Here is a 57,671-nt window from a genome sequence, read left to right as displayed (position 1 = left end):
GATACATCTGAGCGCCTCGACATCATCCCCGCCCAGTTCGGTGTGTTCGTCATGCGTCGCCCAAAGTATGCCTGCCGGTCCTGCACCAATGGGGTTGTTCAGGCACCCGCACCCGCCCGGCTTATCCCCGGCGGCATGCCGACAGAGGCAACGGTGGCGCATGTTCTTGTCAGCAAATACGCGGATCACTTGCCGTTGTATCGCCAAGCACAGATCTACAGCCGCCAAGGCATCGATCTGGATCGCTCCACCCTCGCAGGATGGGTCGGCAAGGCAGCCTATGAACTCCGTCCTGTCTTCGATGCGTTAATGGCTGATCTGAAACGCTCAACCAAACTGTTCATGGATGAAACAGGAGCACCAGTGCTCGACCCGGGCAAACGCAAAACCAAAACTGGTTACTTCTGGGCCCTTGCGCGTGATGATCGGCCATGGTGTGGAGCAGCCCCGCCGGGCGTCGCCTTTGCATATGCGCCGGGGCGTTCCGGCCAATATGCCGATGACATTTTGAAAGGCTTCTCCGGCATCCTCCAAGTGGACGGGTATGCGGGATACAATCGCCTACTCAAACGTGTCGATGATAGGGTTGCGCTGTCATACTGTCGTGCAACCGCGCCCACCGCAAACTGCACGAAGTTGCACAATCTGGCACTGCCCCCATCGCCGAAGACGGGCTGAAACAGATCGCTGCGCTCTACCGGATCGAAAAGGATATCCGAGGCCTGGCACCCGAGGTGCGATTGGCAGCACGGCAAGACCGATCAGCACCGTTGATCGCCGCGTTTGAGGAGTGGCTCACGACCAACCGCGCGCGGCTGTCTGCCAAAGCCCCTTTGGGTGAAGCGCTCAGATACATCGCAAAATACTGGGATGGACTGTGCCTGTTTCTGACTGACGGACGCATCGAAATGGACAGCAACGCAGTGGAACGCACGATCGGGCCCATCGCTTTGAATCGCAAAAACGCGCTGTTCGCTGGCCACGACGCCGGAGCCGCAAACTGGGGGGTAATCGCTTCCTTGATCGAGACCTGCAAATCAAACGATGTCGATCCGCACGCCTATCTGACCAATACGCTCACAGCCATCCTCGCTGGCCACAAACAAAGCAAGATCAACGAGCTGCTACCGTGGAATTACGTCAAATAGGTGGGATCGGTGCACCGGTTACTTTTTACATGCTTTGTTTGAAGCATTTTCTCCGAACCAGGTGAGCTCGTTGCAAAATGGTATGTTAAAATTTGCATGCCATCTCATGCTTAGCCGCAACAATTGCCCGGCAAAGGAGGAGCGCTGACGCCGCTGTGATTACAACAGCCACCTTTCCACCAATCAGCTCCTGCGCCCTGACAATACTTATCATCCGCGCCGGTCATCTTCATAAACATCGGATGGTCGTTTCGGCAGATTTCTAATTCCGTCTTTACCCAGTGGAGCGGGTCTCGCGCGTAGTGGTCCCAGTAATCGCCTGCCATATTAAGGCCCGGAACGGCAGGATTCCAACTTTCATCGAGCCACATATCAGGATCGCCGTATTTGGCGCAGAGCTTCCGAATTTTTGGATCATCCAGCGCCAGCAATCGACCATTTTCAATGATAGGTTCGTTGTCGCCTTCCCGCTCGGTCATATAGGTTGGGAAATAAAGATGAAGATGCCAGTGGCCGACGAGGTGGCCGGCACGGGCGGCCTCCCGCTCGGCCATGGAGCTGATAATAGTGCCGAACCCCATATGAATGACACCAGAGCGCACGCGCTCGTAAAGGCAATTGACAAAACCTGAGGGGAAATCTTTGCGTGGACGGTGTATGTGGGGATTTGTACCGATCGACGCTTCCCACCAATGCATAATTCCTTTGCCAGGAAAAGTAGGGTATTGGATGTCTTTGGTTTTCTCCATCACGTCGCGCAGGCGGTCCCCAAAGTCACCGCCTTCTTCAATTTTGGTGATGCGCGAGTTTTCGACCTCAAGCCGGGTCCAGTCTACGGGCGCAATGTGGTTTGTGGTGCCTGCGATGACGCCACACCCGTCTTCCTTGAAAGGGTGGAACATCCAAGGCCGACCCGTAATGTGGCCAGGCAAGAACTGCTTCCCGAATTTTTCGTTGCCGGTCCACGTCGCGGCGGTCAGGTCTTCAGCGTAAAACTCACGGTTCGCGTCCCAATACTCATCGTGGTTGGTAAAGGAAATGTCTGTCCCCTCTGGATCGGTGATCCGCGCGCGTTTTGCGGTCCTTACGCGATCCCAGGTCCAACGATCGATGGCGTTCAAAACTTCAATAGGCATAGCGTGCGCAGGCGAGGCCAGGATTTCGGGCGTGATGAATGGCATGCGCTGAATCTTGATATAGCGCTCCGCCAAAACCGGACCGCCGTAGCCCATCAATATCTTGTCGTACTGCTGCTTTTTCTCTTCCTCTTCCCACATGTCCATCCATTCGGCCAACTCTTTGGTCCTAAACAGATAGTAGTCCACTTCATCAGCCCCGACCCATTGGGGGATGGGGCCGCGGTCAATCTTTTGTATCTCGTACTTCACACCGTATTTCTCAAGGATACGTTGGCATGCCTCGATGGTCATATCACTATGCCAGTTGTCGACCCGCAACAGCACCCGCTCGCCCGGTTGAAGATCCCAGCATGCATTGAGCCCATGGTTGTAGGGCCGCTGTGCCACGTGTTCGAGGTAGGGCATCAACTGGTCGGAGCTTGTAATCTCGACGTAGGGTGGGCACCGTGGGGGGCGCAGCGCCGTAAGGGGCGGTGCATCAAACCGAGGCAGTGTTTCGGGTGGGTGCAAAAGGCCGCGTGGGCTTTGGGGTGACGTGGACATCAGATGCTCCTCATTGATGGGTTATTGCAAAACACTTGGCAGCCAAAGTGACACGGCTGGTACGCAGACGATCAGTCCAAGCACAAAGACTTCGGCTATGAGAAACACCCCGATGCCTTTAAAGATCGTTTCCAATTTGATCTGGGTGCCGACGATCGACTTGATCACAAAAACGTTCAGGCCAATGGGCGGCGTGACCAATCCAATTTCAAGCAGTTTGACCACTACAACGCCAAACCAGATGAGCGACAGATCGAACCCTTGGATGATCGGAATGGTGAGCGGCAAAGTAAGGAGGATGATCCCGATTGAATCAAGAAACATGCCCAGAACAAGGTAGAGAATAACAATAAGCAACAAAACAAGCGCCAGTGAGGCGTCCGATGTAGCAATCCAATCGCCAATCGCACCCGAAAGTCCAGTCAGTGCAATGAAGCTCACGTAGATTTTCCCCGCCAATGCGATAGCGAAAATCATCGACGACTGATAGACGCTCTCCTTGAGAGCGGCAGCAATCTTTGAGAAATTCAACCGCCCTAGGAGGAGCCCCAATGCGAGAGCGGCGTAGGCTCCGACACCGGCGGCCTGGCTGGGCGTAAAATATCCTGCGTAAATACCGCCAATGACAACCACAAACAGCACAACGATTGACCAGCACTTTCCCAGACTGCGCCAACGATCAGCGTTGGTAATCGTTTCAGTGGGGCGTGGTGCAGCTTCGGGCCGCAGACTGACCCAAATAAAAATTACCAGCATATAAGCCAGCAACGAAAGCAGACCGGGGATGATTGCGGCCATGAAAAGCTTGGCTATGGATTGCTCAGCAAAAATACCGAAAAGGATGAAGAGGATAGACGGGGGGATCAATGATCCAAGAGTACCGCCGATCGCCACTGATCCAGACGCCAGTGATTTCGAGTATCCAAACTTTAACATCTCTGGGATGGCGATGCGTCCCATAGCAGCCGCACAGGCGACCGACGAACCGGTGATAGCGGAAAACCCGCCGCACCCCAAGACGGAGGCCATAGCAACGCCGCCGGGCAATCGCGCCAGCCAAAGCCGCGCGGCGCGATAAATGTCAGTGGTAAAACCTGCCTCATAGGCTAGGTGCCCCATCAAGATAAAAAGCGGCACCGTCGCTAGGCTGTAACTCTTCAAAAAATCATATGGACCATTCGCGATCAACGACAGCGTAGGTCGCCAAGCATAAGCAGCGACAAATTCCCCTCCTGGTCGCCAAGCAAAGATAATGAAGACACCGATTGAGGCTGATATCCCAAGCGCCGCGGCTATCGGGACCCTGATTGCAAGGAGAAACACAGTGACTGCGAGTGCGAGCAGCCCGACAATGAGCGGATCCATCAATGCGCACCTTCACTTAGCGAAGGGTCTTCATCGCGGCCTGTGATGGCAGTTGTGACGCCCGCAGCAATGCTGCTGAGCAGTCGCAATACCAGAAGCAAAATACCGAAACCGAAAATTGCCTTCATCGGCCATGTCGGGATCTGCAGAGCACCATCATAGTAGGCGCCCTTCGCGATCTCACCTGGCATCCTGAGGCTGACCATAAAACCGATGCCCCCGAAAAATATAGCCATGGCAAATGCGCCAAAAGCCCTCAGGGCCCCAAGCGCACGGGGGGGGAGCCAATCCGTCGTGACACTGACGGCAATATGCCCTCTCGTCCGTTCGACGTAGGCAAGTGGAAGCACAATCACCGCCACATTCAGCAACCCGACCATAAGCAGGTCGTCTGGCACTGGCCGAAGGAAAAGCTCTTTTCCCAAAACCGATGCGGTCATGATGCCGCCCATCCCAAGCAAGACAATGCCCGCAATCACGAGGCTCATCTGCTCCAGCCCCCTGAGGACACTTTGGTAGGCCGAAACAAGTACGCTCATCTGCTGCCCTCTTCGTGGTGCATAAAATCAAACTATTCCGGTCTGCCTTTGCAGGCAGACCGGAAGCACTGGGGGATTATTTCCAAGGGTAACCTTCAGAATCCACCTTCGCCTGATAATCCGCGACGCGCTTATCAAAATCACCGCGCACGGCGTCTGCATCAAGTCCCTTACCGTTGGCCTTTTCGGCCCAATTGACTGCGTCCTTCTCGGCAAGATCAATCATTGCTTTGCGCATATCATCGGGCGCATCGATCATTTCCACCTTCTTGCCATCAATACCTGCGGCAAGTTTGGCTTTTGTCTCGGTGCGTGACGTATGCATAATTTCCGCCATGCGCACCGTAAAGTCATGGCCTAGCTCGTTCATCATGTCCTGCTGTTCAGGCGTCAGACTGTCATAAGCCCCCTTATTGAATACGATACCAAACGCGAGCGTCTGACCCATGTTCAACTCTGTCATATACTTGGCAACTTCGTACTGTTTGTAGCCATCCACCACATAATAGTACGTCGTGGATCCGTCGACTGATCCGTTTGACAGCGCTTCGTAGACATTGGGCTGCGACACGGAAACTGTAGCGCCTCCAAAGCCTTCGATCGCCGGAACAAAGGCACCCGTGGCGCGAATTGTCATACCTTCCAGATCAGCTAGCGATTTCACAGGCTTGTCGCGGGTCAACAACTGTGTCGGACCGGTAGTGTAATTCCCGAAATAGACAACGTTGAAATCTTCGGCTTCCTTCAGAGCGGTCGGATTTTGCGTCATCAGATCGTAAGTAGCCATCATGCCGACGTATTCATCCGGAAACTGTGGTGTATCCACCACTTCATAGGTCACGAGCTGACCTGGGGCATATACGGGCACGATTGATCCCATATCAGCCACGCCATCGGATATCGCCTGCGCCGCACCGGCAGCACCGACCAGCGCACCACCCCAGATGATATCAAGACCGAGCTCTCCGTTCGAGCGCTTGCGCATCTCCTCGTCGAGCCATTCAAGTCCTCCTGCGCGTGCGCCTGCGTTGGGTCCGAACTCTGCAAACCGTAGTTCGCGCGGCGCTGCATCTGCTTGGCTGGCTACCAACGTCAGAGCACTAAGGGCAAAGGCGGCGACTGTCCCTGCAAAAAGGTGTTTCATAATATTCCTCCCGTTTGGCTCCAACAGATGTGAAGCATGATCAACATCGACGAGTTCCAAATTAAAAGTCAATAAGCAAATACGATTTCATCTGTTGAAATCCGAGGGGCTGAGCTAGTATCCCCCAACCGACCTGCGTTAGCGGGGGAAAATCATGTTACGGCGAAAGGCGCTCCACTATGATGCAAAACGAAAAACCACGAGGTATGACGCCTCCGAATGAAGAAAAATCTGAAAGATCCGGTCAGACTTTATCGCGGGTTCGGTCAGTATCACGCGCCATTGCAATCATTCGTTGCTTTAACCCAGAACGCCCACACCTCCCCTTAGGTGAAATTGCGAAGCAGGCGGAATTGGATGCCGGTACCACGCGCCGATTGCTTGTTACATTGCGCGATGAGGGTGTCGTCGGACAAAGCCAGAAAACCGGAAACTACTTTCTTGCGATGCAAGTGATGCGTTGGGCAGCCGCGGTACCGGACGGAAAGTCGCTGCGAGATATTGCAGAGACATCATTAAACGAGCTTTCCAACCACATAAGAACTACGGTATTTCTTTCAGTTTTACATGAGGATAGCGCGGTTTGCTTGTCTCGATTTCATGGTGACGCCCCGGTACAAGTACGGTGGTGGTCCGTCGGTGGGACACTACCCTTGAACTGTGGGGCAGCGCCTCGACTTTTGCTGGCGTATCTCCCAGAAGACGAGCGGGAGCGAATCATAAATGCCCCCCTGATTGCCTTAACCTCTCAGAGCATGACCAATCGCGATGAACTCCGCGCAGAGCTGGAGCGCATCCGCGCCACAGGGTGGAGCCATGCTCGCGATGACGTGGCCGAAGGTCTGTCGGCCTTGGCAGCTCCGATAAGGGACGAAACAGGCGCAGTTGTCGCAGCTGTCAGTCTCGGCGGATTAAGTCCCACCGTCGCAAGCCCCGAAGGCATCGACCCACCGCCCCGCGCCTATACGGAATTGCTGCGGTGCTGTAAGAAAATAACGCAGGAGCTGGCCCTCGATGATTTCACTAGTTGAAATCAAGTTTATCAGTTGACTTTTAAACCATCTAAATCCTAGCATCCCTAATGACACACCCGCGGCATTGACCGCGGGGCGGCGGCAAAAAGGGATGGATTATGGGGCTGACGATCGCAGAAAAAATCTTGGCGCGTGCGGCGGGGAGAGAACGGGTTAAGGCAGGCGACGACATCCGTGCCCGCCCCGACTTTATTATTGCCTATGATTTCCCCGGATATACCGACGTGATCTTCCGGCAAATGAAAGAAGATTTCGGCATCGACAAGGTGGTGGCGCCTGAACGATTTGCAATGTTCATCGACCACATGGTTCCTGCGATCAATCCGAAAGAAGAAGAATTGCATCAGATCACCCGTGATTGGGGCACTGAACAGGGCGTTCCTGTGTATGAAAGGTTGGGTATCGGCCATCAGGTCGCAGCCGAGTTAGGCTACGCCACGCCGGGGTCATTTGCCGTCCATTTTGATGGTCATATCTCGCAACTCGGCACCTTCGGAACTCTTGCAATCGGGCTGCGCCGGCATCTGCTGGAAGCTTTTGTGAACGAGCACATTCTGATTAAAGTACCGCAAACTACCCGTGTTGAGTTAACCGGAAAGCCGCGGCCCGGCGTTATGGCTCGAGATATATTCCATCACATCGTCCGCGAAATTGGTTCCTCTGCGTGCCGATTTCAGGTTTTGGAGATCGCCGGCGAGGCCTTAGATCACATCTCCTTGGAAGGACGGCAGTCCATCACCTGTCTTGCGATGTTCACGGGTGCCATTACAGCTATCATTAATCCAGATAGCCGAAGCCTTGAATATGCCCTGCCGCGCGCACGGCTGAAACTTGATCCCCTTAGCTCGGACTCCGATGCCAATTATGCGGCAGTGCATACAATAGACCTCACTGATCTTGAGCCGGTTGTTGTGATACCCCCTAGCCCCGCCAACACCCGAAATTTGTCCGAGTTCACCGGGACCGAAGTTCAGGTCGGGTATCTTGGGTCCTGTGCATCCGGCCGCTTGGAAGACCTGCGCATCGCTGCTCAGGTGCTTAAAGGGCGCCAAATAAAGCCAGGGTTTCAGTTGAATATCGTGCCCACGAGCCAAGAGATCATGCGCCAAGCTGCCGAGGAGGGTATAATCACCGACCTCGTCGCAGCAGGCGCTTTTGTAACCTCATCATCTTGCGATTATTGCTTTGGTCGCATCGGTGCGATGGCCGCAGGCCAGCGGGCAGTGTCAACGGGTACTCTGAATGTTCGTGGACGAATGGGCAGCCGGGATTCGGAGATCTTCATCGTCAATGCAGCTGCTGTGGCCGCCGCCGCGCTTGATGGCTGCATTACCGATCCGCGCAAATATCTTTAAAGGAATAGCGCAATGCCATTAAACAATCTTCGCGGACGCGTAGCGTTCATTTTCGACGAAGTAGACTTTGACGTTGATCAGATCGTCGGCGTCGAGAACATCAAACTTAAAGATCCTGCCGAGCTCGCGGCCGTAGCTATGTCGGCCTACGACCCGGAGTTTGCCAAGGCTGTTCGGACCGGTGACATTCTGATTGGGGCTGATAATTTTGGCTACGGACACCCCCATTATCCCCCGATGATCGCGATGCGGCATCTGGGAATTGCAGGCGTCGTCGCCGAAAGCTTTTCACCCGGATATTGGCGAGGCGAAATCGCTATGGGTTTCCCGCAAGCCGCCTGCCCCGGAGTCCGGCAGCATGTGAGCCGATGGGATGAGGTTGAGGTCGACTGGACCGCGCTCGAGTTCCGCAACCTGACCACCGGCATCGTATTACCAATCGAAACACTTGCCGAGGGGGACCGTCTTATGTTGGCAGAAGGCGGCCTGATCGGATATTTACACGCTCGCGAGAAGGAGATCTCCGCATGACTGTTTTGACAAAATCCGAGTTCGCTCAAAGACTCCGTAAGGGAGAAACCGTCTGGGCAGCAGGCGCCTACGATGCACTTTCAGCAAAGCTGTCTGAAAACGCAGGGTTCGATGCGGTGATGAGCACGGGATTTGGAGTCTCGGCCTCACACTTGGGCGTCCCCGATGTCGAGCTTTACACAATGACAGAAAATCTGGGCGTCGTTGATAAGATGGTGGATGCAATCGGTGTACCGCTGGTTGCGGATACGGATACAGGCTACGGCAACGCCATTAACGTCATGCGGACTGTGCGTGCCTTTGAAAAGGCAGGTGTTGCTGCAATGATATTTGAAGACCAAGAGGCCCCAAAGCGATGCCCAGCCGTGGCTAACAAAGTTGATATATTGCCCATCACGGAAAATGCAGGGAAAATTAGAGCCGCTGTCGAGGCACGTCGCGACGCCGACACACTCATTATCGGACGGACCGACTCGATGGTAGAAGATGAGGCAATCGAGCGAGCTTGCGCCTATGTTGCAGCAGGTGCCGACCTCATCCAGCCAATTTCGAAATGCTTTTCAGACATTGCTGGTTTGCGTCGTCTGCGGGAAGCCTGTGGTGTGCCGCTTTCCCTCCAAGTGCTCGGCTGGCTTGAAACGGATTTGTCACCCGAAGAAATTGAAGAGGTGGCTGGGCTTGCAGTTTTTCCGCTCGTTGGGCTGATGAGCGCGACCCACGCCTTGCAGCAAAACCTAGCGGCTCTGGCGCGGTCCCACCAAACAAAAGACCTCCCGATGCCGGTCACGTCAATGGGTGTATTCAAAGAAATGATCGGGTTTTCTCAGATTGAGCGCCAACAGGATCGATATCTTCTCAACCCAAACACACAGGCGATGAGTGACAGATCTGCCGAAGTACTCGACGCGTTTTTTACTAAGGTCTGACCCACTTTGGACATCGGGGCTCAGAAAATGCAACTCTAGCTTGTTCTAGGGCTTCTTCAGCATCTTCAAGCGGGGATGAAAAGCGTGCATCAGCTTTGCGGCGAACGGCACCTACACCGTATCTCTGCGGTGTTCGATTTTCGCTCTAACATACGCACTGCAAACGGCATGAATGATGTGAATAGGGCTCTCGCTTTGGACTTCGCGTTTATCGGGCAGCCTAGCAAACTCGCCCAACTTCAACGCCTCCGCACACATCAACGCAGATTGAAATGCGACCAGCGCGCGGGTACGGACCAATACTGCTACACAGAATAAGCTTAGTGTTGGAACGCGACGTGTATCACTGCCCGCCTAGTCTCGCGCATAGACATCTTCCAAAGCCTGGATAGGGTGCCGAAGCTCCGCGTTCGCAAAGCGCTTTGCTTGAGACCGACACGAAAAGCCCGTCGCCAACAGCCGCCCCCGCCCTTCGGCGACCCGATCGGCCCAGTTCAGCTGAAAAATATCACGCGACATCTCGCGGTGCTCCACTTCGTGCCCGAATAGCCCCGCCATGCCGCAACAGCCGGCCCGTTCGGTCTGCAAGATCAAACCTGCCGCAGTGAATATCGCTTGCCAACGGGTCAGGTTGCCGGGGTCTGCCGAGGTTTCAGTGCAATGACCGATCATCCGGAACTCCTGCCCCTGGGCCGCAGGCAGATTCTGTGCGCGAGCCGCAATGAATCTGTCCAGCGGCAAGGGTAGCAGGCCATTCGGCAGCGTAGTGCAATCTTGCCGGAACAGCATCGTAACCGCCGGCTCCACGCTGACCAACGGCAGACCGGTCGATGCCAGCTTTTCCAGATCGGACAGCATGCGGGCTTGTATCCTCTCAAAATCTCCCAAATAGCCACGCACCTGTGCCGCCTTGCCGTTACGAAGGATTGGTGTGTGAAAGACCCTGTAGCCCATGCGCTTCATCACCCGCGCCGTGGCTTCCAGTACCTTCGCGTCGAAGGGGCCAAGAAAACTGTCGCAGAGCAGAATTACGGCGCGGTCTTTTGCTACGTTGGCAGGCAGGGTCTGGCCAGGAACTAGACGGGTGGATTCGGCTGTGCTCAGGCGGCGGTCAAAGCCCACACGATCAAACTCCGGCAAGTCGACCAGTTTCAACAGGCGCGCAGCCCCGTCCCGACCAAGGGAGAGAATTGCATTAGCCAGAGCTGGAATCCGAGCGCCCAAGATTGTGAGGGGCTCCATACGCCGGATCAGTCGATCCCGAAGACTGCGTCGCGCACCGGACGTTTCAGCGAGAAACCGCGCCTTCATCGTCGGGATATCGACCTGAACCGGGCATTGCGAGGTGCAGGCCTTGCAGGACAGGCAGGTGGCCAGCGATTGGTGCAGCGCGTGTTCTATCGTCTGTACATCTCCGTCTGTTTCGCGCGCATGCAGCCAGTCGCGCAATAACGCGGCCCGCCCTTTAGGCGATTGCACACGGTCGCGTGTCACTTTGTAAGACGGACACATTTCTTGCGACGTGTCCCAATGGAAACAGCTGCCATTGCCGTTGCAATCGGTCGCCTTCTCATAGTCGACATGCGCCGCGATGATCTCATCCCGCGCGCCACGAAACCCGACGCTGTCGATCCGGTCGACCGGGAATGAGGTGCCTTCGGCCGTGACCAATTTGCCAGGGTTGAACAGATTGGAGGGATCAAACGCCGCCTTGATCCGTCGTAGGAGGTTGAACAAGACCGGCCCGAAGTACTGCGCCACATACTCACCACGCACGCCTTTGCCATGCTCGCCCCAGATTAGCCCCCCTTGCTCTTGGGCCAATCGGGCCACCGCATCCGATATCGGGCGAATCTTTTCGCGGTGAGTGGGCAGGCGCATATCCATCAGCGGGCGCACATGCACGCAACCGACATCGGCGTGGCCGTACATGCCGTAGTCCAACCCATGACTGTCCAAAATGTCACGAAAACCCGCAACGAACGTGACCAGATTTTGCGGCGGCACAGCGGCATCTTCGACGAAAGCCGTCCCCTTGAAGCGGCCCCTCCCCTTACCCATCAACCCAACCGCATCTTTGCGAAGCCCGTTTAGTGCAGCCACGACCTCGGGGTCGCGTGTGCCTACGACTCCCAGCGCTCTGCTGTGCCCAGCTGCGCGTTTCAACGCGGCAAGCTGACGGTCGATTTCCTCATAGTTCTGGCCAGTGACCTCGGCGAACAGAAAGCCGCCACAGCGGGCCATCGCGGCCCCCAGAACCGGCTCCAATAGCGGCCAATAGGGTGTGGTTTTGCCCAGATCGACGGTCACGTCGTCCAGAAACTCGATCGCCTGCGGGTCGGCAGGCAACAGCTCGGAGACGGCGCCAAGCGCAGTGAGGCTGTCGGCATAGCCGATGATCGCCATGCCGAAGCATTTCGGCAGCGGTATGACCTTCAGCGTCATTTCCGCCGTTACGGCCAATGTGCCTTCGGATCCGGCCAGCAACTTGGTTAGCCGTAGCGTACCGTCCGGCTTGCGCAGCTCGTTTAGATTATAGCCGGTCAAACCACGGTTCATCATCGGAGAGATCCGGGCGATCTCTTCAGCCTGCTGCGGCAGTTCGTCCCGCAGCAGTGTTGCCACCTCTTTGATAATTCCAGCGGGTAAAACATCGCTTGCAAGTACATCGCAAATTTCGGCTGTTGTGCCATCGGCCAAAACCAATTCGGCTGACATGAGATAATCCGACGTCCGCCCAAAGTGGCGCGATCCCTTGCCCGAGGCGTCGGTGGCAACCATGCCCCCAAGCGTGGCGCGGGAGCTGGTCGAAACAGTGGGCGGGAAGAAGAAACCAAGCGGCTTTAGATAGTCATTCAGCTGGTCCAGCACGACCCCCGGCTGCACCCGCACAACGCCTGCCTTCGCGTCAAAGCTCAGGATGCGGTTCATGAACCGGGAAGTATCAAGCACCACGCCCTGGGCAAGCGATTGGCCATTCGTGCCGGTCCCCCCGCCGCGTGGGGTAAGCGACAAGCCTACCGCTGCGGCTCCGCGCACTGCGGCGCGGATGTCATCTGTGCTCTTCGGCTCCACCACGCAGGCAGGTTCGCGATAATAGATAGAATTGTCCGTAGCAGTCACAATCCGAACTGCGCGCGAGGTCCTAATCTGGCCGGAAAAACCGTCAACCACAAGCTTCCGTGTCAAGTCAGCGACAGGCCCTTCCGGCACCTTTGTGCGATCCGCCTTCATGCCTCAATCAGCGTATAAACGACGGCAGGAAAAGCGTTATCGCCGGCACATAGGTCACCAGCATCAACACCACGAAGGACACCAGCAGCATCGGCCAGAGAGCGACGCTCAGCCGTTCAATCGACTGGCCGCTGATCGCCGAGGCTACAAACAGGGAATAGCCAAAGGGCGGCGTCGCCATGCCGATGGCCAGATTGATCACAACCATTGCGCCCAGATGGATCGGATCGAGCCCAAGTTGCGCTCCGATCGAGGATAGCGTTGTGCCAAGGATGATCATCGCCGCGATGTTGTCCATGATCGCGCCGATGAAGAGCAAAAACAGATTCAGAATTAACAGGATGACAATCGGATTGGTGGAAACCGACATTATGCCGCTCGCGATGGCCGAAGGCAGTTGTTCGATCGCTACAAGCCAGCCAAAGGCCGAAGCAATGCCGATGATGAAACAGACAATTGCCGAGGTTCGCATCGCCGCCATGACAATCGAAGGCAATGCCGCTAGCTTCATCTCGCGGTGAATGAAAAGCCCTACGATCAGCGCATAGAAAACGGCAATTGCCGAGGCTTCGGTCGGGGTAAAGACCGAGCCATAGATGCCGCCGAGGATCAACACCGGTGCTAACAAGGACCACTTTCCCGCCCAAAGGCTGTCGAGCAACTCCTTGCGGGTCGCGCGCGACTCGCGCGGGATATGGGGGCTGCGCCGCGCAACAATCCAGCACACCAGCATCAGCCCCAAGGCGATCAGCAGCCCAGGAATGATTCCAGCGAGAAACAATTGGTTAATTGAATCCTCGGCAACCACACCCCAAATGATCATGGGGATGGAGGGCGGGATCATCTGCCCAATCGGGCCGGATGCCGCCGACAGCGCTGCGGAAAAGTCGCGCTTCCAGCCGCGCTTCTCCATCTCGGGGATCATGATGCCCCCGATGGTTGCCGTCGTGGCCGGTGCCGAACCGGAAATCGCGGCAAAGAATGTGGCCGAAAGGACGGTAACCATGCCAAGACCGCCTGTGACATGCTGAACCAGCGCCTGACAGAACTTGACCAAGCGCCGCGACAGCCCGCCGTGCATCATTAGATCCCCGGCAAGGATGAATCCCGGAATCGCAAGAATCGAGAAGCTTTGCGTGCCCGCAATCAGTCGCTGTGCGAGGATAACCAGCGGAAAATCCGCCATGTAAAGCCCCAGCACAGATGCCAGGCCGAGAGCAAAAGCAATGGGAACGCCGCCAAACATGGAAATGAGAAAAGTCGCGAGAATTGCAATGGCAACTGTGCTCATCCGATAAACTCCTTGGGCTTACCAGTTACTACAACCGGCTTGAAGATGCGGGCGAATGCGTGCAGCGCTCCGAGCCCGCCGCAGACGGGGGCGGCGAGATGGAGCACTTCGATCGGCAGACGCATTGCCGCCGATACCTGCCCCATCGTGCTGACAGTGTAGTCGTAGCCCGAAACCGCGAGCGCGATGCAGAACAAGAAAATGACTATAGTGATCACTCTGTTCCAGAATTTCTGCAGCCCCAGCGGCAAGTAGGAGATCACAACATCAAGCCGCACATGCGCCATATCGCGCAGTACGCTGGTGGCGGCCAGCAGCGTTGTCCAGGTAAAAAGGATCAGCGCCAGTTCCTCGGACCAGATAAGGGAGGCGCTCAACACATAGCGGGAAAATACTTGCAAGATTAGGGCGGACATCATCACCACCGTCATCAAGATGACCACCGCGTCGGTGGCGCGTGCTGTCCAGTTGGACAGCCTGTCGAGCAGATTAATCATGCCAGGTCCCCGAAGCGCATTTACCGTATGAGTAATGTGCCGCCGCCCCCTTACGTATGGGGCGGCGGCACAAAGGTTTAGCCCTTAACTTCGGCGAGTGCCTTGTTGAACAGCTCTTCGCCGATCGCGCCTCTAAACTCTTCGTAAACCGGCAGAACCTGTTCGCGGAACGCAGCGGGGTTCTCGATTTCGTTGACCGTCATGCCGGCGTCTTCTAATTGCTGCACGAGTTGAGCAGAAGCTTCAGCCACCTGAGTGCGCTGCTTAGAGATCGCAGCCGTTGCAGACTCTTTGAAGGCGGCTTTCTCTTCATCCGACAGTTTGGCAAATGTGCGTTCTGACGCGATGATCCCAAGCGCGGAATAGGTGTGCTTAGTCAGGGACAGATATTTGGTCACTTCAGGATAGTTGTTCGCTACGATCACAGCCAACGGGATTTCCAGCCCGTCGATGGTACCTTGCTGGGCCGCCGTAAAGGTTTCCGACCATGCCATCGGAGTGGGGTTGCCGCCCAACGAAGAAAACATACCGATAAACACGGGGTTCTGCATCGTGCGGAACTTCACGCCTTTCACATCGTCTGGCGCGACAACCGGGCGGGTATTGTTGATCATGTGGCGGAAACCACCTTCGGCAAAGCCAAGGCCAATCATGCCTTTGCCGGACAATTTGCCTAGAATTTCTTGGCCAACTTCCCCGTCGAGCACACCATGCGCCTGCTCTTCATCGGCGAAAAGGAACGGCATGTCGTTCAGCTGAAACGCCGGATCGAGATTGGCAATGGACGCATTGGTGATGATGCCCACATCAAGTGTGCCGTATTGCAGGCCTTCAAGCATCTGTTTCTCGTCACCCAGTTGGTTGTTCGGGAACATCTGCACGTCAAACTTGCCCGGCAAACGCTGGTCCAATTCAGCCTGCAAATTATGTGCCATGATGGCATAGGGGTCCTGCGCGCTGTCCGAAGTAGTCCAACCGACACGCAGCGTTTCGGCAGCAACGACGGGCAGACCGACAGTGCCAAAAGCGGCCGCGACGATGAGCGCCTTTGCGGTCTTTTTCATTGTAATCATCTTAGTATCCTCCGTGATGATGTTCAGCTTCGTGGTGTGTCGAATCCGTAGAGCCGCGCGGGGTTCTCCGCGAGAATGCGGTCCCGCGTGGCCGCGTCGGGTGCCCAGTCATCAAACATGTTGAGCAAGGCACCGTCGTTCGGCATGTCGACGTTGATGTAGGGATGCGGCCAGTCTGTGGCCCAAAGCACCCTTTCGGGGTTCGCACGGATAATCTCGCGCGCAAATGGAGCGATGTCAGTATAAGGCGTCTCGTTCTGCCCGGTGATCCGGTAGCTGCCCGAAAGCTTGACCCACGATTTGCCATCCGCGACCAGCGACAGCATCTCTTGAAACCCGGGGTGGTTGGTGCCGGCCGATGTAGGCATGTGGCCCAAGTGGTCGAACACTGTTTCGACGGGCAACGGGCCCAAGGTATCGCGGATGTCGGCGAATTCGGAAACGTCGATCAACATCTGCAGATGCCACCCCAGCGCTGCGATCTTGTCGGCGATCCGGCGGACATCCGACACCTCGACCCCGGAGCGAAACAGCAGGTTGAGCCGGACCCCACGCGCGCCATCCGCGTGCATCTGCTCCAACTCTTTATCCGAGATATCCTCGTCCACGACGACCACTGCGCGCAACGTCTCGGGGTGGCGGCGCACAACGTCCAACGTGCAGCTGTTGTCGCGCCCGTAGACAGAAGGCTGAACGATGACGCCCCGCGACAGGCTGAGACTGCTCAACATGTGCAGATATTGTGCTTCGCTGGCCTCGGGGGGGGTGTAGGTGCGGTGCGGCGTATAGGGATATTGCGCGTCCGGGCCAAAGATATGCGCGTGGCAATCCGTGGCCCCGGGAGGCGGAGTAAACCGCGGCGCTTGTGGATTGAGGTCCGCAGCGGTGCAGACGGGTATCTTCACTTCGCCCAATGATGTCATCCGACTTTCCTCCCAGCCTTGAAGGCCGCGCAAACCAAGCCTGTCGGCGGTGCGCAGCAAGTGGTTCCACGCCGCGCGGCGTGCCATATCCGGATCCCCGATGCGGATCGCTTCGTATATTGTGTGCAACTCGTTCTTGATGCCTTGCGGGCCATCGCCGCGCAGCACCGAACTTGCCAGATCTTCCGCGATGCCCGCGTCGATCCTCTCGTATAGGAACCGCATAAGGTCTCGGAAATACGGGTTGTTGGTGGCGGTCGCTACATGTTGATGGAAGGCCCGCTGCTCCTTCATTGCTGGATCGCCGCCCTCCAAAGCCCCCTTCACGGCACCAAGCGCTTCTTTGATGCTTGTCAGCTGATCCAGCGTGCGCCGCCGCGCCGCCATGGACGCACCGCCCACCTCGATCTCCATCCGCAGCTCTAACACCTGCCGCAGGTGCTCAAGCGAAGACAATGTCTGCGGATCAATCTTGAACCCTGCTGCGGCCACTGGGGAGCAGACGAATGCCCCTACACCATGCCGACTTTCGACCAGACCCGCTTCGCGCAACTGCGCGATCGCCTCACGTACCGCACTACGCCCGGCATCGAACTTCTTAACAAACTCTGCTTCGGTGGGCAGCTTTGTCCCAACCTTAAGCTGCCCACCAATAATCATCTCGGACAATTGTCCGGCGATTTCGTCCGAGATGCGGCGTCGACCGACGGGGCGGACACTCAGGGATGCTGGTTTAACAGACAAGATTGATCCTCTTTCGACCAGACATACCATTGCTCTAGTTGTCTGACAACTGACAACTGAGAACGCGGATGTTGTTGCACTCCAAGCCGCTTCAAAAGCCAGTCGGATTAATCATGGTTTTTTTGGATGTCGAAATCCGGACCTGGAGTAGACCGGTACTGCAGGGGTGGTCGCGGAAATTCGGACCAGTCGCTAAGGTGGATTGCCTGATGAAAAATTGATCCAGAATGAAGAAGCGAACACGCCATTCTCCTGAGTTCAAAGCCCTTGGTACGTTTGTAGCGATCCGAGGAGATGACCTTAGCTGAACCTTCCACGAAGTACGGCGTACCTGCCACCCAGATCGGCACGTGGAAGCGTGCAGCGATAAGGAATACGACAACGGCATTTACGTGCCGAGGCGTGGCGCCGGAGTCGGTGATTGCTGCCGATTCGACAAGTGATACTCCTAGATCGGGCAGTTGGTCTTGGACCGGGATCTTTTGGCCGATGCTTCACACCAGTTTCTCGGGCCGCGAGGCAAGAGAGATCCTTCCAGCTGTTTAAAAGGAAGCGCATCAGGCGGCGGGCATACCTCACACGCGACGCTGCAGGGCAAGACGTGTTCGATTACATCGAGATGTTCTACAACCAGAGCCGCAAGCACACCAACAACGGCATGCTGGCGCCGGTTGACTATGAAACAGAACAGACAGAACAGAAGAGAACCATCGAGGCAAGTGTCTAGGGAACTAGGGCCACCTCGCACGAATCCAGCTGGATACATCTGAGCCAAAGCGCAAAACCGTCCGTTTGATTGGTCATAATTTACACGGGGATCCACCCCCTTAATGACACTTACTCAGCCGTTTGGCCCAACTCAAACAAGAGTGCCGCGCCAGTGCGTACACCGTCAATGAACCGCACTACTTCAAGATTTTCGTTCGGAGCGTGGTTAGCTTCATCAGCATTGGCATACGGCACAACAAATGCCGGCTTTTTCAAAATCTTCGTCCACACATAATCAGGCAAACTGCCTCCGACAGTGGGATACAGCAGCGGATCGAGTCCCCTCGCACGTCTGACTGCCTTGCTAATTATCGATGCAAAGGCATTATCCATCGGTGTTTTTGAGGGCAGCATACCGTTGTGCCGCACCATCTGGACTGTAGGAGCATGCCTCGCAACATGCGCCTCGATGCATTTGAACACATAGTCGGGCGTCAACGGCTCAACCAGACGGACATCGCATTTCGCGATTGCGTGGTTAGGTAATACAGTCTTGCTGCCGGGTCCGTCGTATCCGCCGTGCAGTCCGTTGATTGTTAGCGTCGGATGGAACATCAGCCGATCCCAGTAGGGCCGGTTGACGGGTCCATCCAGCGCTGTCAGGCCAAGATCGGCCATGACCGCTTCCAAATCCAGTGGCAAACGCGATGCCGCATCAAGCTCAAGGTTTGTCGGTGGGATAACCGGTTCGTTGATGCCCTCGACGGTGATGTTTCCATCTGCGTCCTTCATGGTGGCAAGCAGTTGCACAAGTGTCCAGATCGGGTTCGGGACAACACCCCCGAAGTTTCCTGAATGCACATCGCGCGACGCACCTTTGGCAACCAGATCAAACGAGGCCACACCCCGCACGCCAAATGTAATCACCGGCTGGCCACTCTCATGCAGCGGGCCGTCCGAGGTCACGACAAGATCGGCTTGCAACTCATCCATATGTTCGCGCACAAATTCGGCAATCTGCGGAGAGCCAATCTCTTCCTCGCCCTCCAGACAGAAGATAATATTGCAAGGCAGGGTCCCTGTTATCTTCAGATGTGCTTCGATGGCGAGGAGTTGCGCAAAGTGCTGGCCTTTGTTGTCTCCTATCCCGCGCGCCCAGATACGACCATCGCGAATTTCCGGTTCAAACGGCGGGCTGACCCATGCCTCGAGCGGATCGGGAGGCTGCACGTCGTAGTGGCCGTAAAGCAGGACAGTCGGCTTCGCAGGATCTACATCCCGGTGCCCTAAAACAAATGGATGGCCGGGCGTTTCTACTAATCTGGCTTCGAATTCCAGTTCTTTGAGGTGGTCGACAAGCATCGTTGCGACCTCCCTGATCCCGATATTATGCGCGGAAATCGATGGATGGCTTACATAGTCCATAACCCGCTGAACATATGCATCCTGATTTTCTTCTATGTAGTCAAAGATGGAGTCGATCTGGCTCATGCGGCGCTCCTTTTCAGAAGCAACGCCGCAGAAGGATGCACGGTCGCAGTCCATCCCGGCGGAATGATTGTCGTGGTATCCAACTGCGTAATCACCGCGGGGCCGGAAATAGAGGCTCCTGCAGCGAGGGTTGCGCGATCATAAATCGGAGTTTGTTCGGTTCCTGTTTCCCAATGTACGGTCTGGGACTGGATCGGCACCGGGTCGCTGCCTTCAGCCAAATCAGGGCGTGGGGATGGCTCGGTCCGGCCTGCGGCCTCGACCCTCAGGGTCACCAATTCGATTCCGGCATCCAGCACAAAACCGTAGAGCGCCTTGTGGGCTGTCATGAATCGCGATTCAGTTTCCTCCGGCGTCGACGACCAATCCACCGCAATTTCGCCACCCTGCCCGTGGAACCGCATCAGCGCGCGTACCTGAATATCCTGTCTTGGCTCCGGAATTGTCTCTTCGTCCAGCCAAGCAATCGCGTCTTTGACAAGCGCCGCTACAATTGCATCGCCCTGTACCTGATCAATCGCACCCGATGTAGGCAACGCGCGGGTGAACTCTGCTTTGAGATCGGCAGCCAACAATCCGTCAGCACACAAAAGACCAGGGGCTGGTGGCACCATGACCTGCTTGATGCCGAGAAGCTCTGCGAGTGCCACACCATGCAGCGGTCCTGCCCCTCCAAAAGGAACAAGCGTAAAGTCTCGAGGGTCATGACCGCGTTCAACAGACACGGTTCGAACCGCACCAACCATGTTGTTGTTCATGATGGCGAGAATACCGCGCGCTGCGGCGTGACGCTGCAAAGCGAGCGGGCCTGCAACATTGTCGTCGATAACCTTCAGCGCGGCATCTTGATTCAATGACATTTCACCACCCAATAGACTCACAGGCAGATGGCCTAAAGCTACATGCGCATCGGTCACCGTGGCCTGCGAGCCGCCATGTCCGTAAGCTGCGGGCCCCGGACGCGCGCCGGCCGAATGAGGGCCAACCGAGAGGGTTTCGTCGGTTACCTTAGCGATAGAGCCGCCCCCTGCCCCAATTGTGACCATATCAACCATCGGCAATGACAAGGGCCAATCGCCGACCTTGCCAGATTGCGTGAGCCCGACGATACCGTCTCGGATAAGGCAGATATCAGCTGAAGTACCGCCAATATCGACAGTAATGATGTCATCTATTCCGCAGGCTTTGGCGACATCACAGGCGCCTACGACGCCTGCTGCCGGACCCGACAATGCGGTCAGGGCGGGTGCCGTACGGATTGCAGCTGTGCCAGCGACCCCGCCATTGGATTGCATCAGCAACAAGGGCGAAGCGGCATTTGCATCTTTCAAGCGCGTCTCCAGCCGCTCGACATAAGTCGATACACCCGGCATCACGCCCGCGTTCAAAACAGTCGCGAGACTGCGTTCATATTCCCGCACCACTGGCAGCACATCGGTCGAGCAAGTCACGTCAATATCGGGTAGCGCGGCACGTAAAAGCTCTGTCACCCGTGTCTCGTGTTCGGGATTTGCGTAGGCATGGATGAGACACACCGCGACAGCTTCGACGTTCTGTTTGCGGATGGCCTCTGCCACCCGCGCGACGCTTGCCTCGTTCAATTCCTCCAAGACCACTCCACCAGTGCCAATCCGTTCGTCAATTTCGTGAATTCGCGCGGCTGGGACAGGGCGTCGGGGTTTGACCCAAGTAAAGAGGTTTGCGTGGCGTGGAATATCTTGACGGCCAATTTCCAGAACGTGGCGGAACCCCCGTGTCGTTACCAACGCGGTCTTGGCCCCCTTGTTTTCAAGGATCATGTTGGTCGCAACTGTGGTGCCGTGCAGGACCTGATCCAGATCGCAAGCCTCAACACCTGCGTCTTTCAGTACAGCAATTACGCCGGTCATGAAGGCTTGAGAGGGATCGTCCGGTGTAGAGGGGGTCTTGGCCCGCCATACCCGTCCGGAAGCGCGGTCCAGCAAAGAGATATCGGTAAACGTGCCGCCGATATCAACCGCGACAGCGTAAGAAGGATCAAATGTCATATCAGACGAGGGCATCAACGTACTCCTGACGGAAAAAACGGCCAACTTTCGGGCGATCCGCCCGGAGGGTTTGGGTGGCATCGGTGTTCACTTCATCCTCGTCGATCACTACGCCATAAAGATCGCGGGCCGCTACGGCGGTGACAAATCCGTCCAGAACGTCCTCCAAAACACGCAAGGCAGGCCGGTCATAAGGATGACCGTGGCCACCGCCGCCGCCCGTCTCGATCCGCAGGATGTCACCTTTTTTCAGCATGTTCCCGTCGGACAAGGGGTTCAGAACGATCTCATCCGGCGTGCCGGGGTTTACTATTGCAATGCCGTGCCTTCCCGAGCGACCACCGTCGATGCCCCAAGGTGGGTTCTGTACGCTGTCGATGCGGATCGCGCACATGGTCGTCTCGGCAAGGATCTCGTACTCGCGGATAATACCGCAACCACCGCGATGTTTGCCTGCGCCGCCTGAATCTGGCACCACGCCATAAGCGCGCATCGTGACGGGATATCCCGCTTCGAGGAACTCGACCGGATAGTTTTCCTGCGCAACAAAATAGACTGCATCAATTCCGTCTGCCGTCGCGCGCGCACCGTATCCCACGCCGATGCCGTCAGCCAAGAGATAAGGCTCCAAACTGCCCGTCTTGTTGCGAAATTCGCCGCGCATAATGTTGACGACATAGGCCGAATTAGCCGCAGGGGCGTCGCCGCCGCCGGTATTTAGCAAGCCGCACATCGCAGAAATCATCCGCATCGCGGTCAACCCGCGCAGTCCCAGCGGCGCAGGGTATCGCGGTTGCAAAAAAGATCCTTCGCGGAACAGCACTTCATCCAGCGCATTCGGGCCGCCTGCATTGCAAACCTGTGACGGGTCGCCGCCTAGATAAAAAAGGCCTAATGCCATGCCTGGGACACCCTTATTCATCAGATAGTTGATGGGCCCCGGAGCCTGATCATCACTCTCGCGCGCGTCAAAGATAAAGCGGTCCTCGCCGTCAGCACCCTTCTCGCGGGTCAGCGCAAATCGCATCCGGAACGGCCCGTTGCCGTGACCGTCACTGTCGATCGCATCGGTAAACTTGTGCGTCCCGTAATCAAAAGTCTCGGCAAGTTTTGTACGCACCAGACGACGTGTCCGGTCGAGCAATTGCGCCAAAGCGTCGGCCATTACGTCAGGGCCAAAGCGGTCAAGTATTTCGCCCACCCGTTTGGTCCCCAAATCGACAGAAGCCATTAGCGACCGCATGTCTCCAATACTTTGATCCGGAAAGCGCGAATTTCGGTGGAAAATGTCTAGGACAGCCTGGTTAACCTTACCAGCCTCGATCATTTTCGTTACGGGGATCATCACACCTTCCTGAAAAATATCCGTAGCATCAGGACTGATAGAGCCGGGCCGTAGCCCGCCGATGTCGGCAAAGTGCGCCCAACTCATCACGAATGCGCAGATATGACCGTCCCGAAAAACCGGCGCCAGTAGAACTTGGTCGTTGGAATGCGAAATAGCCCCGTACGAGCCGTAGCAATCGTTGTACCAGTAGACATCTCCCGGTTGCATGGTTTCGGCTGGGAATTTCTCCAGCACGGGGCGCGTCATGTCACCAAAGATCGGCACCATTGACCCCACGGCCATTGTTCCGTTGCCGTCGAAGAGCGCGGTATAAAAGTCTTTTTTCTCCCGGATAAAGGCTGAGATTGCTGTTCGTTCAATCAGGGCCTCCATCTCGGATTGCGCTGCTGCAATGGCACCGCGTATGATCTCGAGTGATACAGGATCGCAGATCCTAGCGGTTTCGGCTTTCACCGCAGATTGTGTGTTCATGATCATCTCCTTAATCACGCGTTATCAGGTTAATCACGGTCTGGCCGAGAGCGCCGCGCGCCACGTGATCGTGGGCACTCGCAATGTCAGACAGTGAAAATTCCGCACCTATTGAGGGAACAAGCGCCCCGCATTCGGCAAGTTCGTTTAGCGTTGCTTCAGCCTGCTGACGCTGGCTGGACGTAAGCCGAAACCCCTGAACAAACCGGATCATCGCTCCCAGATCGGCCAGTTTGTAATAGGGTAGAACCGGCGTCGGATTGGACGAGCAAGAGTAAGATGCAATCATCCCATGTGCCGCGAGACAGGCGATATCTGTTTCAAGATTTGCTGCGAAATCGACTTCGATTATCCGGTCGACACCCTGCCCTTCGGTAAGTTCGTTAACACGCGCGGCGACATCTTCTTCATGGCGATTGATAGTTTGGATGGCGCCAAGTTCTAAAATTCCGTCCGCCGCTTCCGCCGAGCTAACAACAGCAATGACATTTGCCCTCGAAAAAACGGCCATTTGCGCGGCCATATGCCCTACAGCACCAGCCGCTCCCTGTATCAGAACTGTCTTACCTTGGACCGGCCCATCTGCCAGCACCAGCAGCCACGCCGTTAAACCAGGCACCCCAAGGCACGCGCCTTCAGCGAAGCCAAGGCCATCCGGAAGGTGGACAGCTTGCATGCTCGGCAAAGCAATCAGTTCGGCTGCAGTTCCAAACGCCCGTCCGATTTCGCCGTAGCCTCCTTGGGCATTCCACATCCAAGCGCGTTCACCGATCCGGGCCGGATCTACCCCTTCACCCACAGCCTCGATGATCCCCGCCCCGTCACAATGCGGAATAACCATATCATGGGCCATCTGCATGCCATTCCAACCGGCACGGCGTTTGACGTCTGCCGGATTTACGCCGGAAGCATGAACGCGCACCAGAACCTCGCCCCGAGCGGGCGTGGGGTCGGGCATATCAATAACAGACAAAACCTCAGCTGCGGGGCCGGTTTGGCTATAGACAGCGGCCTGCATCATCCGGCCTCGTCAAAAAGATGACAGGCGACGTGGCGGGTTCCCACCTTCTTTGATGCGGGAACTTCTGCGGCACAGCGATCAAAAGCTTTTGGACAGCGGTCGCGAAACACGCAGCCTGACGGAGGGTTGCGCGGATCGGGGGCCCCGCGCCCAATTGGTAGCGGTTCATGGCTTTGATCAGCATTGGGCGTCGGCACTGCCGCGACCAGTGCTTGCGTGTAAGGGTGCAAGGGCTCGCGGACAATTGCCTCGGTCGGCCCGTCTTCCATGATCCTCCCTAGGTACATCACGATCGTGCGTTCACAGACGTAGCGAACAAGGGCCAGATCATGACTGATGTAAATCGCCGTCAGCCCTAACTTGTCACGCACCTCGCGAAATACATTGAGAACACCGGCCCGCACCGAGACGTCCAGCATCGAGACCGGTTCATCAGCAACGACAAAATCCGGTTCAAGGATCAAGGCGCGGGCCATAACGACGCGCTGCAACTGGCCCCCGGAAAGCTGATGTGGAAACCGGTCGAGGTATTGCTCGGGGTCGGCCAGCCGCACCAATTCAAGTGCTTTGATGATCCGGTCTCGCCATTCACTCTTGGGGATGCCGGCGTTGGCCAGCGGCTCTGCCATCGTTTTGGCTAGAGTGTACCGCGGGTTAACGGCATCGAAGGGGTTCTGGAAAATCATCTGGCTGCGGGAGCGGAATGTTCGCAGCGCGCGCCCTTTTAGCTGCGAAATTTCTGCGCCGTCAAAGCGGGCGGACCCGCCGGTCACGTTTTCCAGTCGCACCAACAGCCGCCCCATAGAGGTCTTGCCGCAGCCGCTTTCACCAAGAAGGCCTACGCTTTCCCCTTTGTTCAGCGAAAAACTAATGCCATCGACGGCTTTCACGACCGAAGGCAAACCCATCATCGCAGAAACAGCCGATCCGACGCGGTAATGGAGCTGTGCGTTTTCAACCTCGACCAATGGTGTTGTCATAGGATCTCTCCCCAAGTTTCGGGCAGAGCAGCCTGCGCCCGAAGGGCCTCGGCCTCATGCGCACGGTGACAGGCAACCGAATGGTCATCGCCAAACGACATCAACGTCGGCGAGACGGAACGACAGTGATCGAGCGCAAAGGGGCACCGTGCGGCAAAACGGCAACCGGCGGGCGGGCGGGCCAAGTCAGGCGGCGCCCCGCTGATTGGCGTCAAGATACCCGTGCCGGCGCTAGCAATATCTGGAAAGGCGTTCTTTAGACCCATCGTATAAGGATGCAGCGGTTTGGACAGCAAAGTTGCCGTTTCACAGTCCTCAACCACTTCGCCCGCGTACATCACCACCGTGCGGTCGCAAATATAGGCCACGACCGAGATATCATGCGTCACCATTATGATCGAGATGCCAAGATCGCGCTGTAAAGCGCGCATCTGATCTAAAATCTGGCGTTGCACGATCACATCGAGCGCGGTCACTGGTTCATCTGCGACAATCAACTTGGGGTTCAGCGCAAGCGCCAAGGCGATCGCGACGCGCTGACGCATTCCGCCAGAGAACTGATGCGGAAAATCGCGAAGCCGGTTAGCCTCGATACCGACCATCTCGAAAAGCTCGGCGGCACGGGCTTTGGCCTGAGAGCGGCTCATACCGCCCCTGCCCCGCAGAACCTCGTGCATCTGGTATTCAACGCGGTAGACCGGATCGAGCGAATTCATCGCGGATTGCGGCACAAAAGCAATGTCACGCCAGCGCAAATCATTCATCTCCCGCTCGGATATCTTGGCGAGATCCTTGCCGTCAAAATCCATGCTGCCTTCGGTGATTTTAGCATTATCCGAAATGATGCGGGTAAATGCGCGTGCCATAGTGGTTTTACCGCAACCGCTTTCCCCTACGAGCCCAACGATCGACCCGCGCGGTACGTCAAAAGACGCGCGGGAAACTGCGACGACATCAAGATTAGGGACTTCGTAAACGATGGAAAGGTTTTTGACCGAAAGGAGTGGCTGGCTCATTTCAACGGCCCAACTTCGGAAAGAGTAGATTTTCATAACCGCGCGAGATGAAAAACCCCGCGGAAACGACGAAGATGATGGCGAGGCCGGGAGGGATGAACCAGTGATAGGCCTGTCGGCTCAGCGCCTGACTTGCAAAGGCATCTTGCAGCATGAAGCCCCAGCTAATCGAATTGGGGTCCCCGAAGCCCAGAAAGCTGATGGATGCTTCTGTCAGGATAGCCCAGCCGATTGCGATCGACCCGTAAAGCAGGGACAACGGCACAATATTCGGAGCGATGTGGCGCAAGATGATTTTAAAGTCGGAGGATCCCGAAACCCGCGCCGCTTCGACATACCCGCGCGAGCGGAGCGTAAGTACCTGCGACCGGATCACACGGGCTGTATCGCGCCAAAGCACAAGCGCCATCGCGATGACAGTGTTCCAGATAGACGGTTCAAGAAAGGCCGATATGACGATAACGAAGGGCAGAAACGGGATGCCAAAGGCCACGTCAGCAAGGCGCATCAGGATGGTATCCACCCAGCCGCCATAGTAGCCGGATATCAGCCCGACGATCGTGCCAATGAATGCGACCATAAAAGCGGCGGTCAATCCCACCAGCAAGGCAGCCCGCGCGCCAAATACAATTTGCGAAAAGATATCACGGCCGAGGCTGGTGGTGCCGAGGATATGCCCCTCCTGCCCTGGCAACAGGTCAGAGGCGAGGTCATAGTCAACGGTGTACAAAATCTCGGTCGGCTCATAGGGGGCCAACACGGGTGCAAAGATCGCAGTCAGCGCGAAGATCACGTAGATGATCAATCCTGCCATGGCAAAGTTGTCACCTACCGGCAATTTCATGGCGCGGAAGATCCGGATAACAGGACCTTCCGGAACAGTTGTCTCAAGCATGAGAAATCCTCGGATCCAAAAAGGTATAGAGAAGGTCAGCGATCAGGTTCATCAAAATCACAACGACCGCGATCATCAGGAATGCTCCTTGGGCCAGCGGATAGTCTGAGGCTGAAACCGCTGAGACCAACTCACGCCCTAACCCCGGCCATGAAAAGACGCTTTCAACGACCACATTTCCCTGCAGCTGATATCCGACGGAAATCGCAAAGGATGTCATCACGGGCAGTAGGGCATTTCGCGCGCCGTGTTTGATGACGATTGTATAAGGCGACAGCCCCTTCACTTTTGCCATCGTCACGAAGTCTTCCTTCATCACGTCCAGCATGTTCGAGCGCATCAGAAGCAGCGGCAACCCTTGCGAGTAGATTGCCAGCGTCAGCATCGGCAGCGCGAGGTGGGATAAGAAGTCTGCGGAAGTGTAAAGTGACCAAAGGCTTTCGTACTCTGTCCCCGCCGACCGCGTACCGCCAGCCGGAAAAATCCCCAGTGAGAATGAGAATATTGCGAGTAATACCATGCCAAGCCAGAACTCGGGCATTGCCCGCGTTGCCAACACAATAGGCAGCGCAAAAGCTTCTGCACGGCTAGCACGTCGCCACGCCAGCCAGGCGCCAGCTAGAATACCAAAGATATACGCGACGATGAGTGAGGAGAAAGTCAGGATCAATGTATTGGGCAACAGCAGCCAAATCCGCTCTGCAACCGGTGTGCGGTAGCGGAAGGAATAGCCTAATTCGCCCTGAAGCAAGTTGCCAAGATAGGTGAAATACTGCCGTAAAAGCGACTCGTCCAAACCAAACTGCCGGATAAGGGCTTCTTGTTGCTCAAGCGTGAAAGTCGGGTCGATATAAGCCGCCAGCGGGTTTCCCGGCATCAGGCGGAACATCAGAAACAGGATTGTCACAACCGCCCAGAGGACCAGTATCAGCTGAAAGGTGCGCGATAGAACGGGTTTGAGCGTACTCATATTAGCCTTCTGCGATAAATCGGGAGTGGCGATAAAAAAAGGGGCGACAGGTCGTGCCGCCCCATGTGTACCGGCTTATTCGCCCAGCGTTTCCTTGACGCCTTCAGGATAGGCAAGACGACCGTCAACTATCGTATAGCCTGCTTCGTCGAGCATAGACTTGGCAATGTCGGGTCCTGCTTTGAAGTTTTCGACCACAGCTTTGTCGTGCCAGAATTCAAGCGCCGGAGACACGACCGAGTTCGAGGCAACGGCGAAGCCTTTGAAAGCAGCTTTTACAATCAGGCGGCGGTCGACAGCAGAAGAAAGCGCGGAGCGGAAGGCCGGATCGTCAAACGGCGCGCGGCGGTTATTAAAGGCTACATAGCGGAAGCCGATGTCCACGGTCGAGACAACTTCGATGTCCCCGTCAGCTTCAGCGGCATCAATCAACACCTGCGGATCGCCAGCAAAATCTGTCAGAAAGTTAATCTCGCCCGAGCGGAGCATACCGAGTGCTGCCTCGGCATTCGGCACCAACCGCAAGATCCAACGCTCTGCTTGTGGCGCGTTGAAGTGACCGCTATTCGCGCTCAGAACTATTTCTTCGTTCGTCAGCCAACGGTCGAATTTGTAAGGCCCCGAACCGATCGGCATTTCTTCCTGATAGCTTTCTGCGTTCTCTTCCTTGGTAGCCAGATCAGCAAGGATAGGCTCCCAAACGTGTTTGGGGATCAGGTTAATCTTTGCGAGGCTCGATGTGATGAAAGAGGCAGACGGGTTGGTCAGAGTAAATACGACGACGTTATCGCCTTCAATCTCCACACTACTAATAGACTGACCAAATGGCGCGTACATCGGCGCTTCGCCACCGGTTGTGGTCTCGTAAGAGAACTTGACGTCTTCGGCGGTCACCGGCTTGCCGTCATGCCACATCATGTCACTACGTATCGTGACCGCGATTGTCTTATCATCTCGCCATTCGAAAGTCTCGGCAGCCCATTCTGTGGGCAGACCGTCGGGGCCAACCCTGAACAAGCGGTCATAAAGCAGCTCGGTGATGAAGCTGTCCGTCACGCCGGAAATATAGAGCGGGTTCACGGCAATCACGTTATCAGACGAATTGACAATGATGTCTTTCTGGTCAGTCTTGGGCGCCAAGGATAGCCACGTCCAAGTATTGCGGATGCCGATACCCGACTGGTTCACAACCGAGTCTTCTTCCCAGATGTTTTTATCAAAGGCAAAGGCTTGCTCAGGGTGAACAAGCATCATATTCGGTTGGTCTTTGGCCAAAATTTCCTGCGCTTGGCGCACGAGTTTCTGGCGCTCTGCCGGGTCAATTGTTACCCGCTGCTTTTCGACAACTGCGTCATACTCAGGGTTCGAATAACCGATGAAGTTATAGCCACTTTCAGCGGTAGAAGAATGGAACAGATTATAGATGATTTCATCGGGATCCGACCGTTCGGGCCGACCGGTCATCTGCCATGCGGTAACATCCCACTTGTCCCGATCATACCAGACTGCGGAAGACATCTGCTCCCAAGGCATGACGTCGACTTCGACATCAAGGCCGAGCTTGCGCCATTCTTGCGCTATCAGCTGCACAGCCTGAAACTCCGCAGGCTGCGCTGCCTGTGGGCGAGACAGCAAATGGATCGTCCTGATCTGGTCCTGCGCCCATGTCGGTCCGGCAAGAAGCGCCATACCCACCAGCGATGTAGAAGCCAGCTTGAATAGAGTCTTCACAATATCTCTCCTGTTGTCATCGACCCCAGCGGGCCAGTTCAGCGCGCACATGCATCGACAGCGTAGGGCACCCTCCCTCGGGCAAATACTGTCCTTGCGTCTACGTTTGCCGGTGAGCCCAGCAGCTTTTTGCATTGACGATCTGTCGGATTATGTTTTACTGAGTGAGACAAATCGAAATTACTTTAATGAGTAAAACACGTTTGTTTCAAAACGCAATACATTTTCTGGAAGCGGCTATGACAAACAGGACCAATGACACCGCCCGCGAGCGCAAGTCGTATAAAATTGAGGCAGTCGGTCGCGCCCTCAACGTGCTCGAAACTTTGGCAGAGACACCCGGCCTTGGCGTCACTGCTTTGGCAAACGAAATGGGTCTTACAAAATCTATTGTATTCAGGCTTCTGCAGACTCTGGAAGAAGCTGGCTACGTCCAACGTGATGCAGAGCGTGCAATCTTTTCGCTTGGCTACCGTGTCGCTCTCTTGGGTGAGCGCGTGGGCCGTGACGGCGCATTGTTGCATGTAGCTCCGTCAATCATGGATGAATTACGCGACGAAACCGGCGAAAATGTTAATCTGGTGATTCGCGAGGGTGGCTACGCCCTTGCTCTGGCGACGCGCGAAGGCCTGCATGCAATCCGTATATTTGCTCAATCGGGACGCAAGGGGCCGCTTCATGCCGGGGGCGCGTCTATGTTGCTGCTGGCCTATGCAGAACCTGCAATCCGCGATAGGATCCTGACCTCGCCACTTGAAAGCTATACAAACTATACTGTTACCGACCCCGAGCAACTGGCGAAGATCCTTCTGCGCATTCGCGCAAACGGGTACAATGTCGCTTTGAATGATTTGGATGACGGGGCATTTTCAATTGCCGCGCCGATCTTCAACTCAGCGGGTGAGGTCGTTGCGGGCCTGTCGATCGCAGGGGCCTCGGTCCGTCTGGATGAGCCTCAGCGTGATGCTTACATCGACGCTGTAAAATCGGCAGCCGAGAAAATCTCGGCAAAACTCACCCTCGGCTAAAGGGCTGATCAACACCGCCCACCCATTTCCCATGCTTGCCCGACTCAATCCCCTCTGCTAGCGTTTTACTAAATGCAACATTATTTCATTGAGTAAAACATATGGAGACGAGAATGACCCCGCAAGAACAGGCCCTACTTGATCAGGTCTCGATTGACGCCCCTTGGGCGCTTGTCGAAAGCTTTGCGACGTTCAAGCGCGAGCATCCCGATGATGTGAATCGCGGCATGGACGAAGTAATCAACACTTTGCGTAGGCATGGTGTTGAAGTAGATGTGCACGAACCCGAGCTATATCTGAGCCTGCCGGGGCAAGCGCGGATCGAAGCAGGAGGCAAGATCTTTCGCGCCAAACCGCCAGCCTATGCTGTCAATGCGCCCAAGGGGCTAAGCGGGCCATTGGTCTATATCCCAGGCACCACTAACATGGACGAAGAAGATGCCTTTGAAAGCCAGTTGGAAGCTTCTGAAGCCATGATCCGCAATGTCCGCGGCAAAGTGGTCCTGACAGAAGGTTTCGCTAGCCCTGCGATCATTTCATTGATGGATACTTGCGGCGCGATCGGTGTCATCGCGATCAACCCCGGGGTCGATATCCACTGGGGCATCTGCACAACGATCTGGGGCACTCCGGGCACGGACGACCTGCCCCGCAAGCCTACAATTCCAGCAGCAGCCGTGAATTTCGAGAGCGGTCAAGCGCTCCGAAAAATCGCCGAAGACGGCGGCGAAGCGACCATTTTCACTGAAATGGAAGAAGGTTGGTTCAGTTCAAAATTACCCGAGATAACGATCCGCGGCAGCGAAGAGCCCGAGAAATACGTTCTGCTGCACGGTCATCTGGACAGTTGGGATGTCGGCGTCGGCGATAACGCGACCGGTGATGCCTCCATGCTGGAGATCGCGCGAGTTCTTTGGGCGAACAAGGACAAGCTGCGCCGTTCCGTCAAAATTGCCTGGTGGCCTGGTCACTCCACCGGCCGCTATGCGGGCTCTACATGGTACTCCGACACCTTTGCTCTCGATCTGGATGCGAATTGCGTAGCCCAAGTGAACTGCGACAGTCCCGGTTGCCGTTGGGCTACCGAATTTCTGAACGTATCGGTGATGTCGGAAAATCACGACTTTTTGGCAAATGTTATCAACGATGTTTGTGGCAAAGAGCTTCACTCAGAGCGCCCTCACCGCGCGGGCGACTATTCATTCAACAATATTGGGTTGTCCGGCTATCTTATGTTGTCATCTGCCATGACCGACGCGCACCGTGAGGAACTGGGCTACTATGCCGTAGGCGGTTGCGGGATGAACATTGCGTGGCACACTGAAAACGACACGCTGGAAATTGCTGACAAAGACATCCTTTTGCGGGACATCAAAGTCTACCTTTTGGCCGTCTTCCGCAATGCAAATGCCGCGATCCTGCCTCAAGACTGGCGCGCCACAGCCAAGGAGTTTCAGGAAACTCTCAAAGGGTATCAATCCGAAGCAGGCGAAGCCTTTGATCTTTCTCCCGCACGTGCGGCGAGTGACAGTTTGCTCGCGAAAATTGAAGCATTCTATAATGGCATCGACGATGGGTCAGTATCCGAAACGGCTGGAAATACGGTGATTCAGGAATTGGCCCGGATTCTTGTTCCGCTCAACTTCAACCGGTCAGATCGTTTCCGTCACGATCCTGCGTTGACAATCCCGCCTTTGCCTTCCGTCGAACAGGCCAGCAAGATCGCCGGTGGCTCAACCGATATGCAGGGGTTCGGACGAACGCAATTGGTTCGTGGCCAAAACCATATTATTGCCGGGATGCGATCAGCTGAAACCCTGATCGAACGTGTTGCCGGAATTAGCTGACTGGTCTAAAAAACCTTGCGGACGCGCTGCCTCTCTGGGAAATCCTGGCAGTCGCGCCCGCCGGCCATACCCCAGCCAATCTTGCAACTCTCATACAGTACTTCCGCTCTCTAAGCGCTAAGCCATGTGATACAGTTTGTAATCATCATAAAACAATATGATCTAATCATATCCGTCCCTGCTTGGTTTCAAACCATCTAAGCCGGGCGATTACAAATCTCGGGGCATCTCATAACATATGAAACATCCGAATATCCGTACGCGATTGTACAACACGTACTAACGCGCGCTAAGAGGCAGCGAAATTTTTAATTTCGCAAGGGGTCTTGCGAGTGGTTTGCAGATGTTCGACCAGAAATACAATTATACCGCTTCTACTTCAAAACCCGAAAGTTATCATGGGTTATGACCCGGAAGTTGTCTGAGACCTTGTCGCGGAATTTCGTCCATTCCTGCGGGATGGCTTCACGCATGAATGCAAGGATGGCGTCGGCGAACTGCTTCTGACTTGGGTAGTAGCGATTGTGGGTGACGTATTGATGCAAGACGGCCCGAAGCCGCTCAATCGGATTGAGAGGAGGGCAGTAGGGCGGCAGTTGGATCAGATGGATACGGCAAGCTGTCCTGGCAAGGAAAGCTCTGACATCGGGCCCTTTGTGGTAGGCAGCGTTGTCCCAGATGACATGAATGATGCGCTTGTCGGGATTGCGCTCCTCTATCTTGGTCAGAAGCTGTGCGGCACTGACCCCATCAACGGTTGTGGGCTCGACAAAGGGTGCATCGAAGGTTTCGAGGTTCACAGCCCCATGAATGTTCACACGACCACGCCCTGCCGTGCTGAGAACCGCTGGATTTGATCCGACCTTCACCCAGCCAAATGCAGGCTTGGTCTGGTATTCCGGATGCACCGCATCGGCGAAGTAGACAGCTTCATCTGCGGGCAACTCACGCATCAGGCGCTCGTAGAATGCGATGAATGCGGCCTGCTTTTCCGCTGATGCCACGCGCGGCAGGGGCTTGGGCTTGCGGTATTCAAAGCCCAGTCGGGCGAGAAGTTTGATGCAGCCAGAATGGGAATAGTTCAGACCGCACTCAGCCGAGACATGGGCCCTGATCTCGACCGTCGAGCGACAGAAGCGCGCTTCCAGCCAAGCGCACGACGCAGCCTCCTGTGCCTGCGTCGTACGGGACTGACTGCCCTTCCAGCCGTCGAAGGCAAGCGCATCCCAACCATCTTGCAGGTAGGTTTTATGCCAGCCCCGGATGGTATCGTCGTCCAAGTAGAGAAACTTTGCGATCCGAGCACAGCTTTCCCCGTCGTCGAGCAGCAGGATCGCATTTGCCCGGCGGGCAATACCGTGGCCCTCGCGCTGGCGACGCACGCAAGCCTCAAGCACGAGGCGGTCTGCTGAGGAAAGAAAGCCGGGGCGGATCATCAGCGGAGCTGAATCGTTCCAAGCCCAGCCGTCAAGACATCAAATTCGGCTTCCGCAGGACTCGGAGTATACATAAATAACTTCATCACTGCGGTGAGCAACTATGGGTCCCATTCAACGAATTACCAGTGACGCGGGGGGCGTAGAGCGTGGTATTCGACAGATTTGCACAGAAGTCATAGGACATCCGTTGATATTATGAGCCCATACTCATGTTATCTGGACTTAACGTGAGCAAAACTAATAAAGTATGCAGAAATTTGCTCTGCGCGGTGCATTTGCGCACATGAGGTTTTCCGGCCCCCCTGAATCCGAGGTGGTGGGCTTACCGAGCAGGTTGCGGCAGGCGGTGCGCCCGGCAGATGGCGATCAGAATTTTTCGGGCGTTTTAGCTGGAGGACATCCGGCAAGTATGGCTGCTATCTATTCCACCTAACTTAGACCACGTTCGGTTGAAAAGGGGGTCGATTTGCCCTTGGACCACTGGACCACGCTTGGACCACTGGACCACGCTTGGACCACGCTAATTGCGGAGCGTGGTCCAAACGGAAAGCCCTTATTTATATGATTAAAACAGCCCTTTGGACCACTGGACCACCAGATTCTCTCTTTAAGAGGTAATTTTGATTATTTAGTAATTAGTAGTTCAAAAAAGAGAGTCCTATGAATCTGTACAGACTCCCTAGGAAAACGGGTGGTCCAGTGGTCCAGTGGTCCAAAATGGCCCGGTAAGACCGGATTTTACGCGGCCCAGCCGGAAAGTTGTGCCTCAAAACGGCGAACCTTCAATAAAGCGTAGAACTCACACGCAAACGAAGAACCTTTTTCACCGCAGCGCGGATCGTCCAACGGTTTGTGGAACCGGGCATACCGCGAGTCGGACAAAGAAAAACCCGGCACAGGGGCCGGGTTCCTCGGGTTTTCGGGGTCAATTTGCGGTCACAGAAAGCCGTCTAGCGTTCGGCACACCTCGTCCACGGTCTCTTGGACCCTAACAGTGTGACCGCCCGCTAGGAGCAGTGTAGTGCAATACTGGTCCTCGAAAGTTGTCGCGTGAGTGGCGATCACCCCGTTACTCTCCACCATTATGACGGACCTCCCGGGGGATAGCGTGAATCTCGTTCTCATTTTATTGCTCCAATTCAGCCCAGCAGATCGGCAACGTCGGAGTCGTCGCGCTGGCGCATGACGACAAACTCCTCTTTCGTGTTCGTCCCGTCGCGGCTGTACCAGCGCGCCTTGCGTCCGAGGCGATGCACGTACCCCAAGGGTTCCCATTCCGACATTGACTTGAGGGCTTGGCCTACGACTTTCTCCGCGTGGCTTCCCCGCAACTCCCGAATGATTGGGTTTTGCGCCAGTTCCTCGCGGATCATTGTCACCGTGACGAGGTTGCGCCCGTAGACAGTGCCTTTGCCGTCCTCGTCGTCATCCCACATATCTGCGCCGCAGTTGTGCGCCTGATCGGCAGAAAGGGGCGCGTTCAGCCACCGCTCTACGACCTCGGCCACTGGCTCGTGCGGCATGGTCTCGCGGCTCTCTTTTTGCAGGCGTTCGGCTTCGACCTTCGCCTTTTTCGACGTGAACTCCAGCGGCAGGAAACCCTCGGGCTGCTCCGCGCGCATGGCGAGGTAGATGTGCTGCGCCTCGGCCCAGAACTGCGGGATCAGCGGCAGAAAATTCGGAAAGTCGATTTTCTTGTGACGGGAGGTATCTGTCAGCACGGGGCAGAAACGCCGGTTCTCCTCGTCGCGGAGGTAGTGCGACTGGTTGGTCGTGCCCATGTAGACGCAGCGACGGTAAAAGTCCTCCTCGTTGCGCCGGTACGCCAAGCGGATCGTGTCTTTGGTCGCCGTGAAGTAACCCTTCACGTCCTCGATCTCAGACTTGGACATACCCTTGAGTTCGGGAACCTCGATCACGGTTTTGCCCTTGGTCGATTCCGTCATCTTCTGCGTGTTGGAAAAGTCGCCGGACAGTGTGCCGCCGTATCCCATGCCGAGGGCTTCGATAGCGCCGGTTTTACCGCCACCCTGTTTGCCGCCGATGATCGGCACGAGGTCGAAGCGATGACCCGGCTCGTGCTGTCGAGCGACGCCCGCGACGAACCAAACGGTTGCAAGTTCGGAGTGGTAGGCGTCGTCCTCCGCGCCGAACCAGTCGTGAAAGAAGGTGGCAAGCCGGGGGACTCCGTCCCAGACGGTCCGCTCGATCTTGTCGAGGAACGGATTGTAGCGGTTCTTTTCCGCAGCTTGCAGCAGAGCCATCTCGACATCCTGTCGCGTGAACTGCGTGTTATAGCCGCCGAGTTTCTGCGGAGCCGCCATCGCGCACATAAGCGCGCCCGTGTCGTTGTCCGTCATGCGGCGACCATCGGATTTATTTCGGACAGGGGCCTGCGAAATACCGCTTTTCGGGAACTTGAAAATCCCTCGTAGATACGGCCCGCCGTCCAGATCATTGAGGGCGATATTGGGCGCGATCCGCTTGTGGTTCCGCACGATTGTCGCGCAGTTATGCAGGCTCTTTTCCAACTCGTTCTTGTTGTCCAGCACGAGGAGCGAGGACCATTTGACCTCTTTCGGTTTAGGGGTCTCCTCCTCGGCGTCCTCCTCCTCGTCGTCGTCCGCGTCAAAGCTGCTTGCCCAATCCTCGGGCGCGGCGTCGTCGGCGTCACCCGTGGCAAGCAGTTCCTCGATAGACAGATCGGCGTCCGCGTCCTTGGTCGGCTTTTTGTCTTTCGGCTTGGGCGGCGGCGTGTCATCGCCATCATCATCGCTACCCTCGTCCTCGTCCTCGTCCTCGTCCGCGTCCCACTCGTCGGAAGGGACCGTGGCGGCGACCAGATCGGCCATCACGTCGGGGTCCTTGCGGGCGAACTCCATCATAGCTTTGAAGCTGGGCAGGTTGCCGGGCGCGGTCGAGTCCGGGGACTTGGCGTCCAGATGGCCGTAGATGTGGAGCCGGATCAGGTCGAACGAGTTGTGCAGTCCCTCGGCGGGGTCTGTGCCGTGGTTCGAGTGCAGGAACAGGCCGTCATCGTAGACCACGGCCCCGTTCGAGCCGGAGCCGGGCGTGTAAGTATACCGGGTCTCGGTATCGCTTGTGCCGGGCGCGTAGACATCGGACAGGAACTCGGCAATCGCCTCCTCCACGTCGTAAACCCGACACCATGCGCCGATGGGGCCGGGCTTTTCGTGGGGGTTCTCCATCTTGCGGTCGGGGTCCACGACGCCGCGCTGCTTTTCGGCTTCCTGATAGGGCAGGAGGGTGTAGTCCTCCCATCCGGGATTGGCCGCGAGGAAAGCGTCCACGTCGAGGATCAAGCCGGACTCGTTCTCGTCCATCCAGTATTCTTGGCCGCGCGAGATCGACGGCTTGAACATCGCCTGATTGAACCGGAACGAGACCATATCGGGAATCTCGATAGCCTCCTCGGGATCGTCGGCAAGCTGCAACGAGATCAGGCGCGAGATCGCGAAAGTCTCGGTCGCGTTCATCTCGCGGTTGGCGGGGATGATCACTCGGACACGCGGTTTCTCGGGGCAGTGCGCCCGCGTCGTGTGCATGATCCAATAGTGCCGGTTGATCTCTGCCTGCCCCATCGTGACATACTCAAGCTGGGAAACTTTGATATTGTCGAGGTCGAGGACGATCATAGACCGGAATAGCTGGCACTCCAGCTTACGGCGACCGTCGGTAAAGTGCGCGGCCAGCCAATAGCCGGGGGCGGCTTTCTTGGGCAGCTTGTCGTCCTGCCCGAGCGCCATGTACTGCGCGAACGTGACGGACGTGTCCAGCATCGGCTCGACAAGCATTTCCTTGAGGCGCTTGAGCGTGGATTTCTTGTTCTTCACGCGCCCAAGGCCGTTGCCCGTGCTTACGCAATACTTGACTATGTAATTCTCGATCTGACTCGGCGAAAAATCCCTCATGGCAATGCACCCAACTCGCGCTCAAGCACTGGGATTGACAGCATGACTGTCCATCCATCTGTCGAGATCTCCCCGACGGTAGACAACGCAGCCCGAGATTTTCAGAAAACTAGGACCACTTTGCCGATTATGGCGCATACGTAGTTTGGCAAGCGTGCTCTCGGACAAGCCAGTGTACAAAGCCGCATCAGCTGGACGCATGTTTTGAGCCAAAGAAGGCCCTGCCTCCTTCAGCGATGCTATGAGTTCTTCGAGCTTCGAATTCATTTTTTACCTCATGATGATTCCGTGTATTTCATCATGGTGTCATTTCATTCGAGCCTCGTGGTTGGTTATAATTCGTTGAAATATAGTCAACATTTAAACTCGAATGAATCCTGGTTCGTCATCGTAATCCCATCTCACGATCATCGTTAGCAATTCTTCGTAATTTTTTGTTTTCCGAGCTGCCCCATATATTTTTTGAATGCGCTCAACGTCTACATTGCCAATTGCTGTGTCCAGCAATGCCTCATGGACAATCTGACTGATACTTTTCCTCGAACTGTTTGAACCTTTTCGCTTGTTCGGGCGGCGATGCTCCCATCTATTTCTCAATATCTGCATTGTCCTTGCTATAATAAAATCTCGTCCCCAGGTGTCGACTTTGCGGCCTCGGCGTTCTCGGGCGGGAATGAAATCCCCTTTTAAATATCGCGCCATCAAATCGCTGAGACGCGCAGGAATTATAATGCCGTTTTCAATCCGCAATGCCGCAACAAATTTGGCTAGTTCGAAAGCTTCAGAGCTCGCCGTCGCCCTTTCAATGAATTCATCCAGTTCGCCTTCTGGAATGGTCACGAATGAACTTTCACCATCGAACCATTTCAAGTCGAGTTCGAACCACATTGTTGTCCAGATAGGTCCGTGGTCGAGGAAACCACTTTTGATGAGGTAATTTATCTCCACGTTAGCTTCTAAAATATCCTGAACATCCTGCTGCGCCTCTTCCATCTTCTTTTTTTCGTTTTCCGCAATTTTCTCCGATCGGCTTGTCATTCAAATTCCCTCAGGCGTCGGCCGAGCTCAACACAAACAAGCGACATTGCTGGTCTTAGCGCATTATTAGACGGCAGAGCATATCGCTGACCCGTGATTGACATCGGCATGTGATTTAAAAGCCGACCCACAATTCCCTCAAGCACACCTGTCTCCATGGCTAAGGTTGCAAATGTCCACCTGTGGGCGTGTGGTCTCCATTTCAACTTCTTGGGGCCTGTGATGTGCCCCGATGCTCACTTAGCTTTCGATCCGAGCGAGTAGCTCAACGCATGCCAGCTCCATAGAGGGCCTAAGTGCATCCAATGAGGGTCGGGTGTATCTCTGCCCCGTGATCGAAAGCGGTGTATGATTGAGCAAACGACCAACGATTTCTTCCAAAACGCCCGCCTCCATTGCGACCGTGGCAAATGTCCGACGATGCATATGAGGATTATACTTAAGCCTATCAGGCCTTGTGATGTGTCCCGTCATCGACTTTGGTGAGGGGAACACCCAATTTGGGCTTAGGAGGCGTAAAGGGGCCAAGATTTCCCGATGTATCGGAAGGATTGGTAAGTCAAAACTTCTGCCATTCTTTGTCATTGGCAAATGGATTCGGTCATCCAATATTTGGGACCACTGAAGGGTGAAGGCCTCAGATTTTCTGAAGCCAGTGAACAATAAGAAATAATAGAAAGCCCGATGGATTGGGTTTTCAAGACTATCAATAGTCGAGCGCCAATCCTGAAGATCTTCGATAGTCCTACCATCGGGTTTCTCTTCGAACCACTCAATCGCCATAGTAGGGCACTCTGGGAGGTCACAGGTTCGACGTGCATGGTTGTAAATTGTTCGGAACGCCCGGAGTACGTGATTGGCCCCAGAGGGCGTCTTTGCCATTTCTAGATGACGACGGACGACCATTGCTTTGCTTATTTCATCTAACGGCAACCGCAGCCAGTCTTTGAGATGGAGCGTCAGCTGCGCGCGGGTTCCACTCTTATGGCTTTCCGAGCGTAGTTTCGGGCGTACTAGGTAAACTTCCATAGCGGCTGCAAGCGTAGGCGCGCCAATTTGGATTTGCCTGCCTGCCCCCCTACTCCATTGAAGAGTAAATTCAAGTGCGGTCTGGCGTGCCGCTTCAGCAGAGATAACCGGATGTCGCCCGATCAAAACACGACGTGTTCGTCCGCCGACATCTTTCTGAAAGTACCATGTCTTCGATTTTTTCCCGACGAAAAGCACAAGTCCTCTTATTTCACTATCCCAGTGCTTTTCTGTCCCCGATATTGCGTGGGGTATCTTGCGAGAAAAAGTCTCTGTCAGTTTTGGCATTTTGTCTGCTTTTTGTCGGCATCACCCTGAAGGGGTATGAAATCACAAGAAAGCCAATGAACAATTTAGTCAATGATAATAATACGGTGGAATATAATGGAACGTGCAGGAAATCGCGTTCTTTTGTGTGGAAGGCAGAGGTCTTACCATTACACAACGCCCGCGCTACAGTTGAAGGGTTATTTCAAAGCGCATCAAGGGTCAAGACCGCAACCGCGCGTGCGGCTGAATTCCTACGGTCAGCCTTCGACGCAGGGCGTGCCTGCCTCTCCCCAAAGTGCGACATCGCGGGCGATATCCTCCACTGTGCCGGTCGGCGCAGACCGCCCCGCACCCGGATCAAAGCCCCATGCCACAAAGGCGGAAGTCTGCAGATGCTCAACCAGTTCCGCGATGGTATTTCCGTCATTGGTCTCAGGGTCGCGCATCTGGGCGCAAACCTCGGCACTCGATTTATCAAGCCATTCCAGCTCGATCGGCGGCAGCCGCCACGCGTCATCAATATGCGGCGGCGCGTGTGGCACGGTGTTGGCCCGCGCAGAGGTGACATGGCAGGTCCGGCACGGCACGCTTTCGGCACCAATGCGGCTATCGTCCGCAACAATGCCCATCCCGTGGACCCGCTCTTCACCGTAACCCAAAGCCTCCCACATCGGGATGCCCGCGTCACCGACGTGGCAATTGGTGCAGCGCGGGTGCGAGGTGACCTCGAAAATCCGGTCCCAGGCTGCCAGCCCCTCTTCACGCGGGATTTGCGGCGTCACAACCTCTTGCGCCAGTGCCGGAGCAGCCGCGACCATCAAAGCAAAAACCAAACGCATCAAACGAACCTCACCGAATGAGACAGCGGCAGCGTGCGAATTCGGCTGCCAGTGGCAGCAAAGATCGCATTGGCCAGCGCGGGCGCCGACGGCGGCACGCCGGGCTCGCCAATGCCCCGAATTTCCGTACCATTCTCCAATCCGCGCACCACAACCTCGGGGCATTGATAGAGCCGCATGCCCTCGTAGGCATGATAATTGTCCTGCTGCGGCACCCCGTTCTTATAGGTCAGCTCGCAGTTCATCGCGTGCCCGAGGCCAAAGATTACCCCGCCCGAAACCTGCGCCTCAAAATTCACCGGATCGATCACGCGACCCACATCAGCGGCGACAAATACCTTGTCGATGCGGATTGCGCCCTCCACATCGGTCACCTCAATCACCTGTGCGACCGGCACTCCAAAGGCCAGCACAAAGGCCAAGCCACGCCCGCGCCCCTGCGCCATCTCGCTACCCCAGCCCGACATCTCGCCCACGGCCTCCAACACCTTGCGCGATACATCGTGGCTGCAAAGGCGCAGCCGTTCCTCCAGCGGATCGGCTCCGGCGGCAAGGCAAAGCTCGTCAATAAAACACTCGTGCAAAAACCCGTTGCCCGACGCCCCGACAGACCGCCACGACGACACCGGCACCATCGCGGGCACGCGGTATCCGGTGACGCGGTAGTCGGGGATCGCAAAGGGCTGGTCCCATGTCGATTGCACAATCGCCATATCCGGCCCCATCACCGGCTGGCCAAGCCGCGCCATCTGCGATTCCGCCGTGGAGGGGGCGGCAACCGCAAGATCATAAGCGGCAATCTTGCCATCGCTCACAGTGCCGCGCGCCCGCGACATCGCCAGCGGTCGGGGAAAGTCATGGGTAAAATCTTCTTCGCGGGACCAGACCATTTTAATCGGCACATCAGGCAATTGCATCGCGATCTCGACCGCCTGCAAGACATAGTCATCCTCCAGCCGCCGCCCGAAACTGCCGCCCGACATCAGCACATGCACATGGACGTTTTCAGCCTCCAGCCCTGCGCGTTTGGCGGCATTGGCCTGCATAAAGCGCGGGATCTGGGTGCCGGTCCAGATGTCCAATCGCCCCTCGGCCAGCAAAACCATCGCGCTCATCGGCTCCAGCGGTGCGTGGGCCAGATAGGGAATGCGGTATTCCGCCTCGATCACCTCGGCTGCGGCCTCGAACGCCGCATCAACATCGCCTTCGTCGCGAAAGCGGCTGTCTTGCCTGGCAGGATCAAAAGCTGCAGCGACGGCAGCGAACTGTTTGTCGCTGTCGCCAATATAGGGTGCATCGTCCCAGTCGCACTTCACCTCGGCAGCCGCTTGAAAAGCGCGCCAGGTGTTGTCGGCGATCACCGCGACTCCGCCGGTGATGGGCAATACCGCTTTCACCCCGCGCCGTTCTTTCGCCGTTGACGCATCAAAGCCGCGTATCGCGCCGCCCTGCGCTGGGTTGGTGCGGGTGGTGGCATAAACCATCCCGTCCATCACCATGTCGATGCCATAGGTCTGGGTGCCGGTGGATTTCGCAAGAATATCGGTACGCTGCTGTGGCTTGCCCAGATATTTCCAGTCTGACGGGTCCTTGAGTGTCACCTCTTGCACGGGTTCGATCTCGGCTGCGGTGGCGGCAAGATCGGCATATTCCAGACGCACCCCATCGGGCAGCACCACGGCGCCCATGTCGGTGCGCAACTGGTCGGCTGGCAGACCGGTCTGCTCGGCTGCTGCTGCGATCAGCGTGGCCCGCGCCACCGCCCCCGCATGGCGTAATCGGTCAAACATATCCGGCACGGTCGTCGATCCACCGGTCAGTTGCAGCCCTAAAAACTTGCCTGCGACATCCGCCGCGCCGCGCCCGGTATTGGCCAGAAACGTTTCAGAAGTCGCAGCAATCGGCATCGCCTCTATCCCGACAACACCATTGTAATAGACAGCCGAAGGGGGACCCGGATCGATCCGAACGGTGGCCAAATCGACATCCATCTCCTCGGCGATCAGATGCGCCTGAATGGAGTAAGCCCCCTGCCCGACATCGGCGCGTGGCGTGATAAGGGTGACGCCATTGGCATCGACCTTGACGTAGGGGTTAAAGCTCGCCTCGCCGGGGGCCAGCGTGTCGAGCAACGGGTTCTTACCCTCGCGCTTATAGGCGTAAATGCCAAATGCCACCCCGCCCGCAATTGCAACAGAACCAATCAGAAAGCTGCGCCGCGCGATGGTCTTGATGCGCCCCATGGTTCAGGCCCCCTGCAATTTGTTGGCCGCGGTGCGAACCGCCGCGCGGATGCGCGGATAGGTCCCGCAACGGCACAGATTACCGCTCATCGCCGCGTCAATCTGGGCGTCTGTCGGTTCGGGATTGAGATCAAGCAGGGAGGCCGCTTGAACGATCTGCCCCGACTGGCAATAGCCGCATTGCGCAACCTGATGCTGCACCCAAGCCGCTTGCACCACATGCAATGCTTCGGGCGTACCCAGCCCTTCGATGGTGGTGACTTCGCCGTCCACATCGCCCAGCGCCAGTTGGCACGAGCGCACAGCGACACCATCAACCATCACCGTGCACGCACCGCATTGGGCAATCCCGCAGCCATATTTCGGACCAGTAATGCCAAGCTCGTCGCGCAACACCCAGAGCAGCGGCATGTCATCCTCTGCATCCACCTCATGGGCGGTTCCGTTAACGGTAAGTTGCATGGGGGCGGCTCCTGCTAAACTGGTCGGTTCAGGGTACAGCTACAGGCCCGCGTGTAAAGCGCGCATTGGCCGTTCCCCCGCGTCAGCGGTGGGGCATTGCGGCACAAAAAAACCGGCCCTACATCTGGTGTTGGACCGGCTATTATTTAACAATGTCGGTTGCCCACGAGGATCAGAATTCCACGACAGCGCGGATCGATTTGCCCTGATGCATCAACTCGAACCCTTCGTTGATCTGGTCGAGCGTCAGCTTATGGGTGATCATCGGATCGATCTCGATCTTGCCGTCCATGTACCAGTCGACAATCTTGGGCACATCGGTGCGCCCCTTGGCGCCGCCAAATGCCGTACCGCGCCAGACACGGCCAGTGACCAGCTGGAACGGACGGGTCGAAATCTCGGCGCCTGCCGCGGCCACGCCGATAATGATGCTCTCGCCCCAGCCCTTATGCGCCGCCTCAAGTGCTGTGCGCATAACTTTGGTGTTCCCAGTCGCGTCAAAGGTATAATCCGCGCCGCCCTTGGTCAGTTCAACCAGATGCGCGACCAGATCGCCTTCAACGTTATTGGGATTCACGAAATCGGTCATGCCGAAGTACTTGCCAATCTCTGCCTTGTCGTCATTCAGATCGACGCCGACGATCTGGTCGGCCCCTGCCAGCCGCAGGCCCTGAATGACGTTGAGACCGATACCGCCCAGACCGAAAACCACGCAGCGCGCACCGATCTCGACCTTCGCAGTGTTGATCACGGCGCCAATGCCCGTAGTCACGCCACAGCCGATATAGCAGATCTTATCAAACGGCGCGTCCTTGCGGACTTTGGCGAGCGCAATCTCGGGCACCACGGTGTGGTTCGCGAAGGTCGAGCAGCCCATGTAGTGATGAATCGGCGTGCCATCCATCATCGAAAAACGGGTGGTGCCATCGGGCAGCAGGCCCTGCCCCTGGGTGATGCGGATTTTTTGGCACAGGTTGGTCTTGCCAGATAGGCAATATTCGCACTCACGGCATTCGGGCGTATAAAGCGGGATCACGTGATCGCCCGGCTCCAGCGTGGTGACGCCCTCACCGACTTCCAACACGATGCCCGCGCCCTCATGGCCAAGAATGGCGGGGAAAATGCCTTCGGGATCATCGCCTGAACGGGTGAATTCATCAGTGTGGCACAAGCCGGTCGCCTTGATCTCCACCAGCACTTCGCCGCGCTTGGGACCTTCGAGGTTCACGTCCATGATTTGGAGCGGTTGGCCAGCGGCAACAGCCACGGCAGCGCGGGTTTTCATCATCGGTTCAGACTCCTTTACGTTGGGCGCATGGGGCCCACGGAGCGCCGGAATGTCAAGCGGGGCGCGGGCTGTCAAGGCACGCCGCCGCCGATGCGCCCGTTTAAATAGACACAGCCAACAGTGCCGCGACCTCACCCTGAACGCGGTGCGCGGCAGCCTCTTTCACCGGACCGTAGCCGCGAATTTCCATTGGCGCGACAAGCAGTTTGCTCTTGGTCACATCGTCCATATCCGTCTGCGCGACTTGATCCAGCACCCCTTCGAACCACGCAATCAAGGCGACCTCCAGCTTGCGGTCTGCGCCATAGCCGAAGATATCGGCCCAGGTGCCGCGCAGCGGTTTCATCTTGGCCAATACTTTGAAGGCCGCGCCCATCCACGGGCCGAACTTGCGTTTAAACGGCCTGCCGCGGGTGTCTTTGCCCGTCGGCCACATCGGCGGTGCGAGGTGGTAATGCACCTTATAGTCGCCTTCGAAAGCATCAGCGATGCGCGTGTCAAATCCGGTCTGCGTGTGGAGACGTGCAACCTCGTACTCGTCCTTATAGGCCATCAGCTTGAACAGCGATGTCGCCGCTAAACGCTGTTGGTCGTCGGTCAGATGCGGGGTCACAGCGTCCAGCCGCGCCTTATAACGCGCCGCATAAGCGTCGTTCTGGTAGTCGGTCAAAAAGGCCATGCGACGGGCGATCAGGTCCGCCACAGTCTCTTCGCCCTGCACCTCTTGCGGCGCGTTCAGCGCGTCTGGATTTGCAGCCATAACACGGCCAAAAGCAAAGGCCGACTTGTTCTTCTCAGGTGCCACGCCGTTCAGCTCGATCGCCTGATAAAGCGCTGTCAGCGACACCGGCACCAAGCCCTGCTGCCACGCAAAGCCGAGCATCATCACGTTGGCAAACACTGCATCGCCCATTAACCGTTCGGCCATCGCGTTGGCATCAAAGGCCTGCACATTCTGCGCGCCCACTGCCTGAACCACCACCTGTTCGCGCTGGTCGATCGCCAGATCAGCATCGCGGTTGAGCACCAGATCACCTGTCGGCATCTCGGCACGGTTCAGCACCACGCGGGTGCCACGCCGGTAATGCGCCGAAGCCTTGGGCGCAGAGCTTACCACCATATCGCAGCCGATAACTGCATCCGCCGCACCCTGCCCGATGCGCACCTGATGTACGTCGCGCGGGCTCGCGGCCAAGCGGACATAGCCCAGAACGGTCCCGAATTTCTGCGCAAAGCCAGTGAAATCCAGCACGCTGGAGCCTTTGCCTTCCAGATGGGCCGCCATTGAAATCAACGCCCCCACCGTTACAACACCCGTGCCGCCAACACCTGTCACCAGCAGATCGTATGGCCGATCCAACGTCGGCAGCGGGGGCTGCGGCAAATCTGCCGCGAGCGCCTCTGCATCCAATCCAGCACCGGCTTTCTTACGCCGCGTGCCGCCCTCAATAGTCACAAAAGACGGGCAGAACCCGTTGAGGCAGGAATAATCCTTGTTACAGGTCGACTGGTTAATTTTCCGTTTGGTGCCAAACTCGGTTTTTATGGGCTCCACACTCAGACAATTACTCTCAAGGCTGCAATCGCCGCAGCCTTCGCAGACCAGATCATTGATCATAACGAATTTCTTCGGGTCCTCCATCGTCCCGCGTTTGCGCTTGCGGCGCTTTTCAGTCGCGCAGGTTTGCTCGTAAATCAGTACCGTCACGCCCGGAATCTCGCGCAACTCGCGCTGCACAGTGTCGAGGTCGCGCCGATGGTCAAAACTGGTATCGCCGGGGAAATCCGCCTTCACAAACTTCTCGGGCTGATCGGAGACCACGGCGATCTGCGCAATGCCTTCGGCCCGTGCTGCCTGTGCGATGCAGCTGACCGAAACAGGACCATCGACGGGTTGCCCGCCGGTCATCGCCACAGCGTCGTTGTAAAGTATCTTGTAAGTGATGTTCGCCTTGGCCGCGACCGCCTGCCGGATCGCGAGACTGCCCGAATGATACCACGTACCCTCGCCCAAATTCTGGAAGACATGCTTGCCGCCATTGAACAGCGAGGTTGCGATCCACGGCACGCCTTCGCCGCCCATCTGGGCAAATCCGGCGGTGTCGCGGTCCATCCAGCTCGCCATCACATGGCAACCGATGCCGGAATTCGCGGTGGAGCCCTCGGGCACCTTGGTCGAGGTATTATGCGGACAGCCCGAGCAGAAATAGGGCGTGCGCGTGGCCCCAGCGACATTGAGCAACACCGGCGGCGTGTCGGTCAACGCGCGGGCTTTCTCCAATAGCTTTTCTTCGGGGAAAAACGCATCCAGCCGCGCGGCGATCACCGGCACCAGCAAGAGCGGCGACAGCTCTCCCGTCCACGGAATCAGCTCTTCGAGATTCTCGTCGTGCTTGCCGACCATCCGCGCCGGTTTGGAGCCGGGCCAGTCATAGAAAGCCTCCTTGAACTGGCTTTCGATGATGCCGCGCTTTTCCTCGATCACCAGCACTTCGCGCTTGGCTTTTACAAAATCCAGCGCATCGCGCACTGCCAGCGGCCAGACCATGCCGACCTTATAGATATCGATGCCCAGATCGCGGCATTTCGCTTCGTCCAGCCCCAGCAGACGCAGCGCCTCCATCGTATCAAGGTGGCCTTTCCCCGTGGTCACGATACCATAAGCCGCGTCCTTGATTTCATAGATATGGCGGTCGATCGGGTTCGCTTCGACAAAGGCACGCACCGCCTCAAGCTTGTCGTGAATACGCGTTTCAATCGCGGGCGACGGCAGATCGCCCAAGCGCACGTGCAAGCCTCCCTGCGGCGCGGTGTAGTCGGGTTGCACGAACACACGGTCCGGCGCGAGATCGACCGACGCCCCGCTCTCCACCGTCTCAGAAATCGCCTTGAAACCGACCCAGGTGCCGGAGAACCGCGACAGGGCAAAACCGTATTCACCAAAGCTCTGGAATTCGGCGACCGAGGCAGGGTTCAGCGTCGGCATGAACCACGACATGAAGGCGACATCGGATTGGTGCGGCATGGAGGAGGACACGCAACCGTGGTCATCCCCCGCCACCACCAGCACGCCGCCCTTGGGCGCGGAGCCATAGGCGTTACCGTGCTTCAGCGCATCACCGGACCGGTCCACCCCCGGCCCCTTGCCATACCACATCGAAAACACACCCTCGACCTCGCAATGCGGATCAAGATGGGCCTGCTGTGCGCCTAAAACGGCGGTGGCACCGAGGTCTTCGTTCACGGCAGGCAGGAATTTGACGCGGGCCGCTTCCAGCCGCTTGCCGACGCGCCACATTTCCTGATCCAAGCCCCCCAGAGGAGACCCGCGATACCCCGACACGAACCCGGCAGTGTTGAGCCCCGCCTCGCGGTCGCGCCGCGCCTGATCCAGCATGATCCGCACCAAGGCTTGGGTGCCGGTCAGAAACACCCGCCCGCGCGGCTGCGCATAGCGGTCTTCCAGTTGATAGGTCGCGAATGTGTGGTCGGGTTTGGTCATGGCAAGGGCCTCCTGAATGACGAGCCTACACCACCATTGGTGGATTTACGCATCTATTCCTGTAGCCCTACGCCTGACTATCGGGTAAACATTTCTCAATTGGAACGCACAACGGAAAAATTCACCAAAGGCCCGATATGGACGCGACTGACACCACACTGCTTTTGCTGCTGCAACAAGATTCGCGCCTGCCCAATGCGCAACTGGCGGAGCGGTTAAACATTTCCGCCTCGGCCTGTTGGCGGCGGGTCAAGGCGTTGGAGGATGCGGGGGTGATCACCCGCTATGCCGCTGTCGTCGATCCGGCCAAGATGGGGCTGAGTTTCGAGGCCATCGTGCATGTGCATCTAACGCGCCATGACGCCCCCGCGCTGGAGCGGTTTATCAAGGCCGTGTTGGGCCGTGACGAGGTCACAGATTGCTATGCCACCACCGGTCAGGCCGACTATCACCTGCGGGTGATCTGCCGCGACATCGAGGCCTATAACGATTTTCTCGAAGGGTTTTTGTTTACCCAACCCGCGGTGAACTCGGCCCAGACCAATGTTGTGCTGCGTCGAATCAAGACCGATGCTCCGCTGAAGGGCTAAACGGTCAGCGCCCCGGGCTCTGCTAGCGAAATTCGCGGTTGCGTCCCGTCGGGCGATGCTGTCATTTGGTTTACCTGTCATTCACTGTTTTGGCGCCTTTGCGGCGTTTAACGATCATTGCCTTTGCGCGCAGGAGCCCCCTCATGAAACAGGTTCAGGACTACATCCGCACCATCGTCGATTTCCCGCACGAAGGGATCATGTTTCGCGACGTGACCACGCTTTTCGCCGATCCGCGTGGGTTTCGCATGGCGATTGACCAGATGTTGCATCCCTATGCGGGTATCGACATTGATAAAGTGGTGGGGCTGGAGGCACGCGGATTTATCCTCGGCGGCGCGATTGCGCACCAACTCTCGGTGGGGTTTGTCCCGATCCGCAAGAAGGGCAAGCTGCCCGGGCGGACAATCAGTCAGGATTACAAACTGGAATACGGTGAGGCAATCGTGGAAATTCACGACGACGCCATCAAACCCGGTGAAAAGGTGCTGGTGGTCGATGACCTGCTGGCCACCGGTGGCACAGCCGAGGCGGGCATCAAGTTGATCGAACGCTTGGGCGGAGAGATCGTCTCGACCGCGTTTATCATTGATCTGCCAGAACTTGGTGGCCGCAAGCGGTTGGAGGCGATGGGCATGGAAGTGAACGCTTTGTGCGCCTTCGACGGCCACTAAACTAAGCCTCACAGGGAAGAGGCGCGCCCTCTTCCCTTACCCTGCGCGCAGAACCGCACCGGGGTTCATAATGCCGTTTGGATCAAGCGCCGCTTTGATAGCGCGCATTGCCGACAGTTTCGCCGGATCACCGTAGCGCTCCAGATCGCCGACCTTGACCCGCCCGATACCGTGTTCGGCACTGACCGAGCCGCCAAGTTCATCGACAAGATCATGCACCGCGCGTTTGATGCCATCGCGCTGGCCATCATGCTCGTCGCGGGCTTTGCCCACCTGTGGAAAGACATTGTAGTGTAGGTTGCCATCGCCAACATGGCCAAAGCAATTGATGCGAAAATCCCCGATTGCGGCGACGCGTGCACCCGCTTGTTTGATGAAGTCAGCCAGCGCCCCGAGCGGCACCGAGATATCGTGGCTCGAAACCGAGCCGATGAGCCGGTTTGCCTCGGGGATCATTTCCCGGATCCGCCAGAAATCATCAGCCTGTTGGCGGTTTTGCGCGATCAGTCCGTCGTGGACCAAGCCCGCCTCCATGCCACTGGCAAACAGGGTTTCGAGCGCTTCCGATGGATTAATGCCACCGCTGACACCGACATCGATCAAAACGCTCCACTCTGGTGGCGCGTCAAACGGCTGGCGAATTTCGGGGAGTTTTTCGGCGAGGAAGTCGTAGCCTTGGCGATGCATCAATTCGAAGGCGCTGACCATCTCGCCCAACTGGCTGCGGGCCTGCGCCAATAGCGCCAAAGCGGCGGCGGGGCTGTCGACAATCATAAGCGCTGTGCCGGTTTGGGCGGGCGGCGAAAAGAGTTTGAGAGCTGCAGCGGTAATAATGCCGAGCGTTCCTTCGGCGCCAATCAGCAGATGGCGCAGATCATAGCCGGTATTGTTCTTGCGCAGGCGGGTCAGCCCGTTCCAGATTTTCCCGTCCGGCAGTACGGCCTCCAACCCCAGACAGAGGTCGCGGGCATTGCCATAGCGCAGCACGCCGGTACCGCCCGCGTTGGTCGCCAGATTTCCGCCGATCCGCGCCGAGCCTTCGGCAGCCAATGACAGCGGGAAAAGCCGGTCGGCTGCCTCGGCGGCGGCCTGAACATCGGCGAGGATCATCCCGGCTTCGGCGATCAAGGTGTTTTCCTGCGGATATGTGCCGCGCAGGCGATTCATTCGTTCCAATGACACGATCAGCGGTGTCGGACCTTCGGGCATGACCTGCCCGCCGACCAGTCCCGTGCCCCCGCCATAAGGGATCACCGCGACGCGGGCGTCATTGGCGTGGCAAATGAGGGTCGCGACCTCGGCCGTATCACGCGGCAGGGCCAGCAGACCTTGCTGGCCTGCATAGAGACCGCGCGGTTCCTCGAGGTAGCGTGCCTCGGCGGGACGCAGGATATCAGGACCGAGATCGGCGGAGAGGCGTGCGGCAAAGGCGCTATCAGCAGGGTTCAAGTTCATGTGTGTATTGATCCTGCGGCTAGGGGGCGGATGCAAGGGATGATCTGAGCGGGAAGTGAGGTTGAGGATAGTTCGCGATGAGGAGCCGCGACTTTAAGATGTTTGTAGGGGGAGGCACACCCCCACGCCCCCGTGGGATATTTAACGCCCAAAAGAGGGCTTAACCTGCTTCGGATTTGCCGCGACGGTCTTTGCGCAAGGCGGCATAGAGGACGTGGGTGCGCCAGCGGCCATCGATTTGCAGATAGCTTTGAGCGACGCCCTCGTATTTGAAGCCCGATTTTTCCAACAAGCCGCGCGAGGCAGCGTTCTCTGGCAGACAAGCAGCTTCAATCCGCGACAGATCTAGGCGGTTGAAGGCTTGGTGCACCACCGCTTCGATGGCTTCGCGCATGAAACCTTGGCGGGCAAAGGGTGCACCTGTCCAATATCCCAGAGTGCCCGCTTGGGCCGGACCGCGGCGAATATTGTCGAGGGTGATGGCACCGATGAGCGTTTGATCGCTGCGGCGGATCAGGAAGAGCGGCATCGCGGTTCCCGCCGAGACCGACCGCTGCGCCCAGTAGACTCTATTGGTAAACGCCTTGCGGGTTAGATGATCGGCAGCCCATGTCGGCTCCCACGGCGTGAGGAAGTTCTCGCTGTTGGTCCTCAACGCTGTCCACGCCCGAAAGTCTGAGTGGATTGGCGGACGCAGGGTCAGCCGCTCCGTCTCGACCTTGAGTTTGCGTTTCAGGAGCAGCATCAGGCGGCGCGACGCTCCTGAAGCTGGGCCAGAGTCGGGGCACCCTCGACCGGACCGTAAAGCGCCAAAGCGGCGGGGGCGGTAGCGGCCATGGTCTGGGCAAAATCGCGCACGTCGCCGGTGGTGACCGCGTCGATTTGTGCGATGGTTTCTTCCAGCGGCGGAATACGGTCCCAGATCTGCATCAGACGGGCCAGACGTTCGGCACGGTTTGACGGGCTCTCCAGCCCCATCAACAGGCCTGCCTTCATCTGCGCACGGGCGCGGGCGACCTCGGCAGGAGACATATCACTGGCGGCGCGTTTCATCTCGTCGATGGTGATGCCAGCAAGATCGGGCAGCTGTTCGGCAGAAGTGCCGGCGTAGATCGTCATCATGCCCGTGTCAGCATAGGCGCCTGCTTGGGCAAAGATCGTATAGCACAGGCCACGGTTTTCGCGGATTTCCTGGAACAGCCGTGACGACATGCCGCCGCCGAGCGCCGAGGCGTAAATCTGGGCGATATAGATGTCTTCGGCGCGGTAACCGGGGGACTCAAAGCCAAGCGCGAAGTGGGCTTGCTCCAGCGTTTTCACCTGCCGCATCTCGCCCCCTCTGAACCGTGCGACATCGACTTCGAACAGCGGTTTGGCGGGCATATCGCCAAAAAGCTCTTCGGCCAGTTTCACAATCTGGTCGTGGTCAACGGCGCCCGCCGCCGAGAGGATCATTTGTTCGGGGCCGTAATGATCAGCGATGAAGGTTTTCAGGTCTTCGCGGTTGAAGGCCGAGACCCGTTCTGCGGGGCCGAGAATGGTACGCCCGATGGGCTGGTCCGGATAGGCTTCTTCCTGCAACCAGTCAAATATCACGTCATCTGGCGTATCAAGCGCCTGACCGATTTCTTGCAGGATCACACCGCGCTCGACCTCGATCTCGCTGTCATCAAGGATCGGATTGCGCAAGATATCGGCAATCACATCAAGCCCCAACGCCACGTCATTTTCCAGAACCCGCACGTAATAGGCAGTGACTTCGCGCGAGGTATAGGCGTTGATATAACCGCCCACATCTTCGATCGCCTCGGCAATTTGCAGCGAGGTGCGGCGCGCGGTGCCCTTGAAAGCCATATGCTCAAGAAAATGCGCGATGCCGTTTTGGTTGGGCGTCTCATGACGTCCGCCAGCATTGACCCAAATCCCGATAGAGGCCGAGGCCAGTCCGGGCATGTGTTCGGTGACGATGCGGAAGCCGTTGGAAAGACGGTGGTGGTTCAGGCTCATGCGAGCGCCTTTCTGATATGGGTTTTAAGCGCTTCAAGATCGTTGGCCACACGGGTCACACGTTCGGGGCGGTCAAACAGGTCGGCCATGCGCGACGGCAGGCCCGGGCGGATGCCAGTGGCGTTTTCCACAGCATCGGGGAATTTGGCAGGGTGAGCGGTGGCCAGCGTCACCATCGGCACACACGGATCGCGCTGGTCTTCTGCGACCTTCACACCGACCGCGGAATGCGGGCACAGCAGCTCGCCGGTGGTTGTGTGCAGTTGCGCGATGGTCTCGGTTGTTTCTGCCTCGGAGGCGCGGCCCGAGCGATAAAGATCTTGCAGCGCCTGCATCGCACCTTGGGAGACGTCAAAGCCGCCCTGCCCCAGCTCAGCCATCAGTTGCGCCACAGCATTGCCATCGCGCTCGTAGGCATCAAACAGAGCACGTTCGAAATTGGAGGAAACCTGAATGTCCATCGACGGGCTGATAGAGGCGTGCACCTCGCCCTTATGATAGCCTTGGCCCTTGAGGCAGCGGTCAAGAATGTCGTTCTGGTTGGTCGCGACCACCAGATCGGCAATCGGCAGGCCCATACGCTTGGCAATATAGCCTGCGAATATGTCGCCGAAGTTGCCGGTAGGTACGGTAAAGCTGACCTCGCGGTCCGGCGCGCCAAGCGAGACAGCGGCGGTAAAGTAGTAGACCACCTGCGCCAACACGCGGCCCCAGTTGATCGAATTTACACCGGCGAGCTTGACGCCGTCACGGAACTCGAAGTCGTTGAACATGTCTTTCAGGCGCGCTTGGCAATCGTCGAAATCGCCATCAACAGCAAGCGCGTGGACGTTGGATTCGCTTGGCGTGGTCATCTGGCGGCGCTGCACCTCGCTGACGCGGCCATGCGGGTAGAGGATGAAGACATCGACATTATCCAGCCCGCGAAACGCTTCGATCGCGGCAGAGCCGGTATCGCCAGAAGTGGCGCCGACGATGGTGACACGATCCCCTTTGCGACCCAGTGCTTTCTGGAACATCTGGCCGATCAACTGCATGGCGAAGTCTTTGAACGCCAATGTGGGACCGTGGAACAGCTCGAGCAGGAAATGGTTGGGCGCAAGTTGCACCATTGGCGCACGGGCGGAGTGGCCAAAACATGCGTAGGCTTTGGTGATCAGATCGCGAAATTCGTCGTCCGTGAAAGTATCGCCGATGAAAGGGCGCATGACGGTAAAGGCGACTTCTTCGTAGGATTGCCCTGCCATACCGGCGATCTCGTCGCGGCTAAGCGTCGGGATGGTTTCGGGCACGTAAAGGCCGCCATCGCGGGCCAGCCCTGTCAGCATCGCCTCTTCAAAGCTCAGGACAGGAGCCGTGCCACGGGTGGAGATGTAACGCATGGGTCAGCCTTTCGTTTGGGGAGCGCGGCGGCGGCGCAGGAACATGATCGACATGGCCAGCCAGATCGCGGCCAGAGAGAACCATGTAATGGCGTATTGCAAGTGATCGTTGGGGATGCGGGCTGTGGCCACGGGCAGCGGACTCAGCCCCGCAATGGCAGGCTCGATCCGGCGTGCGACGACCAGCGTGGGTTCGGTGCCAAGCACCTCGGCCATCGCGGGGACATCGCGGGCGAACCAGATGTTGCCTTGGATATCCGGTGCAGGAGTGAATCCATCGACCTCTTGCGGCCATTGAAGATTGCCGGTCAGAGTGACGGGGCCGGATGGCGCGACGCTGGCTTTGTCAGCGGCCAGCACAAAACCAAGATCGGCCATGATCATCCGGCCCTCGCCTAGCGACAACGGCGCGATGACGCGGTAGCCAGCACCGGTTTCTTTTTGCGAGACCAGCACATGCAATGCGCCGGTGCCGAGCGTGCCTTGAACAGCAACGGGGCGGTAAGCGTCTGCCTCCGCGTCAGGCGCTGCGGGCAAGGCCACGGGATCGGCGGCGATGCGGCTTTCGATGGTCTGGATGATCTGCTGTTTCCACGCCAGCCGCTGCACTTGCCAAACGCCAAGCGCCAGCAGAATGGCGGCACCGCCAAGGCCAACAATCAAAAGGAACAGTGTCCGGCGCATCATCACGTCTTTGGTCAAAGGAAAACGCGCGAGACCGCTAGGCTTCGCGCGTTTGAGGGTTTTAGTGACTGCGGGCGCGGATGCAAGCCCGCAAGATCAGGATGGAACACCCCAGACGTAGACGGCGAAGAACAAGAACAGCCAGACCACATCAACAAAGTGCCAGTACCAAGCTGCGGCCTCGAAACCGACGTGCTGCTCGGGGGTGAAATCACCGCGGATTGCGCGGATCAGGCAGACCGTGAGGAAGATCGTGCCGATCACGACGTGGAACCCGTGAAAGCCGGTGGCCATGAAGAACGCCGAGAAGAACGCATCCTCGCCAAATTTCCAATCGTGGTGCAGCAGCAATTCGCCATATTCGTAAGCCTGCAGCGCGGTAAAGAACACGCCCAGCACAATGGAGATCGCCAGACCGGTGATCAGGTCCTTGCGGTTGTTTTCATGCACCAGCGCGTGGTGCGCCCATGTCACCGCACAACCCGACAGCAGCAGGATCAGCGTGTTGATCAGCGGCAGTTCAAAGGCATTGACTGGATCGAATACCGGCGGGACATATTCGGACCCGGCGTATTCGTTCATCGGGTACATCGCCTGTTTGAAGAAGGTCCAGAACCACGCGACGAAGAACATCACTTCGGACATGATGAACAGGATAAAGCCGTAGCGCAGGCCGATCTGCACAACGCCGGTGTGATCGCCAACATGGCTTTCGATCACGACTTCGCGCCACCAGCCGAACATGACGTATAGCACGCCGACAAAGCCCGCGAGGAAGACGAAGGGCGTGATGGCGTGCATCCATAGGACGGCGCCAAACAACATGACAACGCCGAAAAGCGAGCCAAGCAGCGGCCAGCTGGAAGGTGTCAGAATATGGTAATCGTGGTTCTTTGCATGGGCCATGTCGCGGCGTCCCTCACCAGTGTCAATTCAGGTTTGTTGTTGTTTCCTGATCAAGGGCGGCATAGCCCTCGGGCAGGTCGATTTGGTAAAACGTATAAGACAGTGTGATGGAATGCACAAACTTCCCGTCACGGTCATTTACGATTTCTGGGTCAACGTAAAAGCTGACCGGCATCATCACGCGCTCACCGGGGGCGAGCACCTGTTCGGTAAAGCAAAAGCAGTCGATCTTCTCGAAAAACGCGCCCGCCGCATAGGGGGTCACGTTATAGCTCGCCTGCCCTGCAATGGGGCGGTTGGTCGGATTGTAAGCCTCGTAGAAGGCCAGTCCGGTTTCGCCAATGCGCAGTTCCATCTCGCGCACGACGGGTTTGAACTCCCACGGCATGCCTGCATTCAACGATCCGTCAAAGCGCACTTTGATGGTTTCGTCGAGAATCTCGTCAGACCCCTGCGCCACTTGACCGGGCACGCCACCAAAGCCGGTAACACGGCAGAACCAGTCATAAAACGGCACCGAGGCCCAAGCCAGCCCGCCCATAAGCACGACTACGCTCACGGTTTGGGCTACGGTCTTCTGGGGTCCGGTCAAGGGCATCAGTTTGTCCCCTTGGTCGCCGCTGGAAGCGAAGGGGTGCCGGGGGCGTTGGTAAAATCGGTGCTGGTGATCTTGACGAAGGTCAGCACCATAACCAGCACCACGAACCCGGCCAGCATCAGGCCGACGCCAACATTGCGGCCCCGCCGACGCGTGTGAATTTCATGTTCCTTACGGATCGCCATCAGAACCACCCCAGTGAAAGCGGCGCGCTGATGCCCCATGCCCGCAGGCTGCCTTCGATCAGGATCGCGCCGAAATGCAGGAACAGGTAATAGAGTGACAGGCGGAAGAACTTGCGCTCAACTGCATAG

Annotated in this window: 44 protein-coding genes and 3 pseudogenes (2 of these 47 running past the window's edge); 10 read left to right on the top strand and 37 right to left on the bottom strand. The window is 57.1% G+C overall.

The annotated features are described in order from the left end of the window. A pseudogene (gene tnpC / locus BM174_RS12810) lies at positions 1-1,148 on the top strand (IS66 family transposase); its annotated part reaches 36 nt to the left of the window's first position; the annotation flags it as partial. A gap of 110 nt (positions 1,149-1,258) precedes the next feature. Here the strand turns inward: tnpC and BM174_RS12805 are convergent. From BM174_RS12805 to dctP, 4 genes are all read right to left on the bottom strand, one after another. Further along, positions 1,259-2,692 carry a hypothetical protein gene (locus tag BM174_RS12805; protein ID WP_218152932.1) on the bottom strand — a complete coding sequence of 478 codons (1,434 nt, stop codon included), beginning with the start codon at positions 2,690-2,692 and terminating at the stop codon, positions 1,259-1,261. A gap of 159 nt (positions 2,693-2,851) precedes the next feature. Next, the gene (locus BM174_RS12800) at positions 2,852-4,195 is read right to left on the bottom strand and encodes a TRAP transporter large permease (protein ID WP_093924245.1); all 1,344 of its coding nucleotides are present in this window, start codon (positions 4,193-4,195) and stop codon (positions 2,852-2,854) included. Beyond that, positions 4,195-4,734 (bottom strand): TRAP transporter small permease, encoded by a 540-nt coding sequence (locus BM174_RS12795; RefSeq protein ID WP_093924244.1) that lies wholly within the window; start codon positions 4,732-4,734, stop codon positions 4,195-4,197. Before BM174_RS12795 ends, BM174_RS12800 begins: the two co-directional genes overlap by 1 nt. Before the next feature lie 76 nt (positions 4,735-4,810). Continuing rightward, positions 4,811-5,878 (bottom strand): TRAP transporter substrate-binding protein DctP, encoded by a 1,068-nt coding sequence (gene dctP, locus BM174_RS12790; protein WP_093924243.1) that lies wholly within the window; start codon positions 5,876-5,878, stop codon positions 4,811-4,813. Between the two features lie 179 nt (positions 5,879-6,057). Here dctP and BM174_RS12785 point away from each other — a divergent pair, with 179 nt between their 5' ends. The 4 genes from BM174_RS12785 (at position 6,058) to BM174_RS12770 (ending at position 9,724) form a co-directional block, all read left to right on the top strand. Continuing rightward, complete coding sequence (locus tag BM174_RS12785; protein WP_093924242.1) at positions 6,058-6,909, top strand: IclR family transcriptional regulator; 852 nt, start codon at positions 6,058-6,060, stop codon at positions 6,907-6,909. A 101-nt stretch (positions 6,910-7,010) separates the two neighbouring features. Further along, positions 7,011-8,267, top strand: coding sequence for a 3-isopropylmalate dehydratase large subunit (locus BM174_RS12780; RefSeq protein WP_093924241.1), 1,257 nt, complete (start codon positions 7,011-7,013; stop codon positions 8,265-8,267). Between the two features lie 12 nt (positions 8,268-8,279). Then, the gene (locus tag BM174_RS12775; protein ID WP_093924240.1) at positions 8,280-8,798 is read left to right on the top strand and encodes a 3-isopropylmalate dehydratase small subunit; all 519 of its coding nucleotides are present in this window, start codon (positions 8,280-8,282) and stop codon (positions 8,796-8,798) included. After that, positions 8,795-9,724, top strand: coding sequence for an isocitrate lyase/PEP mutase family protein (locus tag BM174_RS12770; protein ID WP_093924239.1), 930 nt, complete (start codon positions 8,795-8,797; stop codon positions 9,722-9,724). The genes BM174_RS12775 and BM174_RS12770 overlap by 4 nt, the downstream gene beginning before the upstream one ends. A 354-nt stretch (positions 9,725-10,078) precedes the next feature. Here the strand turns inward: BM174_RS12770 and BM174_RS12765 are convergent, their stop codons facing one another. From BM174_RS12765 to BM174_RS12745, 5 genes are all read right to left on the bottom strand, one after another. After that, complete coding sequence (locus BM174_RS12765; RefSeq protein WP_177209477.1) at positions 10,079-12,913, bottom strand: FAD-binding and (Fe-S)-binding domain-containing protein; 2,835 nt, start codon at positions 12,911-12,913, stop codon at positions 10,079-10,081. A 52-nt stretch (positions 12,914-12,965) separates the two neighbouring features. After that, complete coding sequence (locus BM174_RS12760) at positions 12,966-14,249, bottom strand: TRAP transporter large permease (protein ID WP_093924237.1); 1,284 nt, start codon at positions 14,247-14,249, stop codon at positions 12,966-12,968. Further along, positions 14,246-14,746, bottom strand: a complete 501-nt coding sequence (locus tag BM174_RS12755; RefSeq protein WP_093924236.1) for a TRAP transporter small permease — start codon at positions 14,744-14,746, stop codon at positions 14,246-14,248. The genes BM174_RS12760 and BM174_RS12755 overlap by 4 nt, the downstream gene beginning before the upstream one ends. A 77-nt stretch (positions 14,747-14,823) precedes the next feature. After that, a complete protein-coding gene (locus BM174_RS12750; protein ID WP_218152931.1) occupies positions 14,824-15,819 on the bottom strand; it encodes a TRAP transporter substrate-binding protein in 996 nt (331 codons plus the stop codon). A 23-nt stretch (positions 15,820-15,842) separates the two neighbouring features. After that, positions 15,843-17,486 (bottom strand): amidohydrolase family protein, encoded by a 1,644-nt coding sequence (locus tag BM174_RS12745; protein WP_218152930.1) that lies wholly within the window; start codon positions 17,484-17,486, stop codon positions 15,843-15,845. 523 nt (positions 17,487-18,009) lie between these two features. On the opposite strand from BM174_RS12745, the pseudogene BM174_RS21410 reads away from it, so the two are divergent. Then, positions 18,010-18,213, top strand: a pseudogene (locus BM174_RS21410) (IS3 family transposase); the annotation flags it as partial. A gap of 110 nt (positions 18,214-18,323) precedes the next feature. Here BM174_RS21410 and BM174_RS12735 read toward each other — a convergent pair. The 9 genes from BM174_RS12735 to BM174_RS12695 all read right to left on the bottom strand — a co-directional run bounded on the left by BM174_RS12735 (position 18,324) and on the right by BM174_RS12695 (position 30,144). After that, positions 18,324-19,685 (bottom strand): M20/M25/M40 family metallo-hydrolase, encoded by a 1,362-nt coding sequence (locus BM174_RS12735; RefSeq protein WP_093924234.1) that lies wholly within the window; start codon positions 19,683-19,685, stop codon positions 18,324-18,326. Beyond that, on the bottom strand, positions 19,682-21,727 hold the full coding sequence (locus BM174_RS12730) for a hydantoinase/oxoprolinase family protein (protein ID WP_093924233.1): 2,046 nt from the start codon (positions 21,725-21,727) through the stop codon (positions 19,682-19,684). Before BM174_RS12730 ends, BM174_RS12735 begins: the two co-directional genes overlap by 4 nt. Next, positions 21,714-23,531 (bottom strand): hydantoinase B/oxoprolinase family protein, encoded by a 1,818-nt coding sequence (locus BM174_RS12725; protein WP_245766359.1) that lies wholly within the window; start codon positions 23,529-23,531, stop codon positions 21,714-21,716. The genes BM174_RS12730 and BM174_RS12725 overlap by 14 nt, the downstream gene beginning before the upstream one ends. A gap of 10 nt (positions 23,532-23,541) precedes the next feature. Next, positions 23,542-24,552 carry an NADPH:quinone reductase gene (locus BM174_RS12720; protein ID WP_093924231.1) on the bottom strand — a complete coding sequence of 337 codons (1,011 nt, stop codon included), beginning with the start codon at positions 24,550-24,552 and terminating at the stop codon, positions 23,542-23,544. Further along, on the bottom strand, positions 24,549-25,532 hold the full coding sequence (locus BM174_RS12715; RefSeq protein WP_093924230.1) for an ABC transporter ATP-binding protein: 984 nt from the start codon (positions 25,530-25,532) through the stop codon (positions 24,549-24,551). Before BM174_RS12715 ends, BM174_RS12720 begins: the two co-directional genes overlap by 4 nt. Beyond that, positions 25,529-26,548, bottom strand: a complete 1,020-nt coding sequence (locus tag BM174_RS12710) for an ABC transporter ATP-binding protein (RefSeq protein WP_093924229.1) — start codon at positions 26,546-26,548, stop codon at positions 25,529-25,531. Before BM174_RS12710 ends, BM174_RS12715 begins: the two co-directional genes overlap by 4 nt. 1 nt (position 26,549) lies before the next feature. Next, positions 26,550-27,443, bottom strand: coding sequence for an ABC transporter permease (locus tag BM174_RS12705; RefSeq protein ID WP_093924228.1), 894 nt, complete (start codon positions 27,441-27,443; stop codon positions 26,550-26,552). Further along, positions 27,436-28,413, bottom strand: coding sequence for an ABC transporter permease (locus tag BM174_RS12700; protein ID WP_093924227.1), 978 nt, complete (start codon positions 28,411-28,413; stop codon positions 27,436-27,438). Before BM174_RS12700 ends, BM174_RS12705 begins: the two co-directional genes overlap by 8 nt. Positions 28,414-28,488: 75 nt before the next feature. Beyond that, complete coding sequence (locus BM174_RS12695; protein ID WP_093924226.1) at positions 28,489-30,144, bottom strand: ABC transporter substrate-binding protein; 1,656 nt, start codon at positions 30,142-30,144, stop codon at positions 28,489-28,491. A gap of 239 nt (positions 30,145-30,383) precedes the next feature. On the opposite strand from BM174_RS12695, the gene BM174_RS12690 reads away from it, so the two are divergent. Together BM174_RS12690 and BM174_RS12685 are read left to right on the top strand one after the other, a co-directional pair. Continuing rightward, on the top strand, positions 30,384-31,172 hold the full coding sequence (locus BM174_RS12690; protein ID WP_177209476.1) for an IclR family transcriptional regulator: 789 nt from the start codon (positions 30,384-30,386) through the stop codon (positions 31,170-31,172). Between the two features lie 425 nt (positions 31,173-31,597). Continuing rightward, positions 31,598-33,019 carry a M28 family peptidase gene (locus BM174_RS12685; protein ID WP_245766358.1) on the top strand — a complete coding sequence of 474 codons (1,422 nt, stop codon included), beginning with the start codon at positions 31,598-31,600 and terminating at the stop codon, positions 33,017-33,019. 374 nt (positions 33,020-33,393) lie between these two features. Here BM174_RS12685 and BM174_RS12680 read toward each other — a convergent pair whose 3' ends face one another. The 10 genes and pseudogenes from BM174_RS12680 to BM174_RS12630 all read right to left on the bottom strand — a co-directional run bounded on the left by BM174_RS12680 (position 33,394) and on the right by BM174_RS12630 (position 49,061). Beyond that, positions 33,394-34,455 (bottom strand): IS630 family transposase, encoded by a 1,062-nt coding sequence (locus BM174_RS12680; protein ID WP_093924223.1) that lies wholly within the window; start codon positions 34,453-34,455, stop codon positions 33,394-33,396. Between the two features lie 1,142 nt (positions 34,456-35,597). Continuing rightward, the gene (locus BM174_RS12670) at positions 35,598-38,390 is read right to left on the bottom strand and encodes a VapE domain-containing protein (protein ID WP_093924221.1); all 2,793 of its coding nucleotides are present in this window, start codon (positions 38,388-38,390) and stop codon (positions 35,598-35,600) included. Between the two features lie 360 nt (positions 38,391-38,750). After that, positions 38,751-39,428 (bottom strand): hypothetical protein, encoded by a 678-nt coding sequence (locus BM174_RS12665; RefSeq protein WP_093924220.1) that lies wholly within the window; start codon positions 39,426-39,428, stop codon positions 38,751-38,753. Then, positions 39,425-39,661, bottom strand: a pseudogene (locus BM174_RS21405) (tyrosine-type recombinase/integrase); the annotation flags it as partial. The pseudogene BM174_RS21405 and the gene BM174_RS12665, both read right to left, overlap by 4 nt. Positions 39,662-39,668: 7 nt before the next feature. Further along, positions 39,669-40,745 carry a tyrosine-type recombinase/integrase gene (locus tag BM174_RS12655; RefSeq protein WP_093924219.1) on the bottom strand — a complete coding sequence of 359 codons (1,077 nt, stop codon included), beginning with the start codon at positions 40,743-40,745 and terminating at the stop codon, positions 39,669-39,671. A 239-nt stretch (positions 40,746-40,984) separates the two neighbouring features. Continuing rightward, positions 40,985-41,566 carry a hypothetical protein gene (locus tag BM174_RS12650; protein ID WP_093924218.1) on the bottom strand — a complete coding sequence of 194 codons (582 nt, stop codon included), beginning with the start codon at positions 41,564-41,566 and terminating at the stop codon, positions 40,985-40,987. Further along, a complete protein-coding gene (locus tag BM174_RS12645) occupies positions 41,566-43,809 on the bottom strand; it encodes a xanthine dehydrogenase family protein molybdopterin-binding subunit (RefSeq protein ID WP_093924217.1) in 2,244 nt (747 codons plus the stop codon). Before BM174_RS12645 ends, BM174_RS12650 begins: the two co-directional genes overlap by 1 nt. 3 nt (positions 43,810-43,812) lie before the next feature. Next, positions 43,813-44,271, bottom strand: coding sequence for a (2Fe-2S)-binding protein (locus tag BM174_RS12640; RefSeq protein ID WP_093924216.1), 459 nt, complete (start codon positions 44,269-44,271; stop codon positions 43,813-43,815). Positions 44,272-44,443: 172 nt separating this feature from the next. Next, positions 44,444-45,556: an S-(hydroxymethyl)glutathione dehydrogenase/class III alcohol dehydrogenase gene (locus tag BM174_RS12635; RefSeq protein ID WP_093924264.1), complete on the bottom strand. Its 1,113-nt coding sequence runs from the start codon at positions 45,554-45,556 to the stop codon at positions 44,444-44,446. A gap of 103 nt (positions 45,557-45,659) precedes the next feature. Continuing rightward, the gene (locus BM174_RS12630; RefSeq protein WP_093924215.1) at positions 45,660-49,061 is read right to left on the bottom strand and encodes an indolepyruvate ferredoxin oxidoreductase family protein; all 3,402 of its coding nucleotides are present in this window, start codon (positions 49,059-49,061) and stop codon (positions 45,660-45,662) included. Positions 49,062-49,198: 137 nt separating this feature from the next. On the opposite strand from BM174_RS12630, the gene BM174_RS12625 reads away from it, so the two are divergent. Then, positions 49,199-49,651 (top strand): Lrp/AsnC family transcriptional regulator, encoded by a 453-nt coding sequence (locus tag BM174_RS12625; protein ID WP_093924214.1) that lies wholly within the window; start codon positions 49,199-49,201, stop codon positions 49,649-49,651. Positions 49,652-49,794: 143 nt separating this feature from the next. Then, complete coding sequence (locus BM174_RS12620; protein WP_093924213.1) at positions 49,795-50,325, top strand: adenine phosphoribosyltransferase; 531 nt, start codon at positions 49,795-49,797, stop codon at positions 50,323-50,325. Between the two features lie 36 nt (positions 50,326-50,361). On the opposite strand, the gene BM174_RS12615 is transcribed toward BM174_RS12620, so the two are convergent. The 9 genes from BM174_RS12615 to cyoE all read right to left on the bottom strand — a co-directional run. After that, a complete protein-coding gene (locus BM174_RS12615) occupies positions 50,362-51,780 on the bottom strand; it encodes an FAD-binding oxidoreductase (protein ID WP_093924212.1) in 1,419 nt (472 codons plus the stop codon). A gap of 160 nt (positions 51,781-51,940) precedes the next feature. Then, a complete protein-coding gene (locus tag BM174_RS12610) occupies positions 51,941-52,525 on the bottom strand; it encodes a GNAT family N-acetyltransferase (RefSeq protein WP_093924211.1) in 585 nt (194 codons plus the stop codon). Next, entirely contained in the window at positions 52,525-53,787 is a 1,263-nt protein-coding gene (locus BM174_RS12605) for a M16 family metallopeptidase (RefSeq protein ID WP_093924210.1), read from the bottom strand. Before BM174_RS12605 ends, BM174_RS12610 begins: the two co-directional genes overlap by 1 nt. Next, entirely contained in the window at positions 53,784-55,169 is a 1,386-nt protein-coding gene (thrC, locus tag BM174_RS12600; RefSeq protein WP_093924209.1) for a threonine synthase, read from the bottom strand. Before thrC ends, BM174_RS12605 begins: the two co-directional genes overlap by 4 nt. Before the next feature lie 3 nt (positions 55,170-55,172). Next, positions 55,173-55,853, bottom strand: coding sequence for an SURF1 family protein (locus BM174_RS12595; RefSeq protein ID WP_093924208.1), 681 nt, complete (start codon positions 55,851-55,853; stop codon positions 55,173-55,175). Between the two features lie 96 nt (positions 55,854-55,949). Beyond that, on the bottom strand, positions 55,950-56,759 hold the full coding sequence (locus BM174_RS12590; RefSeq protein ID WP_093924207.1) for a cytochrome c oxidase subunit 3: 810 nt from the start codon (positions 56,757-56,759) through the stop codon (positions 55,950-55,952). A 22-nt stretch (positions 56,760-56,781) separates the two neighbouring features. Continuing rightward, complete coding sequence (locus tag BM174_RS12585) at positions 56,782-57,357, bottom strand: cytochrome c oxidase assembly protein (RefSeq protein WP_093924206.1); 576 nt, start codon at positions 57,355-57,357, stop codon at positions 56,782-56,784. Continuing rightward, positions 57,357-57,542 (bottom strand): cytochrome C oxidase assembly protein, encoded by a 186-nt coding sequence (locus BM174_RS12580; protein WP_093924205.1) that lies wholly within the window; start codon positions 57,540-57,542, stop codon positions 57,357-57,359. The genes BM174_RS12585 and BM174_RS12580 overlap by 1 nt, the downstream gene beginning before the upstream one ends. Continuing rightward, positions 57,542-57,671, bottom strand: partial view of a heme o synthase gene (cyoE, locus tag BM174_RS12575; protein ID WP_093924204.1) — the 3' end only. Its footprint extends 824 nt past the window's final position; only the last 130 of its 954 coding nucleotides appear in the window; its start codon lies beyond the right edge, outside the window; it ends in the stop codon at positions 57,542-57,544. The genes BM174_RS12580 and cyoE overlap by 1 nt, the downstream gene beginning before the upstream one ends.

Source organism: Sulfitobacter brevis, from assembly GCF_900112755.1.
Classification (GTDB): Bacteria; Pseudomonadota; Alphaproteobacteria; order Rhodobacterales; family Rhodobacteraceae; genus Sulfitobacter; species Sulfitobacter brevis.
Note: the sequence above shows the minus strand (reverse complement) of the source record. Positions and strands in the feature narration are given on the sequence as shown.

Bases quoted from the DNA above. Each gene is read 5' to 3' on its own strand.
- thrC (WP_093924209.1), bottom strand. From the start codon at position 55,169: ATGCGTTACATCTCCACCCGTGGCACGGCTCCTGTCCTGAGCTTTGAA.
- BM174_RS12690 (WP_177209476.1), top strand. From the start codon at position 30,384: ATGACAAACAGGACCAATGACACCGCCCGCGAGCGCAAGTCGTATAAA.
- BM174_RS12585 (WP_093924206.1), bottom strand. From the start codon at position 57,357: ATGCCCTTGACCGGACCCCAGAAGACCGTAGCCCAAACCGTGAGCGTA.
- BM174_RS12785 (WP_093924242.1), top strand. From the start codon at position 6,058: ATGATGCAAAACGAAAAACCACGAGGTATGACGCCTCCGAATGAAGAA.
- BM174_RS12650 (WP_093924218.1), bottom strand. From the start codon at position 41,566: ATGCGTTTGGTTTTTGCTTTGATGGTCGCGGCTGCTCCGGCACTGGCG.
- BM174_RS12705 (WP_093924228.1), bottom strand. From the start codon at position 27,443: ATGCTTGAGACAACTGTTCCGGAAGGTCCTGTTATCCGGATCTTCCGC.
- BM174_RS12805 (WP_218152932.1), bottom strand. From the start codon at position 2,692: ATGCCCTACCTCGAACACGTGGCACAGCGGCCCTACAACCATGGGCTC.
- BM174_RS12710 (WP_093924229.1), bottom strand. From the start codon at position 26,548: ATGAGCCAGCCACTCCTTTCGGTCAAAAACCTTTCCATCGTTTACGAA.
- BM174_RS12580 (WP_093924205.1), bottom strand. From the start codon at position 57,542: ATGGCGATCCGTAAGGAACATGAAATTCACACGCGTCGGCGGGGCCGC.
- BM174_RS12645 (WP_093924217.1), bottom strand. From the start codon at position 43,809: ATGGGGCGCATCAAGACCATCGCGCGGCGCAGCTTTCTGATTGGTTCT.
- BM174_RS12620 (WP_093924213.1), top strand. From the start codon at position 49,795: ATGAAACAGGTTCAGGACTACATCCGCACCATCGTCGATTTCCCGCAC.
- BM174_RS12795 (WP_093924244.1), bottom strand. From the start codon at position 4,734: ATGAGCGTACTTGTTTCGGCCTACCAAAGTGTCCTCAGGGGGCTGGAG.
- BM174_RS12685 (WP_245766358.1), top strand. From the start codon at position 31,598: ATGGACGAAGAAGATGCCTTTGAAAGCCAGTTGGAAGCTTCTGAAGCC.
- BM174_RS12635 (WP_093924264.1), bottom strand. From the start codon at position 45,556: ATGAAAACCCGCGCTGCCGTGGCTGTTGCCGCTGGCCAACCGCTCCAA.
- BM174_RS12770 (WP_093924239.1), top strand. From the start codon at position 8,795: ATGACTGTTTTGACAAAATCCGAGTTCGCTCAAAGACTCCGTAAGGGA.
- BM174_RS12605 (WP_093924210.1), bottom strand. From the start codon at position 53,787: ATGAGCCTGAACCACCACCGTCTTTCCAACGGCTTCCGCATCGTCACC.
- BM174_RS12640 (WP_093924216.1), bottom strand. From the start codon at position 44,271: ATGCAACTTACCGTTAACGGAACCGCCCATGAGGTGGATGCAGAGGAT.
- BM174_RS12655 (WP_093924219.1), bottom strand. From the start codon at position 40,745: ATGCCAAAACTGACAGAGACTTTTTCTCGCAAGATACCCCACGCAATA.
- BM174_RS12755 (WP_093924236.1), bottom strand. From the start codon at position 14,746: ATGATTAATCTGCTCGACAGGCTGTCCAACTGGACAGCACGCGCCACC.
- BM174_RS12750 (WP_218152931.1), bottom strand. From the start codon at position 15,819: ATGATTACAATGAAAAAGACCGCAAAGGCGCTCATCGTCGCGGCCGCT.
- BM174_RS12730 (WP_093924233.1), bottom strand. From the start codon at position 21,727: ATGCCCTCGTCTGATATGACATTTGATCCTTCTTACGCTGTCGCGGTT.
- BM174_RS12700 (WP_093924227.1), bottom strand. From the start codon at position 28,413: ATGAGTACGCTCAAACCCGTTCTATCGCGCACCTTTCAGCTGATACTG.
- BM174_RS12590 (WP_093924207.1), bottom strand. From the start codon at position 56,759: ATGGCCCATGCAAAGAACCACGATTACCATATTCTGACACCTTCCAGC.
- BM174_RS12630 (WP_093924215.1), bottom strand. From the start codon at position 49,061: ATGACCAAACCCGACCACACATTCGCGACCTATCAACTGGAAGACCGC.
- BM174_RS12800 (WP_093924245.1), bottom strand. From the start codon at position 4,195: ATGGATCCGCTCATTGTCGGGCTGCTCGCACTCGCAGTCACTGTGTTT.
- BM174_RS12715 (WP_093924230.1), bottom strand. From the start codon at position 25,532: ATGACAACACCATTGGTCGAGGTTGAAAACGCACAGCTCCATTACCGC.
- BM174_RS12615 (WP_093924212.1), bottom strand. From the start codon at position 51,780: ATGAACTTGAACCCTGCTGATAGCGCCTTTGCCGCACGCCTCTCCGCC.
- BM174_RS12735 (WP_093924234.1), bottom strand. From the start codon at position 19,685: ATGAGCCAGATCGACTCCATCTTTGACTACATAGAAGAAAATCAGGAT.
- BM174_RS12760 (WP_093924237.1), bottom strand. From the start codon at position 14,249: ATGAGCACAGTTGCCATTGCAATTCTCGCGACTTTTCTCATTTCCATG.
- BM174_RS12665 (WP_093924220.1), bottom strand. From the start codon at position 39,428: ATGACAAGCCGATCGGAGAAAATTGCGGAAAACGAAAAAAAGAAGATG.
- BM174_RS12610 (WP_093924211.1), bottom strand. From the start codon at position 52,525: ATGCTGCTCCTGAAACGCAAACTCAAGGTCGAGACGGAGCGGCTGACC.
- BM174_RS12670 (WP_093924221.1), bottom strand. From the start codon at position 38,390: ATGAGGGATTTTTCGCCGAGTCAGATCGAGAATTACATAGTCAAGTAT.
- BM174_RS12595 (WP_093924208.1), bottom strand. From the start codon at position 55,853: ATGCGCCGGACACTGTTCCTTTTGATTGTTGGCCTTGGCGGTGCCGCC.
- BM174_RS12775 (WP_093924240.1), top strand. From the start codon at position 8,280: ATGCCATTAAACAATCTTCGCGGACGCGTAGCGTTCATTTTCGACGAA.
- BM174_RS12720 (WP_093924231.1), bottom strand. From the start codon at position 24,552: ATGATGCAGGCCGCTGTCTATAGCCAAACCGGCCCCGCAGCTGAGGTT.
- BM174_RS12680 (WP_093924223.1), bottom strand. From the start codon at position 34,455: ATGATCCGCCCCGGCTTTCTTTCCTCAGCAGACCGCCTCGTGCTTGAG.
- dctP (WP_093924243.1), bottom strand. From the start codon at position 5,878: ATGAAACACCTTTTTGCAGGGACAGTCGCCGCCTTTGCCCTTAGTGCT.
- BM174_RS12625 (WP_093924214.1), top strand. From the start codon at position 49,199: ATGGACGCGACTGACACCACACTGCTTTTGCTGCTGCAACAAGATTCG.
- BM174_RS12725 (WP_245766359.1), bottom strand. From the start codon at position 23,531: ATGAACACACAATCTGCGGTGAAAGCCGAAACCGCTAGGATCTGCGAT.
- BM174_RS12780 (WP_093924241.1), top strand. From the start codon at position 7,011: ATGGGGCTGACGATCGCAGAAAAAATCTTGGCGCGTGCGGCGGGGAGA.